Here is a 57671-nt window from a genome sequence, read left to right as displayed (position 1 = left end):
CTCCGCAGCGCCATCCCGGAATGTGATCTCGCTTTTGAGAGCGGATGTCAGGGCAAAGCCCACCCCACCCTGGATCTGGGCGATAAAGGTATTGCGATTGACCACAAGGCCGGCATCCATCGCACAAACAACCCGTGTGACTTTCCAGGTTTTTCCGTATTTTTTCATTTCCACCACTTCAGCGCATTCAGAACGGAAGGAGCCACCACGGCCGAAATAGGTGTTAAAAGAAATACCCCTTACCGTATCGGGCGCTGGTGCTTCGTGCCAGCTTGCAGCCTCGGCCGCCGCATCGAGCACTTTCTGCCCGTCCGGGTAATTCCTGAGCAGATGCCGACGATAGGCGTACTGATCTATCCCCGCCTTATGAGCAAGATCGGTTATAAAGCTTTCCCAGAACAGAACGCCCGCACTCGACCCGACCGAACGCATGAAATAGACCGGAACTGGCAAAGGTGTATGAGAAACCTCTACATATAAATTAGGAATATCGTAAGTCTGCTGATAAATACCATCGACCATGCTTTCGTCATACGCGCCTTTTGGTGTTTTTGTCAGCCAGTACGGCCGGGTGGAGGCAAACAGAGACTGACCGCACACTCTGGCATGCACGGCAAGCGGATATCCATCCTGCCCCAGCACGGCGCGGAGCAATCCTTTGTTGTTAGGGCGAAAATGATCGTGCTGGATATCCATTTCACGGCTGCGAATCAGCTTGACCGGGCAGCCCATGATTTTAGCCGCCCTGGCGGCCTGCGCCACAAAATCGGGCACGATCTTGCCGCCAAAACTACCGCCCAGAAAATCGATATGCAAAAATACCCGGTTTTCCGGCAGGCTGCATATCTTGGCGACGGCAGAAACAGTCGCATCCGTACTCTGGATCGAACCCCAGACATCAACCCGATCCTTCTGCACATGAACCGTCGCGTTCATAGGCTCCATGGCAGCATGTGCCAGGTGCGGAACACTATAGCGGCCTTCGATCACGTGACCGGGCATGGAGCGCAGAATTCCGGGGGCGTCACCGCGCTCCAGCACCGGAACCGCCATGCCGCTATCCAACCCCCTGTTCGCCAGATCATCGATCATTGCGGTTGAGAGAGCGGCATTTTCTCCTGTCGTAAAATCGACATCCAACAGGCTTACGGCCCTCTGGGCCTGCCAGTAATGGTCGGCCACGGCAATAATGGCATTCTCTAGTGTAATGATCCTGCGCACGCCCGGCTGCCGGAGCACTGCCGCCTCGTTATGCACGGTCCCTACTTTTCCGCCAATGGCCGGAGCAATACGGATGGAAGCGTTGAGCATGCCGGGCAGTGTGACATCTACCCCGTAGCGAGCCGACCCATTGGTTTTGACCGGTGTATCCCGTCGCGGAAAAGACTTGCCGACTAACCGGAATTCATGCGGCCTTTTCAAAGGCGGGTTCGCGGGAACCGGCAGGCTGGCTGCAGCATGTGCCAGTTCGCCATAAGGCAGTCGTGCCCCGGTCGCATTGTTACGCACCCATCCGGCCTGGGTGTCGCATTCCGCTGGATCAACCCCGAAACGGGTGGCCGCTGCGCTGATCAACATGCTACGGGCAGCCGCACCCGCTACACGCAGACGAGCATAAAGACGGTTAGTGGAGGTGGAGGCACCTTCCTTCTGGGACGGTTTTTCGTTGCGAAACTGGATTTTATAGGCATCACGCCCCATGACCCAACGCACCTCGATCGCGGGCCAGTCCGCATCCAGTTCCTCTGCCAGAATGGCAGGCAGTACCGTGGCCGATCCCTGCCCGACTTCGGGCTGGCACAGACCGATCGTAACCGTGCCCCGGGCATCAATAAACACCCAGTCCGTCAGTTCGGCCTCCGCCGTTTCACCTGCCGCGGCAATGGATGTGTCGAGTGGAATAGCGAATACGGCCCCGAATGCCGCTGCGATCTCGAAAAAACGCCGCCTTCCCATAACGGAGGACGAAAATGCTCCATGAGCCGTGGAGCCGCCCTTGGAACGGGTATGAACCCTGTGGCGCAATGTCATGTTCACGTCCTCACACCTTGCCGCCTGCCGCGGCATGAATGGCCTCGCGAATACGGATGTAAGTTGCGCACCGGCAGAGATTTGTGACTCCGGCGTCAATCTCGGCATCGGTCGGGGTGGGATGGTGCTTGAGAAACGCCGTGACAGCCATGATCATGCCGGGCTGGCAATAGCCGCACTGGGGCACATCAAGGGCGTTCCAGGCCGCCCGCACGGGATTGGCAACCTCCGGCGCGGTCATCCCCTCGATCGTTGTGACGTGACGGTCCCGTGCGTTTCCCACGGCCATGACACAGGTCCGCACGGCCTCGCCGTCAAGGTGCATGGTGCAGGCGCCACACATGCCAATGCCACACCCGAACTTGCTGCCAGTCAGCCCGAAATGTTCCCGAACAACCCATAGCAACGGGGCGTCATCCGGCCCGTCAAATGTGACGGATTTCCCATTCAGGCTAAAAGCGACAGACATCGGCTTGTGTCTCCAGAACGGCCCGGCCGTTGCGCCGGACGCAGGGTTGTCACACTGTTGCGTATCGTTTTCTGTAAAGTCGGCTTTTTTCGGAATTCTGGGTGTTCAGCAGTTGCAGGACACCAGCCGCCAGTCTGGCGTTATGATCGCGCATGAGCGTGTAGGCGGATTCCGGGTCCCCCGCGACAATGGCCCGCATGACCGCGCCATGATCTTCATGCGAGCGGGCAAGGCGTTCACCGTTTTCCGTGGGCTGCGCCTGACGGAACGCGGCAAGACGAATACGCAGATCACGCATCAGTGTCGCCAGGGTGTCGTTATGTGCGCCCTGGCCAATCAGGTCATGGAACTGCCGGTTGATCTCCCAATATGCATCCCAGTCACTGGCAGCGGCGGCGTTCTGGCCCTGTTCGTACAAATCCTGAAGCATGCTTTTTTCAAGCGCATTCATTTTCTGCGATGCCAGACGCGCGCACAGAGCCTCAATTTCGCATTCGGCGTCCAGCATGTCGGCAAGCTGTTCGCGGCTGATCTCGATTACCACCACGCCTTTGCGGGGCTGAAACTCCACCAGCCCGCGGGCTGCCAGTTCTTTCAATGCTTCGCGTACGGGGGTGCGGGACACACGAAACAGCGTCGCCAGTCCCTGTTCATCCAACCGATGGCCAGGAGGCATTTCGCCATGGATGATCTGATGAGCCAGCTTGTTATAAATATCTTCAGCATATGTCGACATGGGAGCCCTCAAAAATTTTCACAGCCATTATCCGTGCACCAGATTAGGCGGAGTCTTCCCTTCAATACATCGCTTGATATACAGTTCCAATGATGATTGCTGTGCCGCACTGGTCTGAGGTGACCGTCCAGCAATGTGTGGCGTCAGAATCAAGTCAGGCGCTTCAACCAGTTCCGCCGGTAATTCGGGTTCCCCTTCGAACACATCAAGCGCTGCCCCGGCGATACGCCCTCTCTTGAGAGCATCGACCAGCGCGGCCGTATCCACCACGCTTCCACGCCCGATATTGATCAGGAACCCGGTCGGACCAAGTAACGTCAGTATCTCGGCGTTGACCAGATGCCGCGTACTCGCCCCCCCGGGACAAGCCACCACCAGATAATCAGACCGGCACGCCAGTTCAGCCAACGAACCAACGTAATCAGCCCCGCCATCAGGATTGGCGGACCGGCTTGTATACAGCACCGTCATGCCAAACCCCCGCGCGCGGCGGGCAATGGCCTGCCCGATCCCGCCAAATCCGAGCAGGCCCAGCGTGCGCCCATGCGGCGCAGGCAATGGCTTGCGCAGGCTTTCCCATTGTCCGTCGCGTATGAGCCGGTCAAGCGCAACCACATTGCGCGAAACAGCAAGCAGAAGCGCCATGGCGTGATCTGCAACGGTTTCTCCGTTGATGCCCGGTGTATTGGAAACCGCAATGCCCCGTACTATGGCGGCTCTGACATCCACCCCTTCGTAACCGACACCAGTACAGAGCACCCACCGCAGGTGAGGCAGCAACGCCATTTCCTGCGCCAGCAACCCGCGCGACCCATTGGTAATAACCAGAGACACGCCAGCCAGATCGGCGGGAGCAAACTGATCGCCCGCAAGGCGGGTGACAGCGCCCGCAGCGCCGTCACCCGCCTGCAGGACGACACACCCCGAACGCTCCAGCCCACCCAGCAGGCTGGATGCAACAGGAACCAGCGGCAGAACCACCAGCGGGCCAGAACCCTGTAGGGCAGCGTGCTCCATGGTGGCGTATCAGGCTGGAATGACGTTCTTGACCGCACCGCGCCATCCGTTTTCGGTCATGTCGAAAACAATACCTTCGGGCGTCTTGTATTTGACTTCGTAAAAGACATTCGGGTCAGTTTCCTTGCGGCCACCCACGTAACCACCCCCGGCATCCACAACGGCTGCGCCTGTTTCCTCGACACTATCGACCCACACACCAAAGTGAATGAGTCCGTAATACCCTTTCTTGTCCTCGAACCCGGGAACAGGCTCGTCTCCAAAATTCAGCAGGGCGATGTTGATGATCCCGTCAGACATGTACACGCCGCGCATGGCCCGACCGGCACGTTTCATGCCAAAGGCTTTTTCGAAAAAAGTTGCTGCTGATTCCGGGTCCGGAACGGACAGGGCAATGTGCCTCAGCTTGCTGGTCTCGCTCATATTCACTCCGATCATGACTGCCACGGCTGCCGCGCCGATCGCGTTCAGTGGGCGCGCTTGGTATGCATATGCATACATAAATATGCTATAAAATATTTTGACATGCAATTGTATTTTTTCATATCGTAATTGTCATGGTTATCGTAGCATGCGAATTGTTAGTCCGCATACGCACAGATATGTGCTCAACAGGTATTTTTTATGCCTTTCAGGATGTAGTACGGTGAATGCAAAGTCCTTGACGCAGGTGAATGCCTTTTCCGCGCTGCCGGCCGAACAGCGGGCACGCCTGCTGGCAATCGGTCCATGCTGGAATGATGATATTATCAACCACCGGGCTGAAGTCGTTGCCGCTTACACACCTGTTGTCGCGCGTGCGCCCAAGGCACCTGTCGTCCTGCGCAATATTGCGTATGGACCATCTGCCCGTCAGGTTCTGGATGTTTTTTCTTGCGAAACCGCAACGGAGTCGTTCACATCAGGCCCTGGGCGGCCGGTTGTGGTGTTTGTACATGGTGGCGCATTCACACGCGGAACCAAAAGCGCAAATGGCGAAATTTACGACAACGTCCTGCACTGGTTCACCGGACGGGGCTATGTTGGCGTGAATATCGAATATCGTCTCGCTCCCGAATCGAAATGGCCGCAGGGCGGCCAGGATGTTCTGGACGCCCTGCACTGGGTGGAACGTCACATTGGCGAATGCAGCGGCGATGCCCGGCGTGTTCATGTGATTGGCCATTCCGCAGGCGGCAGCCATGTGGCGACAGCCGCACTGGAACCTGCCCTGGGTGGCCTGCCCGGCGGAGTGTGCTCATTGGCGCTGATCAGTGGCCGATTACGGGCTGACACCCTGCCCGACAATCCAAATGCTGGAAATGTCAGGGCCTATTTCGGTGACGATATGCAGCTTTACGCCCCCCGCTCCCCAGTTTCCCGCGCGGCGGAATGCCCTCTGCCGGTGCTGGTCGCGGTCGCGGAATTCGAGAATCGGCACCTTGATACTTATGGCATGGAGTTTTTCCATGCGGTCAAAACCGCCGGACAGGTTCCCACGGAATGGGTCGGCCTGGCAGGCCATAACCACACATCCATCGTCGCACACCTGAACAGCGGGGAAGATGCCTTCGGGCTGATCTTGGATAATTTTTTTCGCATACACGAAATCATTTCGCTGTCGTAATGTTCAGCGCAGGAGTGTAAAGATAGCATATGAGTACACGGATCATGATCGTTGGCGCAGGCCCTGTGGGCATGGTCTGCGCCCTGGCCCTTGGCCAGAAAGGCTTTGAAGTAACCGTCGTCGAACGCGAAGGCGGTCCCGTCATGGACCAGCGCGCCGCGTCCATCCATCCGACAACCCTTGAAATGCTGGGCGCACTGGGCGTTGCTGAAACCATGATCGGCAAAGGCCTTGTCGCTCCCAAATATCAGTACCACGATCGTGTCACGGGGGAGATTGTAGCCGAATTCGATCTCTCGACCATGGGGGACGAATTCCGTTACCCCTTCGTCCTGCAATATGAACAGTACAAGTTCACGAACGATGTCAGCACCTGCTACGCGGATCAGTTCGGCATAGCGGTCCGGTTTTCAACAGAAGTGACCAGTGTTGTCCAGCATGCCGACCGGGTCGAGCTAACACTTGTCAGCAACGGGGAGGAAACACGCCACGTCGTCGACTACCTGATCGGCGCGGATGGTGGACGAAGCCTGGTACGCAAATCGCAGGATATTGCGTTCGAGGGTTTCACCTATGACGAACGTTTTGTAAAAATTGCCACTCGCTTCGATTTTGGCGCACACCGCCAAGACTATGCTTATCGCAATTATTTTTCCGATCCGAACGAATGGTGCAACCTGTTCAAGGTACGTGGTGAAGACGGGTTGGGCCTGTGGCGCGCGATTTTCCCCACCCGGATCGGAGAGACCGAAGATGACGCCCTGTCCCATGCGGGAATACAGGAACGTCTGCAGAAGTTTTTCCCCAAAACGGGTGATTACGAAATCGCCTATTCCGCTGTATATGCTGTCAATCAGCGTGTCGCTGAAACATTCCGCAAGGGGCGGGTGCTGCTGGCAGGCGATTCTGCCCATGTCAACAATCCGATCGGCGGGATGGGCATGAATGGTGGCATCCATGACGCCATCAATCTCTGCAGCAAGCTGGTGCAGGTTATTCAGGGCGCTGACGACAGTCTGCTTGACCTTTACAGCAGGCAGCGCCGCAAGGCCGCCGTGGATTTTGTCCAGGCCCAGACCATCCAGAACAAACGCCTGCTGGAAGAGCAGGACCTGACAGTACGGAACGCGCATCTGCACGCCCTGCATGAAGCCGCAGCCGATCCCGAACGAGCGCGTGCGTTTATGCGGCGTGCATCCCTGGCTGACAGCCTGAAGGCCGCGGCATCCGTTACCTGAACAAATCCAAGCTAAGGAAAATCATGACCATGCGGAGCAGAATGCCTGCCGCCGATACAGTAACGCCATCATGCACACGGCCTGAGGCATCTGGCAACCTGCGCCGGGCATCGCCGCTGTCATGGTATACTAGCCTGTCGAAAACGGACAAGATCACTTTCTGGAGCTGCTACGGCGGGGTCGCATTGGACGCCATGGACCTGCGCATTTTCAGCTTTCTCATCCCCGTGCTGATGAAAGTCTGGCACGTTGATCCCGCCCAGGCAGGATGGCTCGGTAGTGCGGCTCTGTTCGCAGCGGCAGCAGGTGGCTGGATTACGGGCCTGCTGGGCGACTGGTTCGGCCGTGTGAAGGCCATGCAGTTCACTATTATCATATACTCCCTGTTCACCTTCCTGAGCGGCTTCACCACAAGTTACGAACAGCTTTTTGTGTGCCGGATCATTCAGGGCTTCGGGTTCGGGGGGGAAATTACGGCTGGTGTCGTCCTTCTGGCCGAAGTCGTTGGTACAGCCAATCGAGGGCGTGCCGTAGGGTGCTTACAAAGTGGCGTGGCTGTCGGCTGGGCCATGGCGGCACTTATATCATCCATCGCCATGGCCTGCCTGCCTGAAAATCTTGCATGGCGCGCGGTGTTCTGGTCGGGCATTGTTCCGGGCCTGCTGCTGATCATGTTCCGGCGTTATGTTGACGAACCTGAAGTGTACAAAGAATTTCGCGAGCAGGCGATCGCCAATGCTGCACGCATGAAAATTCATGATATTTTCAAACCGTTTATCCTGCGCCGCACAGTACTCTGCACCATTCTGGCTTTTGGCGTACAAACCAGCGGACTGGGAATTTCCACCTGGCTACCGTCCTACCTGGCCATGGAACGCCATATGGCACACGGAACAGTCGGGTTGTATATTGTGGTTTTGACCCTTGGGGCATTTTTCGGTTATATCGGCAGCGCCTATCTGTCAGACCTGTTGGGCAGAAAACCCAATTTTTTCAGTTATGTGGCAGGCAGCACCGTCATTCTATGCATCTATCTGCTTGCCCCAATGCCAAACTGGCTTTGTTTGCTTATGGGGTTTCCTCTCGGATTTTTCTCTCAGGGCATATATGGCGGCATGGGTACTTTTTTCTCAGAACTGTTTCCAACCTCCATCCGCGCAAGCGGCACAAGCTTTGCCTATAGCGCGGGGCGGCTTGGCGCTGCGTCTGGCGTCGCCATTGTTGGCATACTGGCTCATACGCTAGGTATCGGCACTGCACTGCTTTACATCTGCCTGCTCAGCTATGCTCTTATTCTGATTGCGACAACCATGCTGCCCGAGACGCGTAACACACGGACTATAGAAAAATAAATCATGATCCTTAAAAATCACGGCACTGAAATACTCTCTCGATAATCTTGTACATGCGCCCCCCAACTACGAACCAGCCTATAGGACCGCCCCCCTTTTCACTGGCATTTCCGCCAGTGAAAAGGGGGGAAGGCTGCGAGCAAAATCCGATCCAGCAGATAAAGCTGAACTCTGGAGCCTCCGCTTAACAAAATCAGCCACAATCAGGCAGAACCGAACCCTTTATGCAGGGGCAGGCTCTCCCTAATCGATTACTTGAACTCCCAATTTCATCTGGGACTTTTGATCTCTATTAGCGAATATTGATAGCTTTATTTCCAAGCCATCATGCGTTGCTCAATACCTATCCACAATATTGTTGAATGATGTTACCAATATACTCTTGCGGTGTCATGCCCGGCTGACCCGCTTCATCTCGGCCCGCTTTCTTCCTCCAAACTCGCCCTCCACATTATTAAACTTCTCATTCAAAAAACGACTTTTCGAGTCTGTGTCTCGGTTTCTGACCGCATCATACACCATGACATCAGATGCCTTTTATCAGACTACTGCCATCACGAATCGCGACGTCAATGAGTTTTCTCTGCGCTATCTGTATACATATGTATTTTTATGTGTTTTCCACATCACACACGAACACTCTTGCTTAGAAAAACAAACATTACGGCATTAAAACAATATCGACATCGAACCAGTGTATGCGATACATTTGACCTAGATCAATTTGGAATGTCAGGAGTAACCCAATGTGGTTTGGAACGACGATCAGCATGCGCACATGCCTGCGTACTGGCTTCCTGCTAACGACCGGGCATTTGGCTCTTAGCCACGCATGCGCCCATGCGGCCGATACAACACATAAAACCAGAGCTGCCGCGCATCAGACACGCAGGGAAGCCGCGCGCACAGCGGCACCTTCAGCAAAGGTCAATGTTGGTACTGCACAGGTTGGAAAACACAAATCTGCGGACCATCCGGCGACAGTCTCTGCGGAAGGGTTGGAATCCGTTACTGTTTCAGCCACGCGCCGCACGACAGATGTGCAGCACACTCCCATGGCGATTGACGCCATCACCGGCAAAACCCTGCAACAAATGTACGCCCGCTCGATCTCTGACTTTGCGACGCAGATCCCGGGTCTGAGCATCCAGGACCAGGGCCCCGGGCAGAAACGCTTTGCCATCAGAAACCTGACTGCTGCAGGTGAACCACAGGTCGGCCTGTACCTGGACGAAATCCCGATTGTCGGCTTTACGGGAGAGAATACGGACGCTGGTTCGGCCCAGCCAGATGTAAAACTGTGGGATATGCAGCGGATTGAAGTACTCAAGGGGCCGCAGGGCACACTATATGGCTCCGGGTCGGAAGGAGGAACCATCCGCATGATTTCCGAACGCCCCAACCTTGAAAAATTTGGCGGCAAGGTCGATACCGCAGTTTCAACCATGTCAACGGGTGGTTTCAGCAACACTCAAAATGGCGCGATCAATATCCCCATTATAAAAGATAAACTGGCCGTACGCATTACCGCGTATCGTGACAGTAATGCCGGCTGGATCAACGAATATTACCTCAAACAGAATGGTACCAACTGGGTTCACAACGCCGGCGGCAGGCTGAATATCCGTTACAAGCCCATGGAAAACTGGACGATTGATTTTATCGGATATCGTCAGAATACAAATACGGGCAATCTGTTCAACCTGAACCCCTCTTTTGCAAAAGTTGGAGGCACCAAGTGGATTGCAGCCAACTTTGTCAAGCAGCCTATGACCGACCAGTTCCAAGCCTACAATCTTATATCCAGAACAGACATGAAATGGGCAACCCTGACTGCCATTGCCTCATGGCAGGAAAGAAAAATGGAAGTCAGTCATGACACATCTTTCAATTACACCAAGGATTGCAGCAGCGGCGAATTCTGGAACTGTTATCCTATCGGCAATTTCCAGAACCTGCTGGCCAACGGGGGCATAAACTCCGTATATGACCGCCAGCGCGTGAGCGCATGGACTGCCGAAGTCCGACTGTCTGCCCCCCACTCATCAAAACTTCAATGGACAGGTGGTGTTTTTTATCAGATGCGTAAAAACATGTTCAACCTGCACTATGGCGCCGTTGATCCGTCTGGATATTTTTATGTTGGAGACGGCGGCTACGCACCGACCACATCGTACGCCCGCGCCAACTGGGACAACACCCAGCAGATAGCCGAGTTTGGCGAAATAACTTACCCGATAACAAAAAAACTCAAAATTACCGGCGGTGTCCGTGTCTTTCAGGTAGAACGCTCGATCTCGACACTATCGATCATGCCGTTTCAGGATTATACAGCTGTTCCGACATGGTACCCCAAGATGTCCGACAAGGAGCACTCGGCAACCGGCAAGTTCCTGCTCTCTTATGATATTACGCCGCATGCCATGATGTATGCCCAGGCGGCAGAAGGGTACCGTATCGGTGGACCCAACCTGCCGGTCGGATTTACGGTGCAGCAGGCCCCTCCCTACTCGCCTGACACCGTGTGGGATTACGAGCTTGGCTGGAAAACATCATGGCTGCATAATAAAATAACATTCAACGGTGCTTTTTACCGTATGGACTGGTCCAATATCCAGCAGCAGGGCACGGACCCCACTGGCGCGTTCAGCTATATTGTCAACGCGGGTTCCGCCACGGCAACCGGTTTCGAAGCAGAGGTCAACGCCCGTCCCATTCGGGCACTGCAACTTGGTTTTGGTACCAACTATGCCGATGCACATCTGGTCGGCAAGCAACCTATAGAGCCATTGGCCGTCAACCAGACCCATGCTGGCGACTCCCTGCCCTACGTGCCGCGCTGGACCCTGAACGGGAACGCCACATATTCATTCAATTTGTTGGGTCATAATGGCTTTCTACGTGGGGATGTATCGTACCAGAGCGGTCGCAGCACGGCCTTTAACAGCAATAGTCCCGATTATTACTACCTGGGGGGCTGGTTTCTGGCCAATGTCAACGCAGGCATGGATTTCGGGCACTTCCACGCGCAGCTTTTCGCATCGAACATCCTGAACAGGCAGACCCGTATTTCGGGTCACGTCAATTCAGTCATGCCGGTTTACTATAATTCATCACCACCCGCCACCGTCGGGCTTGATGTGTCAGCCGCATTCTGAGACGCAACGCCGTCACCTCTGGCCCGGAGACCTCTTCCAAGAGGAGTTTCCGGGCCACGCACGTGGCGGACAAAGGAAAACATCATGCATTTTGGTATCACACATGACAGGCCGCCCCTTCGGGTCGGACTGGCTGGTCTGGGGTCGATCGGCATAAGGGTTGCGCAGCTACTCGACCATGGTAACAAAAGCAGCCTACCCGGCGCAGTGCTACATGCCGTGGCGGCATCCGACAGGGACAAGGCCCGCGCACGCCTTGCCAATCTGACTACAATACCACGGGTAGGCAGCCTGGGTTCTCTTGCAGACTGCGACGTTGTCCTTGAAATGCTGCCTTCCCGATGCTTTGCCGATATCGCTGTTCCTACCATTGAACGCGGTGGCGTATTGATTGTTGCCTCCGTCGGGGCCATGCTCAGCAGACTGGACCTGATTGATCGCGCCCGCGCAACGGGCGCCAGAATCATTGTTCCAAGCGGAGCCATTCCCGGGCTGGACGCGCTCAAGGCCGCGGCGGAAGGCACGGTCAACAGCGTTGTGATAGAAACCCGCAAGTCTCCTGCAAGTCTGGCGGGTGCCCCCTATCTGATTGAAAATGCCATCGACGTTCATACGATCAACAAAGCCGCCACAATATTCGTCGGGTCCGCCAGGCAGGCAGCTTTGGCATTTCCGGCCAATACAAATGTCGCTGCGGCACTTTCGCTTGCCGGGATCGGACCTGACAAGACAGAAGTCAGGATCATAGCAGACCCCGATGTTGACAGAAATATTCATAAAATTTCGGTCAATTCAGATTCAGCGCGTTTTGAATGCACGGTAGAGATCGTGCCGAACAAGGAAAATCCCCGTAGCGGCGAACTGACCCCACGCTCCATTATTGCGTGCCTGCGCGACCTGACACAGCCGATCCGCATCGGCACCTGACTGCACTTACGCGGGTTCCATTTTTTCAGGAAGACATGCCGGCCCGAACGTTCGAGACTTCCTGGCGCCAGGCGCATCTTCACGCTTGTGACCGGGGGCGAAATTCACGTGCGTCTGCCGCCATTGATATCATTGCCGCTCATCGGGTGAATTTGGCGAGGTCGCAGGTCACCCGGCTTTCCGTGTCGATCAAGGTTGCCTGCCTACAGCTTGAACGTTTCCTGGAGCGCGGCCTGATCGTTGAACAAATCGCTCTTTGGTAAACTCCGGGGCAGTTCAGTTTCTTATATCTCTATTCCAACCATGCCAGCATACCCGCCACAGAGTGAAAGTCTTCCACGGCTCTTACACTCGCATCCTTGAGAACGCCCCCATGCGCCATGCGGGCCAGAGCTGTACCAGGCCCCAGTTCCAGAACGTTCATGCTTCCCGCTTCCACACAAGCCTCCATGCATGCATCCCAGCGCACTGTAGAAGCCACCTGTTTAGCGAGGCGCCTTGCCCCATCCTGTATCTGAAAAACTGGCTCCCCATCGTATCCACTGATCAGGCGCGCTCCCTTGCGAGGAGGCAGAGGATGGTGCATCAGAACCGCCTCCAGCAACGGAGCCACCGCATCCTTCAGGAGAGGCGTATGTGACGGCACCGCCACCTTCAGACGCCGAGCAGTTCCCGCACCAGCCTTGAATGCCAGACGGATAGCATTATCCAAACTCTCCTCGGCGCCGCCCAGCACAACGGATTCAGATGTGTTGGCGATAGCAATCCAGACATGACATTTCTCAACGATCTCTTCGATCGTGCGACGTGGAATACCCGCAAGTCCTGCAAGGCCAGCCCCAGGGGGACTGACTGCATCCATCAGATCCGCACGACAGGCGGCCAGTTCCAATACCTGCCTGGGTGTTAAACATCCAGCCAATCCCCAGGCAGCCAGTTCCCCCACACTGTACCCTGCATACAGGACATTACGGCTGGAAAGAGTTTTTTCAAGAACAGCAGAGACAGCCAGAGCCTGCGTGCAGCATAAAATCTGTCCGCTCCGATTTGTATAGAGACTTTCCAAGCTATTTTGTTTTACAAAGACTCTGGGATCTTCGCCAAGAACTGTTCTCGCGGCGTCAAAAACTGCCTTGGCCTCAGGGCAGTCTGCAACCATGTCAAACATTGCGGCATGCTGCCCCCCCTGCCCGGAACATAGTACAGCCAGTCCACCATCCATGACACCACCTGCCTTTGTATCTGTTCAGGACACTGTTGCCGTTCCCGCCACCAAAGCAAGAGCAACTGTCAACGTTGCAAGACTCATCACCGTACTCACCACCATAATGGATCCAGCGTCACGACTGTCTGCCTGATAACGCAGGGCAAACAGCAGACCGAAGAACCCGGCGGGCAGCGCCATTAACAGGATGACAGCATGGGCCATTTCCGCGGGCATGGGAATGATGAGCGTGAGAGGATAGGCCAGAAGCGGCTGAACAACATTGCACAGCAGGCCAAGAAACAGAATGCGTGGAGAAAGAGAAACCTTCTGCGCACTGAGGATAAGGCCGGTGACAAACAGCGCAATACCTGCCGTCGCATTGCCCAGCAGATCAAAAGACCGCAGAATATAGTCTGGCAGACCAATACCGAGCAGTGCAATTGCCACCCCCAGAAACGGGGCAACCACCAAGGGCTTGAGTATGGAACGACCTATCGAGAGAAATAACAGGGATAAACCACTTTCGCCGTCATTCGCCTTCTGCGCTTCCAGAAAAGCCAGAGTAAGAGGAGACATTACAATAGCTCCCGAGACAATAGCCGTTGTAATATAAAGTTTCCCCGTTACGCCAAAAACGGCAGATGCGAGGGGTATGCCTGCTGCCGCATAGTTGGGAAGTGAAACACTCAGTGCGATAACGGCTGAAACGGCTGCTGAGAATTTCGAGATATAACGAGAAATTATCCAGACAAAAGCAAAAACAGCCAGCATGCCTATCAACAGTGCAAACAGCAAAGGCCATTGTTCGGCCAGAACGCTGCGTGATGCCCGTGCAGTCGTGCCGAAAAGAGCCGCCGGCAATGCAAACTCCATTGTCAGCATATTCAGACTGCCAACATTTTTGTTGTCAATTTTCCCCCTCCGGCCTGCAATATACCCCGCAGCCATAACTGCAAAGATGGGAACAAGAGAAATCAGAAGAATATGTATCATGTTACGTCCTGTTCTTTTTATTGTTTCAGAAGGACATGTCAGTACGAGCAGAGAGTCTCCAGGCGTTCCAGAAACAGGCAGGCAGCCAGGCCATCAGCTGCTCCTCCCGGTGAAATCTTTCGGAATACAAAACCACGGTGCAGATTATGCGCGAGCATACGCCAATCCAGGCGCCCGACTCCCCCTTGCCTCAGAAACATGGCCGCACCGTTGCGGGCGTAGGACAACCCTTCCATGCCGCCGCGATACAAAATATTTGTATCTTCAAGCTCCGCGATTAACGCCATGCAGCACTGTACCCGCGCAGCTTCTTCATCGCCGGGACTCAGTTCACGGCCTCTGCGCAATGCTGGCAGGCCCACGGTGCGGATAAGAGGAAACCCCCACCCCGCCTCGATACGTGCGCCACCTGCACCATAAAGCCGATGGGCTACCCCTCCATGACTGGAGGGGTCATGACATGTTTCGAGAATTTCCGCACCCCATACCTGCCTCACCACATCGCAGCACGACAGTTTTAGTCCCCGTGCCGTACGCCAGCCGAGTGCCGCGCTCAATAGTCCCAACGCCCAGATTGCGCCCCGATGCGTATTGATACCACCTGTCGCGCGCAGCATCTCTTCTTCTGCTGCAATACCTGTTCTACGCAGAGCAGGAAGCTTCTCTCCCCTATACCCCGCGCGGTAAAGCGCGGCGAAGTAGGGACTAATCGCCTTCGCACTTGCCTCAAAATGGGCAAGTGTCATGTCGGTGTGACTACCCGTATCAATGTGACTGACAAGTCCCGGTTTGGGCCATGTCCGTACCTCATCAAGCAGGCATTCCTGTACAATCCCCGCGACATCCTCTGCGGATATGGCGGGAAAAGCGGCTGTTCTGCAAAGGGGGACGTATTTCACGCTGCTACCCCCGCTGTTATTTCGATCAAGTTCCTGACTGGCACAAGGCTGACAGAATGAACGGTTTTTACCAGAACATCGTCATCAGGCCGTGCCGAGCACAGCTCCTGCCATTGCACGGCCCTATCGCCTGGAAAAACAATCTCACCATCAAGACGAATGGACAGCCTGCGTGCTGTCTGCTCGAGATCATCAAGAAAAGCTGAGAGAGCATCAACATCGCCTATTGATGCGGATGGTAAACGCCAGATCACATCAAAATCCGATGTTTCAGAAAGATAAGGCATACCCGTCACCGCCTCCCACAGGAAACTGCCAGCAGCTTCTGGGGCAAAACCATGCCGCATTCCAAGGGCCGTTAGCTGCCTGACATCCTGCAACCGGGCAGATGTCAGGCCCGGAGAAGCGATATTATCTTGCGGCCATACTGCTCCGGAAAAACCTGCCAGCCCAGAATATGGAAGCATGAACGAAAGGCGCTGTTTCCCCATACAGGGCGGTAAGGGCAGTCCAACAGCGACACCTCCAGCTTCTATTTCCAGGCGCTCCTTCTGGCAGGGGCGGCGGCAGATCAGCGGCCATCCACTCATGGCCCAGTTCCGCACAACAGATCTGGCATGATCATCATCCAGTGCCAGAGGCGTGGCATCACAGACCTCACGCCAGATGTCCTGTCTGACAACAAGCAGTCTATGCCGCCAGATCGACAACATCAGCGTGCTTCCGATACGGTAGCATCTCGTGCAAAGGCGAGTTCCACGCGTCGGGCCACCTCGGCCGCCATCTTTCGTCCGCCCCGGGTCGCCCCCAGCACGTCCCGGCGGTCCGCATCAGTCTGCGCTCTGTCATCAAGCAGGGCCGCCAGTCGTTCAGCACACTGCCTGTCGGAAATTTTCCAGGTTTCAGAAATAGCACCGGTTGCCGCCAAAGGCGCGACGCCGGGCGCGAAAACAGGCGTTTCTTTCGCTTTCTCGGTCAACACATCCAACGGCAGTTTTGTAACACGGGCAATGGATGGTAAATCCATGACACTCGGGTGGGCGCCATCTACAGCCACCATCGTCTGCGTTGAAAGTGCCGTGGCAATAAATGCGCCTGCAGCCGCCGTGCCATAGAGTACGCTGACTGTTCTATGCCCGGAAACACCTGCAAGCGTAATGCTTTTGGCCAGATGTGCGAGATATTCATTCAGCCCCAGCATTTCATCACGCCGGGTCATCCGTTGGCTGGCTGTATCGATTAGAAAGACAATGGGAACATCGCGCCCTGCTCGCACAATCTCCAAGACGCGACCAGCCAGCACAAGCGCCGTTTCGGGACCCAGCGGTGTGCTGTCTGCAATTCCCAAAACCTCAACCGTCTTCCCGGCGACCTGCGCCTGACCTGAAAAAGTGTTTTCAGCACCGGGTGAAATCGTATGCCCCTGAGGGAACAAGGTAGAGATCAGTTCATCGGGCATCATGGTGTAATCCCTCCCTGGCCAGCAGAGACATGAAATCGTCCTCAGTCATGTCAGCGATGCCTTCTGGCTTTGGCAGACCAGCAATCCGCCAAATCTCCGGCGTATCACGACAGGCACCGTACAATTTCAAGCGCTCGGCAAGACGCTCCTGCTCGCGCTCCAGCGTTTCCAGTGAAAAAGAAGGCATGGTGTTGCGTGCCTGTGCCGCAGCTTTACGAAAACTGCCGACATCTCCCTTAACGTAACTGTCAGCACCACCAAGAAGAACACGGCTGCGCCCCCCGTGACACGCCAGACAAGAGCCCGGTCACGAGAATCGAACTCTTCCACGCCTTTGTTGGTTTCAATGACTTCCGGTCCGCTAACAGAAATGCGACCCTGTTCGGAAATCACAACGTGCGAACAGCACGCAGTCACCAGCCCGCCCCCTCCAAACGCACCGGCCCTCCCCCCTATCAGGGCAACGACCGGAACGCCTGCACGTCGAACATCAAGAATGGCACGGATGGTTTCTGAAACAGCCATTTCACCCGCGTTGGCCTCCTGCAGCCGTACGCCACCTGTATCAAGCAAAAGGAGAACAGCGCCCACCCCGTGGCGTGTACCGGCACTTTTGGCAACGCCCCGTAGCAGACCAACAAGCTTGGCACCGCTGACCTCAGCAAATGTACCGCCCATGAACTGGCCCTCCTGTGCCGCTATCGCGACAGGACAACCATCAATCTGACCACGCCCCACAATCAGCCCGTCATCGAAAGCCGGAGGCAGATCGAACAATGCCAAATGAGGACTCATAACGCGACTTTGCGGGGGCAGAATTTCTTCAAAACTTCCTGAATCCAGCAGACCGTCAATCCGTGCCCGTGCAGATGATTCATACCAGCTCGGCTCACTCAGCACATTTTTCGGAATCATGACGACACCTCCATAAGCCTGGCACCCTGCATCAGACGCAGCAGCACAGTGTCTGGCCGCGCTCCGTTATCGTGAATGGATATATGCACTCCACCCGGAGAGGCCCGCTCGACAAAATCGCGGATGACGGCATCCCATACCGGTTGATACCCGTGTGATGCCGTCATCACCTCCACCGTAACAGCTAAAGGGTCTTCCGCCCTTTCAAAGAGAATTTCCAGATTTCCCGAAGCAACGACACCGGTCATCGCTTCAGAACGCTCTCCACCCAGTGGCGCTTTCGCCCGGGTCAGTATGGTGAATTTTTCCATGGAAGACCTCACCAGTTGCGGAATTTCGACGGTGGCGCGTACAGGCCGTCAGACCATGAAACAAGATCACGAACGGATCTGGCGGCAAGAAGGTTACGATCGGCCTGCAGCAGATCAATTCCCAGATCCTCCGGACGACGGATCACACCACGTGCGCGCAGGTCTTCTACCTTTGTCCGGTCACGGGCAAGACCTACCGGCGTGTAGCCAGCAACTCCGCGGATCGCCTGCTCCACCTCGTCAGCATCACGACACAGAAGAAGGTTAGCGATCCCCTCCTCCGTGACGATATGCGTCACGTCGTCACCAAAAATCATGACAGGTGCCAAAGGCATACCCAGCTTGCGGGCCAGGGCGATACTGTCGAGTTCTTCAACGAAGGCAGGTTTCATGCCTTCACCAAATGTTTCGACCATCTGCACGACAAGCTTGCGTCCCCGCACAAGAGGCCCATCGCTCCCCGCCGCTTCACGTCCTGCTTTCAACCATGCATCAGAGACATGCCTGCGGCCATGCGCATCAGATCCCATATTCGGCGCACCGCCAAAGCCCGCGATCCGATCTGGCGTAACGGTGGAGGAATTGCCCGCAAGATCAATCTGAAGCGTAGATCCTATAAACATGTCACAGGCGTAAAGTCCCGCATTCTGACACAGGAGGCGATTAGAACGCAGCGTTCCATCATGGCCTATAAAATACACATCCGGCCGTGCAGACATGTAGCGATCCATGCCAACTTCACTGCCAAAGCAGTGGATTTGCTGCACCCAGCCGCTTTCAATCGCGGGTATAAGCGTAGGATGCGGATTGAGAGCCCAGTGCGTTGCGACCTCCCCACGCAAACCAAGCTGTTCACCGTAAGTTGGCAAAAGCAGTTCAATTGCAGCCGTAGCAAACCCTATACCGTGGTTAAGCCTGCGCGGCCGGTATTCAGCGTAAATGCCTTTCAGGGCAATCATCGCCATCAGAATTTGCGTCTCAGTCACGGCCCCCGGGTCACGGGTAAACAATGGCTCGACGTAAAAGGGCCTGGGAGCCTCGACAACAAAGTCCACCTGATCACCCGGAATGTCCGTGCGTGGCACTTCGTCGACAATTTTGTTAACCTGAGCAATAACAATCCCGTTTTTGCAGGCAGTTGCCTCAACGATCGTCGGCGTATCTTCGGTGTTTGGACCTGTATATAGATTACCGTTCCGATCCGCGCTCACTGCCGCAATAAGAGAGACGTTAGGGGTCAGATCAACAAAATAGCGGGCAAAGAGTTCGATATACGTATGAATGGCACCCAGTTCGATCTTTCCCTGGTCCAGAGCTCTTGCAATAGCCGCAGACTGGGGACCTGAGTATGAGAAATCCAGCTTGCGGGCAATTCCGAGCCGGAACAGATCAAGATGCTCAGACAGCACCAGACCTGACTGCACGATATGCAGGTCATGCACATCAGCAGGATCAACCTGCGTCAGGCACTCTGCCAGAAAATCAGCCTGTTTCTGGTTGTCACCCTCAAGGCACACCCGGTCTTCGCTGCAAATAACGCTCCTGAGTAAAGCGGTAACATTCTCCGGCTCCACCACTTTACCCGATACAAACGGAGCCGCCGCCTCAAGGCGCCGCGCCCGTTCTTTTTTTTGCTTGGTCCAATCCGTCATCAATCTTGTCCTGTCCGCCATTGCGTCCGGCTACAGGAACACTACGCTTAGAAAAGTTTTCAGTGGAAGAATAAATTATTGACAGGTCGGTGAGTGGATATATTAATAATAATATTATGATTCATACTGACCTTCTGGAAAGCTTCCTGGCCCTGGTAGAAGAAGGAAGCTTCACCTTTGCCGCAGACCGAATGGGATTAACGCAATCCACTGTCAGCCAGCAGATCCGCAGGCTTGAAGCGCAACTTGGGCAGCGTCTATTTCATCGCTCGACACACCGCGTGACCCTTCTGCCGGAAGGAGAGCGCCTGCTACCGCACGCCAGACGCATTCTTGGCGCCATAATGGATGCAGAGAATGACTTCGCGGCACCCAACGTAACGGGACACGTTAATCTGGGCGTTGCAGAAGATTTCGCGACATCGAGGCTTCCAGATATTCTTCGGCGTTTTCGGCGCTTTTATCCCGGAGTTACGCTACAGATCGAGGTCGGCCTCAGCGGCAATCTGCTCGACAAGCTGCATGCCGGGTTCTTCGACATTGCTCTTATCAAAACGCGCACTGCTACTCAGCAGTCCGAACCTCTTATGGCCGATCCGCTTGTCTGGGTCGCCTCTCCGGAGGAGCCGGATTTATACAACCAGCGCCCACTCCCACTTGCTCTCCATCCCGAACCCAGCCTTAGCCGTAATATGGCACTTGAAGCGCTCAACGCGGCCCGCATTCCATTCACCATTACCCACACAAGTTTGAGCATCACCGGGCTCAGAGCCGGCGTTATAGCGGGACTTGGAATTTCGGCGTTCGGTCGCAGTTTCATTCCCGACGGCGTACAAATTATCGACGCCCGTACTGCAGGCCTTCCCCTCCTGCCCGACCTGCCCTTTGTCCTGGAACAACAAAAAGGCACACAAGGCAGTCAGGCAGTTACAGCTTTGATCAGAGCCATTCACGAAAATGTAGCTCTACTGGATCAACACACGCTGCCTCTCTCGCAGGGCCTCAGAAAAGCCTCGCCATAACATGATGCTCTCAACGGATCGATATCCGTTCGACCGAACAGACGTTATCGGGCGTTTACGTCAGTTCTGGCAGGCTGGATATGAGCGTGTCGGGCAATACCTTCCTGACGGTGGGTGTCAGCAGCAGCACGACGGAAACCAGCGCGCACCACTTCAACACATTGCAGCAGTGTCGCGGCATTTCAGCACTGAGTGATGGAGGAATATGCCACCCGCTTTAGACTTTACCCTGCAAAATCAGGTAAAAAGCATTGTGCAAAAGATACTCCTCGGGCGTCAGGAATCATGATGACGAAATGCATTATCTCCGGAATTTTATCAAATTCGCAGCTTCACCCTTTTAAATACTTGATGAACTGATTTTAACCCGCCAATGATGAGCATATACCGCGCGTGCTCTTTTGAAGACCCAGGCATTTAAAGAAAGAGAGAGACTACAAAGCATGCGTCCTATCAGACACAACCTTCTTGTCTGCGCGTTCGGGTGTGTTCTGATGATGGGCTGCTCTCGCTCACAGCCGAAAGATGCCGACACGGTTTGCGCGCTCCCTGCTGCACACCCGGACAGTCACGGTCATATCTTGACCACTGTTGGAACCGAGCTGGGTCATCTGGCGCCTATAGCGCTCTCAGCCATACCCGGCATGAATGGAATAGGTGGCCAGGCGGCAGGCCTGGGGATGCAACAGGTCACGAACCGTTTGGGCATGGACCATCCCCACGAGATGGTCAGCAATGCCCCCCTGCACGCGGAGGAGAACGCAAACCCCGACCGACGCACGACACTGTCCGTTCCCTGCCAAGCGAAAAAAACCGTGCAACCAGAGATTAAAAGTCAGGACATTAAATTTGCTGAAGAAAAATAAATCCATGCCATAGCAGTATTTTTAGAAAATCCACACGATCAGAGCCGGCCATTCGAGAACTGCTGCACCGGATTTCATCATCTCCATTGAGCAGACGACCTATCCAGATTTCCGTTAACTGCCCCGAACATATATCCAACACCGACCATCTTTTGCCACATACAACGATTATCCCATACAGAAGTCCTGCCACTCCCGTCCTTCGGACAGTATGAGATTAACATGCGACTTGTCAGTGCCATCAACAGGTTTGGCTGGGGTCAGAGGAATGACCTTACGCCCGACGGGCCTCTCCGGGAGTGGCTTGCGCTCCAGCTTGATCAGCCTGATGCCGCTAACTTCAAGGCTGTCAGGCCGTGTTCGGATGGCCTGCTTGCCTTGCGGGAGCAACGTAAAGCCAGGATGCAGGGCGATCCCCTGGTCAAGCCAATCTTTCAGGCAGAAGTCGCAACCCAGCTGAACACCCTTCTTGTCACGGACCAGCCTTTCCGTGAACGACTGGTCTGGTTCTGGTTCAACCATTTTACCGTCAGCCTTCGTCAGGGCAGTACACGGGCAGTCATTGGCGCCTATCTGCGCGAGGCCATTCGCCCGCATGTAACAGGGCGGTTTTCTGACATGCTGCTGGCTGTGATGCGCCACCCCGCCATGCTGATGTATCTGGACAATACCTCCTCCATCGGCCCCCATAGCCCTGCTGGACGCAGGAGCCATCGTGGACTTAACGAAAACCTGGCCCGCGAATGTCTGGAACTTCATACCGTCTCTCCCGCCGCAGGCTACAGCCAGAGCGACGTAACGTCCTTCGCGACTATCCTGACGGGTTGGAGCATCGACATGCAGGCCGAGCAGCCAGGTTTCATATTCCGGGAAAAATCCCATGAACCTGGCACCAAGACCATGATGGGCCAGACATTTCCCGAAGGTGAGGAAGGAGGCATGCAGGCCCTGCACTTTCTGGGCACCCATCCGCAAACCTACCGGCATATTGCGGCCCGGCTGGTCGGACATTTCATGTCCGATACGCCGGCACCGCAGGATATCAAGCATCTGGCATCCGTACTCAGGGACAGTGAGGGAAACCTCCGCGAAGCCTCTCTTGCCCTTGCGGACCTGCATGATGCAAACCGCGCAGGTGGCAAGTTCCGATCTCCCATGGATTATGCCACCGCCGTCATGCGGGCCCTGGCCGAGGGAGGAGAACCTGATGCAGCAGACGAAAACCCGCATTCTGCCCCCCACCGGCTTTTTGCAGCCTTCTCGTCCCTTGGGCAGCCGTTATGGACAGCGCCACTGCCCAACGGCTGGAGCGATCGCGCCGCAGACTGGTGTGCACCAGCGGATATGCTCGCCCGCACAGACTGGGCCTGGAGAATGGCCGCACATGCCCGGACCGCAGACCCTATGGAGGTTGCCCATCTCGCCCTCGGGCCAGCGCTCCGCCCCCAGACACAGTTAGCCATGCATCGGGCCGGTTCCCGTCAGGATGCTTTGACCCTGCTGTTTTCATCCCCCGAATTCCAGAGGCGCTGATTCATGATGATCCATCGTCGCGCAACCCTGCTGGGCCTGGCCGCGAGCTGTGAGCTGTGTGCTTGGGCGCGCTTCTCTCGCATTAGCAGGTCCGGTCGGTGGGCCAGACGATCCACGCTTTGTGGTTATTATTCTCAGGGGGGCGCTGGATGGCCTGTCGGCTGTCACGCCATATGGAGATGCTGACCTTGGAACGCACCGCCGCGACCTTGTCCTTCCCGAACCTGGACGGGATGGGGGCCTTCTTGATCTGGGTGGGTTCTACGGGCTGCACCCCTCTTTGCAGACATTGCATGGACTTTACGGGGACGGGCAGATGCTGCCTGTTCATGCCGTTGCAGGACATTATCGCAGTCGCTCCCATTTTGAAGCGCAGGACTATCTTGAAAGCGGTACGGATACCCGCCTGAACAGTGGCTGGCTGAACCGGGCCGTTTCCGTTCTGGCGGGCAGGGCCAACCGACCGGACGGATATGGACTGGCCATGGGACTGACCGTTCCGCTTCTGCTGCGCGGATCAGCCCGGGTTGGAAGCTATGCACCAGCAGGAAGCCAGCACCCGGACGAGACACTTTACAACCAGATCCTTGCCCTGAACTCTGCTGATCCCGTCACAGGGCCAGCGTTCCGGGACGGGCTGAAAGCACGGGGTTTTTCAGATGCCGCCATGGCCGAAACAATAAAGCCTCCCGTCATAGGCAAACAAGGCCAGTCGGATGCTTTTACAAAACTTTCAATGGCTGCGGGGCAAATGCTGGCCACACCCCACGGGCCCCGGATCGCCGCATTGGAAATCGGCGGATGGGACACGCACGCAGCGCAACTCGGACGACTGGCCGGCCCTCTCGCCCAACTCGATCGTGGGGTTGATGCCCTGCGTCAAAGCCTGGGAGAAAGCTGGAAACGCACGGTCGTTCTGGCCATGACGGAGTTTGGCAGGACAGTGCGCATGAACGGAACAGGCGGAACAGACCATGGCACTGGCACAGTCACATTCCTGGCTGGTGGCGCCGTAGCAGGAGGAAAGGTCAGAGGAACATGGCCCGGCCTGCGACCCGGCCAGCTTTTTGAAAACCGGGATCTTGCCCCTACCACGGATTTACGTGCTGTGGCCGCCGGTATCCTGTGCGACCATCTGCACCTATCACCGCTGGCAATTGCAACGGTATTTCCCGGCCCGAAAACAGACCCGCTGAAAGGGCTGATTGTTCCAAGCTAGCGCTAGAATTGCGTTTATGGCGAATTCTGTCTCTCTGGATCATCACTGTTCAGAATTGCATAAATAGCGGTACGTCAGTTGAAGACGCGCTGGAACTGTGGGCGTCCAGGCTTTGAACCGTTCCGGATTTAGCGAAAACCAACACCCCGCACTCATCAAGCCGGAGACGGACCACCACACCGACGTGAGCGCCCGGACCGGCACGAAGGCCTGTCCCGCAACGCATACGTCACTGGTCAGTCCATGGTGTATATGCCTTCCACCACATCTTCGAGACGCCCGGAATACTCTCCCCGGACCCGTTTCAATTTCGCACGCCCTTCATCAAAGGTCCTGAAGTCGTCCCGCTTCCAACCTCCTCCATCGCGCTCGTATTTTAACCGTCGGATGTAGCTGGTCGCATCGCTGATCCTGCGCCTGCGCCTGCGCCTGCGACACAGATCACCGGGAGTGCCACGCATTACCATGTCGCTGGACACTGTGCAGAGACGACGTAAAAACGCCAGCCGCCAATGACGGTTATCCTCTATGAGCGGCAGAATGCGTCGAGAACTTGCGCTCATAATTCACTATATAATTTCGCTGTTAACATAAAACACTTTGACTCTAGGTTTTAATTTATATAGCAAATATTTGAACGTCTTTTTTGTTTAAACTATATCTTATAGTGATATATCGAGAAGGAACAGCATCTCCATGCTGGCGCAGCACCGCAAATTCGTGATCCCGTTTCTACTGCCACCGATTTTAAGCCTTTCCCTGCCTGAACTGGCCAAGGCCGAAACGGCCAGCAACCCGGATTCAGTCCAGAAGCACAAATTTGCCCCCGCCCCCGTAACACTGAAGACAACTGATGCCGCCAAGACTATCGCTGCGCCTCTTGCTGCATCTCCTCGTCCTCAAGTCAGCGCCGCGGCAGAGCAGCTGGTCGTAACCGGTAGCCGCAGCGGTGCGCGTCGGGTCGAAGACAGCCTGACGCCCATTGCCCTTGTGACCTCAGCAGACATCAAAAAAACCGGGAAACAGACCCTGCGGGATGCTCTGGCCGAGCTTTTCCCCAGCTATACCAGCACGGCCGGTTATCAAGGGCAGCAGGGTGAAGCCGTTCGCACCGCACGTTTGCGCGGTCTGGATTCGAAAGATACCCTGATCCTTGTGGACGGAAAACGGCGTCATAAAACATCGCTTTTCATTTCCGGCGAATCACCGACAGATCTGGACATGATCCCGATGAGCGCGGTTGACCATATCGAGATTCTTGAAGATGGTGCTGCCGCGCAATACGGTTCAGACGCGATAGCCGGCGTCATCAACATCGTCCTGAAGAAAAACGCAAAAGGCGGCGCAGCCAGCTTCGGTTACGGCCAGTACGGCTCCACCGTAGGCGACCAGTCGGACCTTTGGGGCCGGACGGGTACGATACAGTTCAACCAGGGTTTCGACCTTGGACCGGAAGGCAGTTTTTTCTCGCTCAGCGGTAATATTGATATCAAATCCCCAACGAACGTCTACGGTTCTTATCCTCTCTCGTCCCGTATCTATCCCAAACTGAGTAATGGCCAGCTTGATCCGCGCGAATATAGCATGTCCAGATTCCGTCAGATCGAAGGGCAACCTGCCGCCAGAAATTTCAGTTTTGCCTATAATACTGCCGTCCCTTTGAACGATTCCGTGGTTTTCTACAGCAATGCCACGTTCGATCACCGGAACTCGGATGGCTATCTTTTCTACCGCACCGCCATATCGCCACAGAATTTTCCCTGGATCTATCCGGACGGATATATGCCACTTTCGTCAATCGCAGAGAACGACTATCAGGCTGTATTCGGGTTCAAGGGCAAGGATTTCTTTGGCTGGAAATGGGATGTCAGTTCCAGCTATGGCAGCGACCGGGCCCAGGTGTACACACTCAACAGCCTCAACCCTTCGCTCGGCCGCCAATACGAGAACAAGCATAATTTCTATGATGGCTCGCTTATAAACGGCGAATGGGTCAATAATTTCGATCTTTCCAGAAAATTCGACACCGGGCTTTTTTCCCGTCCGCTGTCGGTTTCACTCGGGATCGAACATCGGCGAGAAACCTTCAACTCCTACGCGGGAGAATGGGCATCTTACGAGGATGGCAGCTTTATCTGGCCTGCGGGAGGCGCCAATGCAGGAATCGCGCCCAATCCCGGCGCATCAGGCATGAAAGGCTTCGACCCCAAGGATGTTGGCGGATGGAGCCGTAACAACGCGGCTGTGTACGCGGAACTAAACCAGAAAATTACAGACAAGCTTACACTCGATATCGCTGGCCGTTATGAGTACTGGACCGACTTCGGCAGCGCTCCGATTGGCAAGATTTCCGGGCGTTATGATTTCAATAAGAAATTTGCCCTGCGTGGAACCATAAGCAACGGATTTTCGGCCCCCACGCTGCAGCAGGAGCATTATACCCAATCCACAGGTGGATATGTCACCAATCCGACCACCGGGCAGCTTTATCAGCAATATACGGTTCAGGCATCACCCACGAGCGCTATTGCCAATGCATTGGGCGCACAGGCGCTCAAGCCGGAACACAGCCTTAACGCCAGCCTTGGTTTCGTAACCCATCCGCTGCCGCGAACCACCTTCACCGTAGATGGTTACGTGATAGATATCCGTAACCGGATCATCATCACGCCAACCCTGCAGGGCAGCACCGTCACAAGAGTTCTGAACGCTGCCGGAATCTATAATGTAACCGGCGTCACACTCTATACTAATGCCGCACATACCCTCACCAAAGGGTTTGACGTTCGTCTTGAACATTTCGAAAAATTGGGAAAATGGGGCACGTTGCGGTGGACACTGGTGAGCGATGAGAACAATACGTCGATCATCGGCCTGTCCGGAATCCCGAGCGCTCTGGCTGGCAGCGGCATCGGATGGGGTCGCTCGGTCACCAGCCAGCTGACCAGCTGGTATCCCAAGAATGTCACGACCCTTGCCCAGGATTGGCAGATCGGGAACTGGGATCTGATGATAAAGGAATATCGCTGGAGCAGCACAAACTACAAGGACGCAAATGGCCCGCAACTGGACCAGCATAATGCTGCTGCTTTCACGACCGATATCAATGTCAGCTACCGTGTCAATTCCAACATGACCGTCGTTTTTGGTGCGAATAACGTAACGAACAAACGTCCCACGCAATGGTCGGCCTCAACTCGGAAATATGCGAGCGTTCCCATCTCGAACCCGGCTTATAACTGGTATTCCCCCTATGGGAACGACGGAGGATACTACTACGCCAGGCTCGATGCGAAATGGTAAGCTAAAAAATAGCCGCTTCCCGCAGCACGCCATCAGGCAACACCTCGACCGATAAAACGCAAGTAAACCCGCTTACCAGATCTGGTAAGCGGGTTTACTGCATAAAACGGCACAGACCATTATAATTACCGCAAAAATCTACATAATACAGATAAATCATCCAACTCTGAACGCGGATGCTTGTTTTTCAGATAGGCGTTGGCAGTCCACACGTTTTATACCCGCGCCAGAACAGATCAATAATACCAGCCAACGCCCGGTTATTCATGCTTTGGAACGCCATTATGATATTCCAGTGATGATACCTATTTTTACTGCTTTTTTTCACGGAAAAATAAAACACTATCGATTTTCGATATCAGGCATCTGACCGGTAAACATAGCAATACCTTCCAAAGCCTGCGGCCATTCAGGACACGGGCAACAGGGTAGACGGATCAAGCGCCCACTCGCTGACATTGACCGGTTGAAGGATAAAACCTTCAGCGAACAGGAAATCCGCCTGCTCCTGCAAAGCCGACACGCGCTCGGGCGTAAGGCGGGGAATAAGGTTATCCGCTTGGAAGCGTGTAAACGCCGCTTCTGCATCCTCTACGGCCTGACCGGTCTCATCTGCCAGCAGGCTCCAAAGGCGTTGCCGGTCATCGCCGATATCAACAACTGCTTTTGTAATTTGATTCACGACCCCAGCGGCCAGAGCAGGCCGTGCGGCAAGAAAATCTTCATGGAATGTCAGCGTACGGGGCGTGCCGTTATTGATCCTCAACGACGGATCCGGCAATGTGTCGATCCGCAATAACACGCGATACATCCCGCTGCGAACCGCTGCTGCGCCCGCGGCACTCTTCACCCAGACGGCGTCTACACGCCCCTCGTTGAGAGCCTGAAGTTCGGCGTCGAACTGTTCTACGCCACGTTCTCCCGGAGACGTGCTCCATCCGCCTGGCAGATCGACAAGCTGGACATCTTTGGGTTCGAGACCTGCTGAACGGAGAGCCTGCTGGATGCCGCGCAGCACACTGATACGCGCCACGTCGAGCGTCTGGCGCTGATTGTCGGGCACAGCAAACCGAAGGCCCGCAAGATCTCGTACAGAAACCGCTGGACTGTCCGCACGCACCAGAATGGCCTGAAATTCGTCCAGCCATGTAATACCCAAAAGGCGGGTTCGGGCACCGCGCGAACGAGCCCATATAGCCGGGATATTACCGCCCTCGCGCAGCAGATTAGCAATTCCATGTTCAAAATGATGCCGCCGAATTGCAGGATCCGGTGCATCCTGCAATGCCTGCGGCGTCAGTCCTGACGCTTCAATCAGTTGTTGCAGGTCACGTGTCGCGGCCCCGACCCCGACCGCCGTTGGAGCCGGGCAACGTGTGTAATAAAAAATATCGTTCATCTCGTGCCTCTTTTCCATATCTGTCGATTTAGCCCAGTGAGACACCGTGTTCAGAAAACACGCCCTTCATCGAAATCATCGCGAACACCGTTGAGGTAATAGTCACCAAGAACCCGGCCGCGCAGGAATGCGGGATTATGGTTGAGGAGGGTTCGGATATTGCGCCAGTGCCGATCGAAATTGTTTTTCTGGGACGTCGCTGAACCGCCACCTGTGTCAAAAATCTTCTCTGCGGCCTGAATTGCAAGGCGCCCGACGACAATTTGCGTTTTGGAATTCTCGATCTGGCTTTTAAGAACAATGTCATCCAGGTTCACCGCCCTGTCGAGGATCGCCTGCGCGGAAACATCCAGACTGCGTGCAGTACTGGCAACAAGCACATCGACCGCATGGGAAAGTGCCGCGATTTCCCCCACGATACTCTGGACAAAATGATCGCCACGCGCCGTTTCGGAAGCGCTGTGTTTCGCCGAGCGGGCGCGCTTCGTCACATAGTCAATCGCATCGCGCTGGATATTGCGCACAATCCCGCAGACAACAGCCATGAGATGGAGTTGCGCGCGGGTGGCGCCATGGCGTTGGATAAAGCCCGCTGTGCTGTCGCCATGTTCAAAAAAGCCGTGCGCACCGATCTCCTCGGGCGCCACATCTACATCCGCGAGTTCCACACTGCCACTGGCTGACATGCGCTGCCCCATGCCATCCCAGTCATCGAGAATATTGACGCCTTCGCGATGTGCCGGCACCAGAACACTCGCTATTTTCCCCTCATCGTTCAGTGCCGTAAAACTCGTGTAATCCGCGTAAGCCGCACCAGTCGCATAATATTTATGACCGCTGAGACGGTAACGGTCCCCCTTCCGGGTCAGACGCGTACGCAGCATATTGGGTCTGGGCGTGTTGATCTCCATATGCGCGCCCCCCATCAGAGCGCCCCGCAGGATAAGCGGAGCATATCGCCGCGCAGCTTTCGATTCTGGGGCAAGCGCGATGGATTCCAGAAAGCCGAAATGACTTCTCAGGGCGTGCGCAACACTCGAATCAGCCGACGCCAGAGCGCACGTCACCTCGATCTGATCGGAGAGCGAGCCGCCCGGCCCTCCGAGCGATTTTGGTATCCGCAACCAGGTCAGTCCAGTCTGGCGTAGTCGCTCGAAAATGGGGAAAGGCAACTCCCGCCGCCGTTCACGCTCTGCCGCGCCCTGCGCAATTTCCGCGACGATAGCGGGCAGGTGCGCAAGTATTTCCTCACGGCTTGCACCAGACGGCACGGCATACGCGGTTGGGGTGCCGCCTTCCGTATCGGCGGAAAAAATTGATTCTGAAGCCGGCATGCTCACCTCTCCTTGTGCGGCGCCTACAGAACGCGACACGCTAAACACCAAAGCCCAATCGCCCGTTTGAAAAATAGCGATTAATTTTGATAATTCACTCGATCTTGGAGTAAATTACACATAACAGGATAATTAAATAATATAATGCACTTCATGATATCGCAATAAGCTTGACCATCATAAAAAAACGTCACAATATGCCTAAATTGCCATTAACAACTACAAAAGAGAGTGAAAATGGTGCGCGCCGACATTGTCCAGCCCCATGATGCTACCCCAGCCACATGGCTGAACGTGGCGCATGCGGTCGCGCTGATGCCGCGCGTGACCATACGGGCCATCATGCGCGTGGTGCCGACACTCGCCGCCATCATGGTCGTCGGCTTTAGTCTGCTCAAACTCGCGCCAGGCGATGCAATCGACCAGATTATGGGGGCGGCAGGCGGGGCATCTGCCGACAACGCAGCCATCCTGCGGGCCCATTACGGGCTCGACAAGCCGGTCTGGGTGCAGTTTCTCGCCTATATCCAGGATCTCATGCATGGCAACCTCGGCTGGTCCGTTCGTTTCAATGCACCGGTATCGCACCTGATCGCGGATCATGCCGGGCCGACAATCGTTCTTGCCTTTGCGGGGCTCGTTCTCGCGCTCGCTCTTGGCGTAGCCGGGGGCATTGTCATGGCAGCATGCGAGCGGCGGCTGATCGGCAAAATTGTGTCGACCCTCTCGATCATGTTGTATTCCGCACCGGTTTTCTGGATCAGCCTCATGCTGATCGTGCTTTTCTCGATCCGGCTGCATTGGCTGCCAAGCGGGAACGTCGAAACCATCGGGGAAGATCTGGGGGGCATCGAGTGGTTGTACGACCGCTTCCTTCATCTTCTCCTGCCCGCCATTTCGCTCGCTTTGTTCTATGCCGCGCTCTATGCGCGCGTATTCCGCGGCAGCCTCGTTCATGAACAATCCCAGGACTATGTGCGCACGGCTCGCGCCAAGGGCGCCACATCCGCCCGGGTGATGGTGCGCCATATCCTGCCAAACGCCCTGCTGCCGCTGAGCACCATCGTGGGACTGAACATAGGAAGCATGCTCGGAGGTGCTGTCGTGATCGAGACTGTGTACGACTGGCCCGGTCTGGGTCGCCTGGCCTATGACGCAATCATGGGGCGCGATTTTATCGTCCTGCTCGGCGTTTTGCTGTTTGCGTCTTTATTTGTGGTTGTGGCGAATGTGTTGACCGATCTGGGGCAACGCCTTCTCGATCCCCGGCTGCGTATCCAATGAGCGCGGCAAGGCAGAGAATGGAGGACGCGTCAGCGGCCACGTTCAAGGTCAGCTTCGACGCGAAGCAGCCAGCAAACCTGCATCGCGCAGGTGCAGCCAGACACACGGGGCGCCTCGCATCCGTGCTGCTTGCCGCCCGACGGGAAGGCGCGCTTGTTGCTGGCGCAGCTCTTCTGAGCGTGATCTTCACGCTGGCATTGGTGGCGCCATACGCGTTCCCGGGTGATCCTCTGGCCATTACCGGCCCTTCTTTCTTATGGCCGGGCGAGGCCGCCGGTCATAGTCTGGGCACGGATGCACTCGGCCGGGACGTCGCAGCCGGTATTGCTCATGGCGCACGTTTCTCTCTCTTTGTCGGCATGGGTGCTGCATTTCTTTCGACACTGGCAGGCGTTACCGCCGGTGCAGTGGCGGGATTTTTCGGTGGCTGGGCGGACCGCAGTTTTGTGCGGGTGACAGAAATTTTCCAGACAATACCGGGCTTCCTTCTCCTTATGGTCTTGATGGAGATTGTCCCCCCATCGCTCTTTTCCATTACTGGCACGATCGCACTCGTCAGTTGGCCGATGATGGCGCGCGTTGCCCGTACCGAGTTCATGGCCCTGCGTTCACGCGAGTTCGTGCTTGCCGCACGCACGCTCGGTTATGGTCCGGCACGTATTATCGTCATGGAAATCCTGCCAAACGCGCTGCCACCCATTATTGCCATCGCGTCGGTATCCGTCGCTTCCGCGATCCTGATGGAGGCGGCTCTTGCCTTCATGGGTCTCGGAGACCCGAATACCGTAAGCTGGGGTCTGATGATCGGCAACGGCCGCGAGTTCCTGCGCACCGCATGGTATCTGTCCGCCATTCCCGGCGGGGCGATCATGGCCACAGTGCTCGGCTTCAACCTGCTCGCAGACGGGCTGGCCCGGTATCTCGACCCGCACAGGGCAGACCGGGCCAGCGCACGCACCCCATGAGCATACAGAGCATGCCCCCCCTGCTTTCCCTGCGCGACCTCGCGATAGATTTTCCGGCCAGGGGGCCCGGTACCCAAGGGGTGCGGCCCGCAGTCACGTCCATAGGCTTTGATATTCCCGAAGGCGGGTTCGTCGCGCTGGTAGGCGAGTCCGGTTCAGGCAAGTCACTGACAGCTCTCTCCCTTCTCGGCCTGCTGCCGCCTGGCGCACGTCGCCTGAGCGGCACGGCGATATTTGAAAACGAGGATATCTTCCGTCTAGAGGCCGCCCCACTGCGTGCTTTACGCGGCAGCCGCATCGGCATGATTTTTCAGGAACCGATGACTTCGCTCAATCCGGTTCTGACCGTCGGAAGTCAGATTGCCGAAGTCCTGTACCTGCATCTGGGCCTGCCACGTCGCGCCGCGCAAAGCCGGACGGTTGAATTGCTGGACGCTGTACGGATCAACGATCCACGACGGATTGCCAACGCATACCCGCATGAGCTCTCCGGCGGGATGCGCCAGCGCGTCATGATCGCAATGGCGATCGCCTGCCACCCCCGCCTGCTGATCGCGGACGAACCTACCACCGCGCTCGATGTCACTATCCAGGCGCAGATCCTCGAACTCATAGACTCCCTGCGCGCCGAACTTTCGATGGCGGTCCTCCTTATCACACACGATCTCGACATCGTGGCGCAATGGGCGGACAGGGCGGTGATCGCCAGAGCCGGACAGGTTGTGGAGGCGTTAGATGCATCCCGGCTCTTTACTCACGCACAGGCTCCATACACGCGCGCGCTGCTCGCCGCCTCGCCCCGTCAGGGCAAGGTAAGACATTACACGGACGGGCCCCTCACCGAACTTCCTGCCATTATGGGGGAGGCGTAACATGGTGCCTTTTAACGTTTCTGATCTGGTTGTACGCCACCCGGACGCGCCCGCCCCCACCGTGAACGCTGTGTCGTTCACGCTGATACGCGGCGAAACACTCGGGATCGTCGGAGAATCCGGCTCGGGAAAGACAACGCTGGCGCGCACACTCATCCGCCTTCTTTCTCCCGAAAGCGGTTCCATCCGTTTCGAGAACGAGGATATAACCCATGCCCGCCCGGCTGCGCTCAGCCGCTTCAGGCGTGAAGTGCAGATGGTGTTTCAGGACCCGTTCGCTTCACTCAATCCTCGCCAGAAAATCCGCAAGGCCCTTACGACACCCCTTGCCGTGCATGGCATGCGTGATCCGGCCGAGCGTGAGGCGCGGGCTAGACAGGTTCTGCGCGAGACCAATCTGCCTGACGATGCACTGGAGCGTTTTCCCCATGAATTCTCGGGTGGACAGCGGCAGCGTATCGGAATAGCCCGTGCGCTGATTTTGGGTCCGTCCGTAATGATCTGCGACGAGCCCGTCTCGGCACTGGATCTTTCCACCCAGGCACAGATTCTCAACCTGCTGGTTGCACTCAAGCAGAGTCAGAATCTTTCCTATGTTTTCATTTCGCACGATCTTTCCGTGGTCCGGTATTTTTGCGACCGCGTCATGGTCATGCACCACGGCAGGATCGTCGAGACGGTCGCGGCCGCAACAATGGAAGCCGACGCGCGCCATCCATATACCCGCGCCCTGCTTGATGCCGCACCGCACCCAGGACGGCGCAAAACGCGCAACGTTCCCAAGGAAGCCGAAACAACGGTTTTCTCCAATTAAAGGACAGATACTGAACAATGGTCGACTATCGCTATCTTGGTAAATCCGCCCTTCAGATTTCCCCATTGACGCTCGGGACGATGATGTTCGGCGGCGCGACGGACGAAGCAACCGCTCATCGTATCATCGACAAGGCCCGCGACCAGGGCATCAACTCGATCGACACCGCAGATGTCTATAATAACGGGCAGTCGGAGGTTGTTGTCGGGCGCGGGATCAAGGCACATCGTGACCGCTGGATTTTGGCGACGAAATTCGGCAACGGTCGGGATCCCGCGCCCAATACCCGCGGACAGTCGCGCAAATGGATCATCGAAAACACCGAAGCCAGCCTGAAACGCCTTGGAACGGATTACATCGATATCCTTTACTTCCATCGCGCAGATTTCAGCGCCCCGCTGGAAGAAGCGATCCGGGCACTCGGGGATCTCGTGCGACAGGGCAAGCTGCGCTATTTCGGCGTTTCCAATTTCCGCGGCTGGCGGATCGCCGAAGCAGCGCGGATCGCAGACACACTGGGTATCGACCGGCCCATCGCCAGTCAGCCGCTTTACAATATCGTCACCCGTCAGGCCGAAGCGGAACAGTTGCCCGCCGCCGCGCATTACGGCGTTGGCGTAATCTCCTATTCTCCGCTTGCACGCGGTGTGCTGACAGGCAAATACCAGCCCGGCCAGGCACCCGAGCCCGATACCCGTGCGGGCCGGGGGGACAAGCGCATTCTGGAAACCGAATGGCGCCCCGAATCCCTCGAAATCGCAGAGAAAATCAACGCCTATGCCCGCTCGCGCGGCTTCACACCGGCGGATTTCGCCATTGCCTGGGTGCTTCGTAACAGTCTTGTCAGTTCAAGCATTACCGGCCCACGCACAGAGGAACACTGGGACGGGTATATCCGCGCGCTCGAAACAAAACTGACGGTAGAGGACGAAGCTTTCGTCGACTCACTCGTCACGCCCGGACACGCCTCGACCCCCGGTTTCAACGACCCCAGCCATCCCGTTGAAGGCCGCGTCACAGCCTGACGCCACCCACCCTTTCCCGAAAGGAACGTTCTCCATGAGCCGACAAACTCCCGCGACCATCTGGTACACACGCTGCCCCGTGCCGACGCCGCTTGGCCTCGCCGCGCAACTCGGCCTTCTGGAGAACGCTTTCGGGAAGGCCGGGATCGCACTTGAATCCATCATCGATTCACGCAACCCCGAGATTCGGCGCAGCCATTTCGATCACACCCTGCCATGGTCTTTCCGCCATGGTGGCAACGTGCCCCCGATCCGCGCACGTTCGGAAGGACGCTCGACACGCCTTGCAGGCATTACCTGGACAGACGAGTTCCAGGCGATCATCACCCTTCCCTCACGCAAGGTCGGGACAACCTCCGAGCTGAAAGGACGGCGGGTTGGTATCGCCCGTCGTCCGGCCGGCATTGTGGATTTTATGGCCGCGACAGCACTCAAGGGGCTTGAATCGGGTCTTTCCCTTGCTGGGCTGAGCCTTGACGAGGTCGAGCTCGTCGACATTCCACTCGAAACCTCCGTGCTGGAAGACCGTCTTGCGCCCTCGCTCTTCGGGTTAAACCACCGCATACCCTATGGCCCGGAAGCGGCAGCACTCATTCGTGGCGAAATTGACGCGTTTTTTGTCAAGGGCACGCCGGGCACAGCCGTCGCCAATCTGATCGGCGCCGTCGCCCTGGAGTCTTTCGGTTTTCACCCGGACCCTGCCATCCGTATCAATTCCGGCTCGCCCCGGCTTCTGACGGTCGACGCGCTGCTGGCCGATGAACGACCCGATCTGGTACGACTGCTGATCGAGACGCTGAGAGAGGCATCGCTCTGGGCCGAAGGACACCCTGACGAGACTGTGCGTTTCGTCGCCCGGGAATCCCGCGCATCCGAAGAGCAGGTGCTCGCCGCGAATGGAACACAGGTGCACCGTCATCTGGGCCTCAGCCTTGCGCCGGAGCTTCTTGCCGCTGTGTCGTCCTACAAGGATTTCCTGCTGAGGCACGGTTTTCTTGCTGGTGATTTCCAGATCGAGGACTGGGCGGATCACAGGCCGTGGAAAGGCATTCCCGACCCTGTCCCCTCCGGTCTGGCTACCGGTCTCGCGGCATAGGGACCCCGAGACCATGACCATTCCTTTCGTCGACGTTCTCATTATCGGTGGTGGCCCAGGTGGCCTTTCCCTTGCGCAGGGGCTCAAAAAAAGGGGGATCGGCGTTCGCGTGGCGGAACGCGACCTGGAACGTCGCGACTATGTTCAGGGGTTCCGCCTGCGCGTACGCGAACGCGGTATACAGGCGTTGCGCTCCAATCTTCCATCCGCCCTTTTTACCGCGCTTGAGGAAACAGCCGGTCGCGCCCCGGCTGATAGTATTGCCCTGGACGAACACCTGCGCCCCGTTCCCAGTCGCCCACGTGACTACGGGGAGAAGGAAGATGCCCATATCGACCGCTCGGTAAGCCGGATCACGCTGACCCGCATCCTGCGCTCCGGGCTGGAAGACATTCTGCAATCGGGCATTGCCTTCACCCATTACGAAACCGGCGAGAACGGCCATGTTCTCGCACATTTTGCGGATGGTTCCGCCATACGCACCCGCCTGCTCGTGGGTGCGGACGGAGCCCGCTCACGCGTGCGCCAGCAGCTCGTTCCCGATGCAAAAAGCATCGACACCGGGGCAAGGCGTCTCGCCGGGAAAATTCCGCTGCATCGGGCGCAACATCTGGGGCTGCTTCCTCTTTTTTGGGAAAAGAACGTCAACATTCGCCCGCATGACGGCGCATCGATGATGATAACCAGCCATGTCGTTGATACGGCATCGCGCCGGCGGCATGGGCTGACCGATCCGCCAGCGGCGGAAAGTGGCCTGCATCTCGACGACACAACCAGTTATATCTGGTGGAACACAGCCTATACGCGCGACAGCCTCGCCCCGGACAGCAGACTGGAAACGCTGGACGGGCAACAGTTGCTGGACCTCCTGCTCAGCCGGATTGCAACATGGGACCAGCGCTTGCTTGAACTGATCCGCGCGACCGAGCCCACGACCGTGGGCCTGCTGAAAGTCTTCAGTTCCGAACCTGGCCTTTCCTGGCCTGCCGGACCAGTGACACTTCTGGGCGACGCCGCACATGCGATGACCTATTTCCGCGCGCTCGGGTGCAATTCCGCCCTGTACGATTCCGGCCTGCTGGCCGCAGAACTCGCCCGCGTAAAAGAGGGCACGCCACTGCGACAGGCCATAGGTGAATATGAAGGCGCCATGCGCACCCACGGCGAGCATGCGGTTCGCTCCTCTCTTGATGCACTGCGGCACAGCCTTGGGCTGGCAGCCTGAAAAAACGGTCCGGAGCCATGATATCCGGCCCCTGTCGAAAGGATTTTCCCAAGTGAACCAGAAGGGTCGCTTTCTCAACCTGAATGTCGGCATCAACACCACCGGCTACCTGCCCGAAGCATGGCGCTACAGGACCGGTAGCAGCGCCGACATAACCGACCCGTCATATTACCGCGCCCTGACCGAGCTGGCGCATACGGGACTGTTCGACGCAGCTTTTCTTTCGGACCATCCGGCGCTGATGACCGAAGCCACCGGGCGCCCCTTCCATACCCTGGACCCCCTGATGCTGACCACGCATCTGGCTGCGCAGGTGCCCGATATCGGCTTTGTGGCGACCATGTCGAGCACGTACAACTCGCCCTATAACCTGGCCCGACGCACCCAATCGGCGGATATTCTCTCCGGTGGCCGGCTGATTGTGAACATCGTGACCTCCTTTAACCGCGACGTGGCTGCCAATTTCGGCAACGCGCCCCTGCCGCCGCGCAGCGAACGCTATGCCCGTGCGCTTGAGTTCATGGATGTCGCAAAGGCCCTATGGGCAAGCTGGGACAGGAGCCGCGAACAGGCCGTGCCTGAAAACCGTTTCTGGGATGCATCGGCCGCCCGGACCATCGATCATACCGGCCCCTATTTCTCGGTACGCGGGCCGCTGAACGTGCCACGCGGGCCGCAGGGCCATCCCGTAATCGCGCAGGCCGGGGCCTCCGCTGGCGGGATCGAACTGGCGGCTCGGCATGGCGAAATTATTTACTGCAATATTCTCTGCCGGCAAGCCGGGATCGATTTCCGTGCCCGGGTGGCCGAACGTGCCCGCGCGGCGGGCCGCGACCCGGCCGGTATCCGCATCGTGCCCGGTGTCGTGGTCATTCTCGGGGCAACGCGGCAGGAGGCGCTCCGTCGCCACGAACTCTATACAGGCGCGGGATCGGAAGACGGGCTGATTGCCCGCTTTATCAAGGAACACGGGTTCGACCCCGATACATTCGACGCCGATGCCATACTCGACCCCAAGGATTTCCTGCCGCCGTCCGACCGGCTTCAGGCTCTTGGCATGGGGTTGGGCCTGTACGACCTGCTGACTCACGAAAAGCTGTCTGCACGGCAGGCCGTACGCCGTTCCGCCGGGCATCACCGTCTGCTTCTGGGCACGCCGGAAGACGTGGCCGATGGGCTAATCGACCTGTGGCAGGACGGAACGGTGGACGGCTACACCTTGCAGCCGCCACGCGCGCCGGACGATATTGTGGAATTCATCCAGAAAGTCATTCCGATCCTTCAGGACCGTGGCGTCTACCGTCGCCGCTATGAGAACGGCACGGTCCGGGACCGGTACGGCCTGCCCTACCCCTCCGCTTCAGTGACCGCCGGAGCATACGCATGAGCCACGTCCCTTTCTCCCCCGCAGGGCCGTCTTTCCGACGTCGCACGTTCCTTACGGGCGCCGCAGGCGTCTCTTTGCTGCCGTTCCTGAACGCATGCGGCAAGCACAGACCCAAGCGGCATAATATCGTGGTCGGGATAAACATCGACCCGCTTTTCCTGACCTCCGCCATCAGCTCGGACGGACCGGCGCAGCTGGTGACGAGCAAAATATTCGACGGACTGCTGACCTACGGCACCGACCTTCAGCCTCAAGCAGCTCTTGCCGTGGCGTGGGAAAGTGCGCCGGACAATCGTTCACTGACACTCAGGCTCCGCCCCGGTGTGCGCTGGCATGACAACCAGCCCTTCACCTCCGGGGATGTCGCATTTTCACTGACTGAACTGTGGAAGAAATATCACAGCAGGGGCCGCACGACTTTCGCCAATGTCACGGCAGTACACACGCCTGACGACCTGACGGTGGTCCTGGAGCTTTCTGAACCGAGCCCGTATATTCTCAATGCGCTCGGCGCCAACGAATCCCAGGTGGTGCCCCGGCATCTTTATGAAGGCAGGGATGTTCTTTCCAATCCCGCCAATACGCAACCGGTAGGAACAGGCCCCTACCGTTTCCAGACATGGAAACGCGGCAGCCATATCACTCTGGAGCGCAATCCTGCATACTGGCGCAAGGATCTGCCGACGGCAGACCAGCTGATCTTCCGCATTATCGCCGACAGTGCCTCTCTGGCTGCGGCGGTCGAGGCGGGAGAGGTGCATATTGCCCCACAGCTTTCACCTAGCGATGTCGAGCGCCTGGCCCGCATTCCGCAGATCGTCGTCGATCGTACGCCCCGTCCTTTCGCCGTCGCGACACTGGCGCTGGATTTCAATCTCGATCTCGACAAATTCCGCAACGTCGTACTCCGCCGCGCCATTGCGCATGCGATTGACCGGGAGTTCATTCTCAAAACCATTCTCTATGACGAAGGAAGCATCGCCACCGGGCCGATCCCTGCCGCACTCTCGGCCTTCTATACGTCGCAGGTGCCTGACTATGCCTATTCACCAGCACAGGCCAATGCCCTGCTCGACGGAATGGGACTGACACGCGGTGCCGACGGCACCCGCCTGTCTTTTACACTCGACCCCACCCCTACTGCGGGGTACAGTATCCAGATTGCGGATTACGTTCGTAGCGCGCTGGCGGAAATCGGCATTCGCGTCGTCGTTCGTCAGCAGGATTTCGCATCTTTCGTCAAGCGTCTTTATACTGACCGTGATTTCGAGGCCGCACTCGTCGCAGCACAGATGGGGCCGGACCCTGCAATTGGCATGCAACGCTTTTATTGGTCGAAAAGCTTCCACCGTGGCGTCGCTTTTGCCAATACCGCCCATTATGATTCACCCGCGGCCGATGCCGCCCTGGAAGCCGCGCAGTCAGCCCCAGACCTGGCCGACAGACGACGCCATTACGAAGATTTTCAGGTCATCGCCCAAACGGATCTGCCACGTATTCCACTGGTCGATATTTCGACCCCCCTCGTATACCGGGATTCGGTTTCTGGATTTGAAAGCGGTGCAGCCGGAATTTACGAGGACTACGCTTCGCTCCGGCTCAAATCCTGATCCGCCTGCGGCAAAAAACGCCCGACTGCAAAAGCCCCGGCACTGCGCGCGCGATAGATACGTGGGTTATGCGAAGCAATAACCCGCGCATTGCGCCAGTGGCGGTCAAGGCCCAGAGATTTGCTGGCAGCAGACGCGCCCAGCGCGTCGAAAGCCGCCGTCGAGGCATCGAGGACAAGGCTGGTCACGACGGGTACTGCCTGATCGACCTCAAGCGCACCTATGTGTCCGGCCTGTACCTCATCCTGCGTATTCCGGGCGAGACGAGCGTCATCAATCCGCTGGATTGCCTCTGCGGCCTTTAAAACGATGGCCCCCGCTGAATAGGCTGCGGCACGCAACTGCCCGACCACCTGAAGAATTTGCGGATCTTCGGCCGCTTTTGGCCCGTTGCCCTGAGCGTAAACCCGCTTCCGCCCAGCGACAAGGCGCGCCACGTCGTCTGCAAGAGCACGCCCGATCCCCGCGAGGGCGGCAAGATGAACGAGTTGGAAAAATGCACCGATATAACGGCAGCGCCCCTGTACGGGATGAACCCACGCTTCTTCGACGAGCACATTTTCGAATATGGCCGTACCGCTGGCGCTCAACGCCTGGCCGAAACCGTCCCAGTCATCCAGAATGGTGACCCCTGCCGCATGGGTCGGAACCAGGCCACTGACAGGGGTATCATTCTCATCCACGGCGCCGAAATTGATCCAGTCCGCGAAAAGTGCGCCACTGGTATAGAATTTCCGACCATTCAGGCGGCGGTGAGCCCCCTCGCGCACAAGTCGGGTTTCGTAATCGCCCACAACACGCCCGCCGGCTTCTGAAAAACCGCTGCCCGCCAGCCCGCCCTGCGCAAAGCGGTTCAACCAGAATTCGGAGCGCTCTTTTTCGCTGGAATTGAGCAGGTCTTCCGTCAGGCCGAGATGGGAGCGGAAGATATTGGTCAGGTTGGGATCGGCTTCGGAAAGCTCGATGAGCAGGTTAAAAAGCTCGGGCAGGGAAAAACCCAGACCGCCCAGGCGTTCAGGCACACGCAGGCCCGTAAAGCCCGCCTCCTTCAGTAGTCCGACCTCCGCCCAGGGCAGAATGCGCCCGCGATCACGGTCGGCGGCACCTGCGCGGACCTGCGCGAAGACCCCGCGAAAGCGCCCGGCCAGTTCCTCGTAGCGTAGACCCGGCCCACTGCCCCACCCCCGCTCAACCTGTGTCATGATCGTCTTTTTTCCTTTGCGGATATCTGCTTTTCAAACATCGCCGGAGACACCAAGCCATGCCAGCAACGTTCGCCGCATCGCCCCGAAATCCGGATCGGACACGTCGCGCGGTCTCGCCAGAGTAACGTCCATCTGGCATGCCACAGCACCGTCACGCATCAGTACTATACGGTCCGCGAGCAGAAGAGCCTCCTCCACATCATGTGTGACCAGCAGTACTGAAAAACCGTGCCGTTCCCATACGCGTGCCACAAGCTGCTGTGCTTTCAAGCGAAGAAGCGCATCAAGAGCGGCAAATGGTTCGTCCAGGAACAGAATATCGGGCTGCCTGACAAGCGCTCGCGCCAGAGCTGCGCGCTGGGCCTCCCCACCTGAAAGTTCGCGTGGCCATGCGGCGGCCCGGTGTTCGAGCATGACCTCCGCCAGCACGGACGCCGCATCCGCCCGTGAACCGGGCGGCGAGAGACCAAGCACGACATTTTCCCAAACACGCTTCCATGGCATCAACCGTGGCGCCTGAAAGGCAACACCCCGCCTGGACGGCACAGCGACCTCGCCCTCAAACTGGGTATCGAGCCCGCAAAGAATCCGCAGAAGCGTACTTTTGCCGCAACCGCTTGTCCCCAGAAGGGCCACGAATTCTCCGGGCCGGATATCGATATCAAGATCCGCCAGAACCCGGCGGGCCCCGAAATTCTTGTTAAGACCTCTTACGCGTACTGCCGGGACAGACTGTGGGGGACACACCGCTTGAGTCATGAGGTCGCAAATGCTCCGTTCCATGCCAGTAGTCGGGATTCGAGGAATCTGATGGAAAAATCGGCAGCAAGACCGAGAAATGCGTAAATGAAAAGACAAACGACGATAATATCGGTGCGATAAATTTCCCTTGCATGATTGATAAGGTAGCCAAGCCCGTTGAGGCTGTTCACCTGCTCGGCAAAAACCAGCGCCAGCCATGCGCTGCCCAGTGCGTACCGCAGCCCTGTCAGGAGGTTTGGGATCGCGCCAGGAAGAAGAACATGGCGCACAACCCCCAGCCGGCTCAGCCCAAGTGTGCGCCCTGCCTCGATCAGCCCCGGATCGACCTGGCGGACACCCGAGACAAGATTGATGTAAACCGGGAAAAATACCGCAAGAGCGATCAGCGCGTCCTTCGAGGCCTCTTCGATGCCGAGCCATATGATAAGCAGCGGAATAAGCCCGACCCAGGGCAGGGTCCGCGCCATATGCACTACGCCGTCGATCAGATCTTCACCCAGCGCGGTCAGGCTGGAAAGCAGCCCCAGTCCCACACCGCACGCCAGGCCGGTAACGACGCCAATGCTCACCCTTGCCAGCGACGCCTCAAGAGCATGGGCCAGTTCTCCTCCTGCGGCAAGCTCCCGGCACGTCGCAAACAGGCTATGCGGAGCCGGCAGGGTGTCAGGGCTGACCCACCCGGCCAGAGCAGCGCCTTCCCATACTGCGAGCAGCAGAACTGGCCCAAGCAGGCGCCTGACAGGCCTGGGCAGACCGGAGCGCCCCTGCGGACGGGGTACTATGACCTGCATTCCACCCTGTCGGAAAAGGAGAGTATTCATGCCCGATCTCACTCATGCCTGTCCGTGACCGGCCCCGCATTCTCTGCATTGATAATGTCGTCAAAACCGGGGGCGAGATTGTCTTTGATGTCGAATGTCCTGCCGAAAAGGCCGATCGTATGGAAATAGGCTATTTCCTGCTGCCATCCGGCCAGCACGTCAGGCGTGTCCGCTGGCAGGTAGCGTGCGGTCGCACGGCTGACCGTCAGCCGCGCCGCCGCAAGAGGCACCTGCGCAATACTGGACATCTGAGCGGCCCAGATATCCGGATGCGCATTAACCCAGGCGCGAGCACGCAGTATGCGCCGCGTCAGATCCTTCAAGGCAGCGGTTTTGGCTGGATCGCGTAAATCGGCAGCGTTGGCGTACAGCATTCCCGCAGGCTGCACAGCCCGGTCCAGAAACGCGACGACCCGCGCTCCATGTTCGGTCTGGGCGATTGCCACGTTAGGATCCCAGACTACGAACGCGTCGACCCTGCCGCTCAGCAATGAGAAAAGCCCGTTCGACGTATCCAGGTTAAGGATTTTCCTGCTGTCCCAGGGAATACCTGCCTTGTCGAGCGCTTTCGCAAGCTGGTAATGCTGCGCTGTATAGTAAGGCAACGCAATGGCGGCCCCGCGCAGATCGGACACGCTTTGCAATGGCGAGTCCTTCCGCACCAGAATAGCGCTACCTGAAGGGCCGTTATAGCGTGTCGCACCCAGAACGGCGATCTGCGCGCCGTGCGCAATGGCGAACAGCACGCCTGTTTCGCCCCCGGCCGCTATGTCCACCCGACCTGCTCTCAGGGCTTCTGTCAAAGGCAGGGTGGAATCAAAAACAGCCCATTTGATGGCGTACGGCGTGCCCTTGTCCTCGCCCGAGGCGATCAGCTCACGCTCCAGACCAGTCTTGTTGGGCGTTCCAACAACAATCGTGACCTGCGACAGATCGCCTGTGGCGGCAGAGGCGCGCTCGACCGTGCCGACAGCGGCGCACAGGCAAAGACAGAGCAGCACGCGCCCGACAGCCCGGCTCCGCAGAACGAGATAACAAGCGTTTAATTTTGTAATATTTTTCAACATGCGATTTTAAAGTGTCTAATTTTGATCTTGATGTCAATATCGTATAATTATAGATATAAAAAATATCACACTATAATTTTTAGTGTGTTTTGGACCGTCATCACGCCAATCCTCAACCGGCATTTGCACCATTGCACCCGGGACCGATCCGCCCGGACCACATGGCGCAGGAGAAGTTTCCATGTCCGAGGTTTCACAGGCCGATACACTCGCGTCATCTGCCGCCACGCCTTTCTCCCCCATCGTTCCCTCCCCGCTGGATTTCCCGGACAGCCCGCTTTCGCTCGCGGTCAAACAGCCATTGATGCTGGGCCTGTTTCTGAATTTTCAGAATATACGGGTGTCGACATATCCGACCGGATCCACATGGACCTTCGACCACAATGCCGAAATCGTCCGACTGGGTGACAGTCTGGGTTTCGAGATCGTCTTCAGCCGTACACAATGGCTGCCCAAGGGGGGGTATGACGGTGACGCCTCGCTCGACTCCTTTATCGGAGTTGCCGCATTTGCTCCGATAACGAAACGCATATTGCTGATTTCGACCATTCACGTACTCTATGGGCCGTGGCATCCACTGCATCTTGCGAAATACGGTTCCACGCTGGATCATATTTCCAAAGGCCGATGGGGAATCAACATCGTGACCGGCCACCGCGCCGTCGAACATGAGATGTTCGGATGGGACAGGATCGAACATGACCGGCGTTACGAGATGGCGGGGGAATTTTTCGATTCTGTCGAACATTTATGGGGCGATACCGAGAATTTCAGCCATGCCTCCAGGCTTTCAAGCTGGAAAATCAGGAATGGCTACATTACCCCCAAGCCGCTTTTTGGGCGGCCGGTGCTGGTTACGGCAACCGGGTCGGAAGCCGGGATCGCCTTTGCCGCGCAATATTCCGATCTTTTGTTCATTACCAGCCCTGGGGGAGCGCATATTGACAGCGCCCTGGCAACGCTGCCCGCCCATATCGCGAATATTCATCAAGCAGCCGCCCGCTTTGGCCGTCGCGTCAAAACAATCATCAACCCGCTGGTTGTCTGCCGCGACACATCGGCCGAAGCCCATGATTATGCCCGTGCGATTGCCCGGAACAAACTGGCTCCAACCAACTCAACCGGGTTCGGCAACTATGATAGCGATGCTCATGCCTGGCGTGGACGGCTGGACCAGAATGCCAAACAAGGGCTCGGACTTGGCGGAAATATCGAGATCATTGGCAGCCCCGAAGAGGTCGTGGACCAGCTTGTCGCGCTCAAACGGGCAGGAATCGACGGTGTACAGCTTGGATTCTACGATTTTCTACCCGAACTGCGTTATTTTGGCGAACGCGTCCTTCCGCTCATGAAGCAGGCTGGCCTGCGCCTTTAAGGCCCCATATTACGCGACAGGACCTATGATATAAAAACCATCGGTCCTATTGCAACAAACGCGCAGAGCAGCGTGCAGGCCGGAAACCTGGGATATGGCTTACCGATCAGGTTCCGGCCCTTTGCTTAATTTTTCAAAGAGTTTTCAGCCCGGTTTCCATCGGACGGGAAAGCCGAACGTGCGACCATGAGCCTTATGGTTCGGGAATTGGGCGCGTGGGACTGCACGCAAGCCAGGTCCCTGCAATGACGCTCCAGGGTGTCGTGCCGGGAAAGTCCTGCCGCACCGGCAAGTTCAAGAAAAAGCGCATGCAGGGTAAGCTGGCTTTCGGTCGTGGCGTGTCTTAGCAAAGCTCCTTCCAGTGCATCTGGCCTGCCTTCATCTGCCTCCCGTGCGGCCGCGCGCAGCAACCGTTCATTCGTCTGGACAAGAATCTCTGCACGACCGAGACCTTCCTGGAAATGTGGAAGACCAAATAATGTCGAATCACCGGTCGCATTCAGCCGACGTGCTCGCCCGAATTGAACCAGCCAGTCTCTCGCGGCCACTGTCACGCCATGGTAGACGGATGCCACAAGAGTAAAATGCCACACCGTTCCCACCGCTTCGCGCACGAGCGGCGCACCTGCCGGGCGATCGTGCAGAATATGACCATATGGCACTTCGACGTTATCGAGAATCACGTCATGCGACGCTGTTGCCCGCATACCTGTCGTATCCCACGCCGGCCTGAACGAAACACCGGGCGCATCCGCCGGCACAAGAAACGAGGCAATACGTGGCTGAGCTTCGTCGGTCACGGCTGATACGAGTATCCAGCGCAAGGCCGTGGAACCGGTGCAGTAACATTTATGACCCGTGATCCGCCAGCCGTCTCCCTGCCGCCGCGCGATAGTCCGGGGCACGCCCCCATGCGAAGGTGAACCCGTCTCAGGCTCAACCTGAGCCGCATTGATCAGCGCACGATGCGACAGTGCATCACGCACGACAAAATTGCCCAGCGCCTCCGGCCACTGGCTGCCACGCGCGATCTGACCATGCGTTCCATAATACATGGCAAGGATCAGTGCGGTCGCAGGCTCTCCACGCGCGATTTCAGACACAATCGCACGGGCAAGCTGTAACCCGCCACCCGCACCACCCTCTTCCGGCGCTATGGTGACAGCCATAAGGCCGCTTTCGAACAGCAGATCGAGATTCCGCTCGGGGCATGCGCCACTGCGGTCGTATCCAGCTGCGTCCGTTGCGAAGCGATCCGCCAGATCACGGGCCAAAGCCAGATAATGTTCGGCTGGATATGACTGCACCCGTTGCTTTCCGGGAGCTGTCATGACATCCGCATGCTTTCCGCTCATGGTGGCCACTCCTTTCATCTCGTGTTGTGGGCATATCCGCCCATTCCAGGCGGAATCAGAAACTGATATTGGCGCCCCCCTGGATACGAAAGCGAGGCTCCACGCCCACGTACCGGACCCCGGCGGCATAATAATTGATTTCCGAGAAACGATCGGTCGGGAATGCAATAGCCGACAGATACAAGGACAGATTATGCCGGGTAGGATTGGAATAGGTCAGTTTGCCCTGAATGCGCTGATAAGGAGAACTGGATTGCCTGCCGTCGGTTGAAAGTTTGGTCTCGCCTATGAACTGATGCGCGAAATTAAAGGCAAGTCGCTCGTTCGGGTCGCCCCAGAAGTGTACTGGCGCTGAAACGTTGATCTGATAATCCTTCTGCTCATCGGGAACGAACTGCACATATCCCCATGAGTTGCCGGTCAGGCGGGCCCGTACACGGCTGTAATTCGCGGCGACATCAAGCTCGATATGGCTGTTACGGATAAGGAACAGCCTGGCGTCGAAATCTTCACCCACACGCAGTGACGAGCCGATATTCTCCAGCGCGCCCGTCGTTGTCGATGTGCCGATCTCGGAACTGGCGTTGGTGGTATAAACATCGGCGCCAAAATGAAAGCCAAGTTTGGTGTTGTCATAGGCTAGGCCGCCCTCGTAACTCCGCATCGGCGATGTCTTGAGAGAAGGATTCAGGTTAAGCTGTAAAACCGCGTTAGGTGCCTGAACGGCTTCCCCCATGTTGCCATACAGCGTCAACCCGGTGGCCGGATAAAAGGCAATACCCAGCTTGGGACTGATATGCCCTGCCCAATCGGTAATATACTGGCGCAGAAGGTTATTGGGTTTCACCCAGCTTAAAACATTGTCACTGAATATGAAGCTGTCATACCGAAAACCTGCTGATATTTTCATCCATTTGACGGGTTTGAATCCCACGTCGAGATACAGGGAAGGGTTTATTTCGGTGAAATCAGCCTTGTTGAAATAGTTGATCGACCCGAAATAGGCTTGTGGCGCCGGAATTGCCTGATTATTCAGCGCCGGATAATTCCACGCCTTCGCCATATCCACATGGACCAGCGCTCCAGCCCGCAGATCGAGTTGCATGCCCAGGGGCAGCTTGAATTTCCAATACGGATCAACGCCTGCCCCCACCGTGGTGCGGGAATCGATTGAAGCGTTCTGCTCCGCCCGGGGCACAGACGCAGGATAATAACCACGCGTTATCGAACGGTAGAGATAGACATTGTCCACAAACAGATTCGCGTCGAGCTGAAAATTGCCGTGAGTATGGGTGAAATTGAAATTGAACGTCTCCTGCGTCTTGTCCCCTCGGTCTTCCATATTCATGGCGGCCTTTGGATTGACGCGGGCAACGGATATGGGAATGTAACCGGGCTGGCCATAATTCGCGTTGTAGATTTGCGCCGAAAATGAGAGCTTGTCCTCGGGCGTAATGAAATAGGTGGTCTTGCTGAACAGATTGACCTTGTCCTGGGCGGCATTGTCACGATACCCGGCGTCCCTGCCCCCCTCGAACACGACATAGCTTTTCAGGCGGCCACCGTCGTAACCATAACTCAGCAGCGACCGTGACTCTCCGAAAGATCCAAACCGCTGGGAAAAACCGGTCCGATAAAAATCGGCTGTATGAATGACAACAGACCCACCGACGGCAAGCATGCCGCCATAACGCGTATCGAACGGGCCTTTGATGACATTAATATCCCCGATGATTTCGGGAATAAGGACATTGAGGTCATTATAGCCATTGCTCTGCGCACCGGAATACATGTTGCGCTGATAACCATCGATATAGGCCGCGACATAATTGCCGTTCGAATTACCGGACCATCCGCGCATGCCAAAGCCCTGCGCAATGCCGCCATTGCCGTAATCCTCCACATAGACACCGGGAACGTTCCGGAACAGATCGATCGAGGATGACGTGGCCTGCGCTTGAATATCTTTCTGGGTCAATCGATAAACCGTTGCAATGTCATTTTCGACAGACTTGCCCAGATTCAATTTTTGCGCGGCGGTATGAGACTGGCCACTGACCTCGACCGCCTCCGCTCGGGCTGCTGCAACAACTGCCGCAGGCTGCTGGCCTTGCCCCTTGGCAACCTGCGCCGGAACCGCTTTTCCCGCAGGAGTGGTAGTAACACCGACTTTTCCATCCTGGGCGGCGACTTTCCCCTTACCTGACACTGCATTGGCGGTACCGCAGGACAGTAGGACGCCAAGCGTTACGGGAACCAGAAGCCCGTCCCGCTTGCTGGCATGTATGGCACTGGATGAGAGAGCCTCTATTTTCATCAATCTCAGGCGTGTCATTGTCGTCCGATCATAAAACACCATTGTTTGCGTGAATTTAAATTTACTATTCATTATATGTCAATTTTAAACGTGATATAATGAGATACCCAAAAACAATATCTAAATATGTTGTACATTAACAACATATTTCCATCTTACTTACATTTTTGTGCGTTATTTTTTGATTGACTCAAAATTAAATCTCATAATAATGTGTGATATGGAGTCACCTCAATAACCACTTTGCAATACAGTTAAATATGCAGTGCAATCTTCCATTCCGAGACACAGATAATAAACACAGATAATACAGGTGGCGTGATAGCCTGACATCACACAATAAGCGCAATTACCATTATTATATATGTGTAAAAAATACTTTTGAAATGGATCCTTTATTTTGTGCGTGTGAGTGAAAATACCCGACCAATACGTCTTCAATCGAAAGGACACAGGAAATGGCGATCAAGGAAATTCATCGTGCAACACTTCAGACCTGGCTGACTGAGGGCAGTCTCAGTCAAGGTGTCGAAACTGGCCTTCTCGACCTGCGCAATGAAGCGGATTTTGCCAAGGGCCATCCACTCTTCGCGACTAACGTTCCTCTGCGCCGCCTCGAGGCGGAAGCATCGGCCTTCGTGCCTCGCAAGGACACGCGTCTTGTGCTGGTGGATGGGGGCGACAAGGTTGCACACCAAGGTGCTGAAATTCTCAAGCGACTGGGCTATACAGATATCAACGTTTTACGTGGTGGCATTCCCGGCTGGCTGGACAATGGCGGCAACGGCTCTCCGACATTCGATATCCCCGGCGTCATTTTCGCGACGGCTGTGCAGGATATCGACGGAACACCTGGGATCACGGTTGAGGAACTGGCTGCACTACAGGCCCGGAAAGCCGATATTGCGATTCTGGATACCCGCACACCCCCCGAATTCGAGCTGGGCCATGTACCTGGCGCGCGCAACCTGCCGGTTGCAGAACTGCTCCAGCGTTTTCTTGACTATGTTCCATCGCCCGATACCCGCGTGATCGTTTCATGCGCGGGTTTGCCGCGCGCCATACTTGGTGCCCAGACTCTTATCAGCGCCGGGGTGCCTAATGAGGTCGTCTATCTGATCGATGGTACACCGGCCTGGACGCGCGCCGGTCGGGAGCTTGAAAGCGGCCATGCTGAAACATTCGCGCATCCCAGTTCCAAAGCCGTGGAATTCGGCCTGAAAGCTGCAGAAAAACTGGTGCGACGGGGGAGTTTGAAAACAATCGACCGCGCGGGCATTGACAAATGGAGCGCCGAAAGCGGACGCACAACCTATGTGCTGGACGTACGGCTACCGCATGAATACGCTCTGGGGCACCTACCCGGTGCGCTTTCCTCACCTGGTGGTCAGCTTATCGCTGTATCGCATCGAACCGTTGCGGTCCGTGGCGCGCGTATCGTACTCGTCGACGACACGGGTACACGTGCAAAAACAACGGCCTTCTGGCTCGCCCGCAGAGGCTGGGACGTACGCGTTCACACGCATGCCCAGGCCGAAGCGGAAAAAGCTGACGCAAGGCGGGAATTTGCGCCGAGCTAGAACCAATGCTTCAACATAACGTTTCCAAGCTTGACGGAAAATTTGCTTTTGTAACGGGTGGCGCGCGCGGAATAGGCCGCGCCATAGCCGAACGCCTCGCCACGTGCGGCAGCGCCGTGGCAATAGGCTATCATAGCCGCCCCGACGCAGCCGCAAGAGTCGTCTCCGCCATACAGGAGTATGGTGGAGAAGCTTTTGCCGTGCATTGCGATATCAGCGACGAACGAAGTCTTGTTGCAGCCCTTGATCTGGTTCGGGAGCGTTTTGGCGCACTCGATATACTTGTTAACAATGCCGGTGGATCTCCCCCCGCACGTCTGGTCGCGGACGGTACCTCAGAGGCATTCGATCAGGCTTTTGCGCTGGCCAAGGGTACATATCTGGCTCTTGGCTGGGCGGCCCGCCATCTGTCCGATAATGGCCGGATCATCAATATTCTTACGAGCCTGACCACCGGCTTCTGGCCGAACAATGCTCTTTATGTGGGTTATAAAGGCGCGCTCGAACAGATCTCGCGCACTCTCTCGCGTGAAATAGGCGATCGCGGCATTACTGTGAACGTCGTCTCTCCGGGTCCAATTCACACCGATGCAAATGCCGATCCACACAACCATGTCCGTCTCGCGGCACAGACCAGCCTTGGGCGGGTTGGCGAGCCGCAAGATGTCGCAGCGGCTGTCACATTTCTTGCCTCACCGGAAGCCAGCTTCATTACAGGACAAAACATTGTTGTGAATGGCGGCATTCGTTAAGAGCGGAATTTATAGTTCCGCAATATGACACGACACGCAGAAGACGGCCGAAGAATTCCCAGGCTATTCTTCTGTCGACGGTGTCCACACATTGCCTCATCGCAAACCAGATTGCCCACCCTATGACAACGAAAGGGTAAAACGCTCCGTCGGTCGTCTGGACTTCGGCCATATCAAGAGTGAAACAGCTGCATCATGCGCTTTTTTTACACCGTATTGAACTGCTATCATTATCCGTGAGAAACGTTGTGGGCCAATCGATCTAAAAACAGTAGACCGTCCAACCAATATGCAAGGTCGGATTGATTTCCGATATGTCTTTTGTGTCCAGCGTCGATAAATGCGCCCATGCGCGGTGCTGACCGCAACACTGGCCCTGCAACCGGGCCAGGTCCCTGCCCTGATCCTCTTGGCATTTGCCCTGTTTGCCAGCGGGGTCGCCGTCAGTTGTGGCTGGACCCTTGGCACCTTGATTACCACGGAGGACCGGGTTGCGACGCTGGAGGCCGTTCAGAACACTGGCGCGTCATTAGGGGGTGTTCTGGCACCCCTGCTGACAGGAATTCTGACAACACACTTCGCATCATTCGGTCCAGCGTTTATACTGGCCGGCGGTATAGGTCTGGCCAGCGCCTTTATATATTACCATGGCTTTACAAAGAAAAAATCATGAACTCCTCAAGCCGCGCGCATGACGTGGCACATACCATGCCAACACGACTTCAACCGAAAAATCGGGGCTATGGATTTGCAACGAATGCGCCCGGCAAGTCCGGGAGGACCAGAAGCGAAGCACCGGACCCTCGTCTCCGTGACGCTGACCGAACCTACAGTGCCACCCGCGCATGCTGTCACACGGTCTGTTTCTGCCTGATATCTGAACAGTTGGTCCAACACGCCTTTTCAGGATGACCCATGGCGCTGCGCGTGGGAAACGGACAGAATCAGGCGAACAGTAGGAACTGATCACAGGCCTGTGGAGAGAGATGTCCCAATCCGGTCCATAATACCGCTTTGTCGGACCATCATTGCGATTGCCGTCTTTCCTGTTCAGCTCTCATCATGAATGACCTCAAGAACATTCGGATGAAAGCCGTCCATGAAAGACCGTATTCAGAACCAGAGATTCCTTGACCGCATCATGACGGCGGAAGAAGCTGCGGGGTTGATTCGAAATGAGGATGTCATCGCCACCAGTGGCTTTACTGGCGCCGGATACCCCAAGGCCGTACCGCAGGCCCTCGCGCAGCGTATTGAAACAGCGCATGCCTGTGGCGAACCTTTCTCGGTTCGGCTTCTGACAGGAGCGTCAACGGGACCGCAACTTGATGGTGCCCTTGCTGCGGCCAACGGCGTAGCGTTTCGCTGTCCTTACAACGGGGACGCAGCAATGCGGACGCGGATCAATGAAGGCAGCACCCTCTATCTCGACATGCATCTCGGGCAAGTCGCGCAGAAAGCGCGACAGGGACAGTTTGGCAGGCCAGACGTAGCCATTATCGAAGCGGTCGCGGTCACACCGGACGGACAGCTCATTCTCAGTTCTTCCGTGGGCAACAGCCCGACATGGGCCCAGATCGCAGATAAAATCATTGTCGAGATCAACACCTGGCAGAACCCCGGGCTTGCGGGCATTCACGACATCTGGGACGGCGTACGGATGCCGCCAGACGGGCAGGCCATTCCCCTGCTGCGTCCCGGCGACCGCATTGGCGGCGGCACACTTTCCATTGCGCCTGACCGCCTTGCTGCTGTCGTAATCACGGATGAGCCAGACCGCAATGCCCCCTTTGCCGAACCTGACACGACGGCACGGCAGATTGCCGGTCATGTGATGGAGTTTTTCGAGCATGAGGTAAGGCAGGGACGACTGCCACCGTCACTGCTGCCACTGCAAAGTGGCGTTGGCAATATCGCCAATGCCGTGCTGGACGGCCTGAATACAAGCCGGTTTGAAAACCTGACCGGCTTCAGCGAGGTCATTCAGGATGGCATGCTGTCCATGCTCGAAAGCGAGCGCATGACAGTCGCTTCGGCCTCCTCCTTTTCCCTGAGTCCCCAGGCGGCGCAGCGCATCAATGACAATGCGGCATTCTTTCGCCAGAAAATCGTGCTGCGGCAACAGGAAGTCAGCAACAGTCCCGAACTGATCCGCCGCCTCGGGGTTATTGCCATGAACGGCATGATTGAGGCGGATATCTATGGCAACGTGAATTCAACCTGTGTCATGGGATCTCGTATCCAGAACGGCATCGGGGGGTCGGGCGACTTTGCACGGAATGCGTTCCTGTCGCTCTTTGTCTCCCCATCCACCGCCAAAGGGGGCAGGATATCGGCGTTCGTGCCAATGGTGCCCCATACGGATCATATTTTGCAGGATGTGCAGATTATTGTCTCGGAACAGGGGCTGGCCGACCTGCGTGGACTTGCGCCGGTTGAACGCGCACGAACCATTATCGACACATGCGCGCATCCCGATTTCAGGCCACAGTTGCAGGACTATTTCGAGCAGGCCCGGCGGCATAGCTTCGGCCAGCACATTCCTCACCACCTGCCCTCAGCCCTTGCCTGGCATCAGCGTTATATGGAAACCGGGAGCATGACAGCCTGAACAGGAAACCGGATGACCGAACTTCTTATCGTCTTTGTAGTAAGTGATGGCGTCCAGCTCATGGATATAGCCGGGCCAGCCGATGTTTTCGCGGAAGCCAATACCTTCCATGGCAGCCCGCTGTACCGGTCTGTCATTGCCGCGACAAAGAGGGATATCCGGAGTTCGTGTGGTTTCAGACTCCGGGCTGACCTGCTCCTGGCGGATGTCAGCACCGGATGTGTTGATACTCTGCTGGTGGCAGGAGCACCTGACGCCGCGACCAGACCCCACGATGTGGCCTTGACCGGATGGCTGCGGCAGGAAGTTCCCAGGGCCCGTCGGTTTGGCTCCATCTGCGGAGGTGTCTTTCCCCTTGCGGAAACCGGCCTGCTGAATGGTCACACCATCGCCGCGCACTGGGCCGATGTGGAGTGTGTCCGCCAGCGGTTTCCTGCCGTGACCGTAGACGCCGATGCAATCGTGCGGGAGGAAGGCAGCCTCCGCACTGCGGCCGGCGTGTCCTCCGGTCTGGATCTGGCGCTTGCACTGGTACGGGAGGACATGGGCGAGCGGATTGCCCGTGATGTGGCGCGGCAACTCGTGCTGTTCTACAAACGGCCCGGCGGTCAGCTACAATACAGCAAACAAAGAGCATTATCCCCGGCCGGACGGTCTGCATTGCAATCTCTGCAACGACGGATCATGCAGCAGCCGGATGCTGACTATGGCGTGGAAGCGATGGCAGGAATGGTGGCGCTCGAACGCCGGCAACTGACGCGGCTCTTTACTCAGGAAACGGGACTGTCACCCGCCCGATGGGTGGAGCAGACACGCCTTACCGTCGCCCGCAGCCTGCTTGAAGACGGCCGCAAACCACCAAAAGTGGTGGCCGCCGAAGCAGGCTTTGGATCTGTCAGAGTTCTGCGACGGGTCTTTCAGCGGCACCTCGGCGTGACACCTGCTGAATACAGGAAGCGTTTTGGACATATTCACTGACTCTGCCCATATTTTCTGTTTCTCAACATCACCGGGTGAAGCAGCCGCAGGTTGCCGATACTCTTGACATGACGCGGCTCCACCTCAGTCAGCACGTGCAGGTCTTCGCCGGTTCATCCGCGATACAATGTACGATCTTTCGCTGGTTCAGCGACGTTTGACGTAACCTCGATACGCTGGCCCGACCCGGTTGCCTGCGTTCGAACAGGGCGGCCGGCTGCGTATCGAGGGGCCGTCATCAGATGAGAGATCAGAAATTAACGCGTATGCTCCCCGTGACCCCGTTGGACGTATACCGGGTCGAGAACTGCCCGACATAATCCGCACCAAGATCGAGGCGGTCTGTCAGTCTGGCGCGTATCCCCGTTTTTACCAACGCGACATCCTGCGTCACCGGCGTACCCGAGACTTCGAACACGCTGCCACCATCGAAGGACTGGTGCGCCGTGGGCAACAAGGTGCCAAAGCCGTGGCGATAGGCAAGGGTCGCTTCCGGCGCCAGCAGCACCCCGCCCGTGCGCACATGCGCGGCCAGCCGCGTGCCGAACGTGGTAAAACTGGCCCCCGTGATCGAGGTATTGTCTGACAACACGGCGCTGCTCCCGTGCTCGCTGAACCGCCCTGTCCGCACGCCCACCCATGCCACGTTGGCAAACGGTTCGGCCGAAACACGCCCCATATCCAGCCTATAACCCAGGTCGCCATAGGCCTGCGTGGTGCCGCCATTGTAGTTGGCGTTCAACCGCGTCGTATAACCGGGTAACGCCACGGCACGCGTGGTTGAAAGCCTGTTGAACGAGTACGTTACCCCCAGCCGCAGCCCAAGGCGGCCCCAATGCTTACCCGCATACGGCCCGACGCTGACAGTATCGCTATGCCCCCAGGACGAAACGGTGCCCGAGCTGAAAGATGAATGCCCGTATCCCGCCGCCAGCCCCACATGCCAGCCGGCCACCGGGGCATCCAGCCCCAGCATGAACCCACCCGCGTTGTCGGTCAGGGACGCAGCATTACCGTCGCCACCGCTATGACCGAACGCACCGTACCCCTGCATCCAGACCGCAGCGTCCTCAGCACGGCAGGTGCCATCGGTGCGTGTGCCATCGATCCGCGCTGTCTTCGCTCCACTGCCCGCACCGGGCGCGCAGTCAGCGGCCCGAAGGCGCTCCGTTACAGCATCGCGCACATACAGACTGTCCTGAACCAGTGCTGTGCGGGCAGAGGCGTGAATTTCGCCTGACAGGGCATTCAGCGCCTTGCGGGCGCTCGCCGTACTGGCGGTGACCAGAGCGTCATACAGCGCGCCAGAGGACAGGGTTCCAAGGCCGTTCCCTGTAGCGACCTCGTTACGCGTGATCCCCACGGCACCAAAAGCAACCGCGTTGCGGCTGAATGACAACGACACGTCGTCAGCATCATAGGTAAGGGTCGGTGAAAGATAGGCCAGATTGGTCACGAGCGTGCCGAATGTGCCGGTCACGCCCTGCCGTGACCGCAACAGCACGATGGCGTCGCGCCAGTTGCCACCTGTACCGTTGACATCGACCGTGCCCCCCTCGAGCGTGGTGGCCCCGGAAACAGCAACCAGGCTCAAGGCAGCACCGGGCGTGACATTGACCGCATAGGTCGAGCCTGAGGTCAACGTAAGGTTGCCGTTTACGTTCAGGGTACCCACGCCTGAATCACCGGGGGCCAACGTACCGGAAACAGTCGTGGTACCCACGGTGCCGGTGCCCGAAAGCATAGCGTTGGTATCGACAGCGACCGGGCTGGCAAGGGTGCCATCAACCTGTAGAGTACCGGCCGAAACCTCTGTCCCGCCGGTATAGGTACTGTCGCCTGACAGAACCAGCGTTCCAGCCCCGCTCTTGACCAGATCGCCCGCCACGCTGCCATCGCTGAGCGTACCGGACAGTGTGGC

Annotated in this window: 47 protein-coding genes and 1 pseudogene (1 of these 48 running past the window's edge); 25 read left to right on the top strand and 23 right to left on the bottom strand. The window is 56.9% G+C overall.

What is annotated here, in order from left to right; translation table 11 throughout:
- The 5 genes in view from ABF990_RS02970 to ABF990_RS02950 are tightly spaced (at most 49 nt apart) and all read right to left on the bottom strand, a layout consistent with a single transcriptional unit that may run on beyond the window.
- Positions 1-2031, bottom strand: partial view of a molybdopterin cofactor-binding domain-containing protein gene (locus ABF990_RS02970; RefSeq protein WP_415499761.1) — the 5' portion only. The gene continues 213 nt to the left of window position 1, outside the view; only the first 2031 of its 2244 coding nucleotides appear in the window; the start codon lies at positions 2029-2031; the stop codon falls past the left edge of the window.
- A gap of 10 nt (positions 2032-2041) precedes the next feature.
- On the bottom strand, positions 2042-2500 hold the full coding sequence (locus ABF990_RS02965; RefSeq protein WP_415499753.1) for a (2Fe-2S)-binding protein: 459 nt from the start codon (positions 2498-2500) through the stop codon (positions 2042-2044).
- Positions 2501-2549: 49 nt separating this feature from the next.
- The gene (locus ABF990_RS02960; protein ID WP_415499752.1) at positions 2550-3236 is read right to left on the bottom strand and encodes a GntR family transcriptional regulator; all 687 of its coding nucleotides are present in this window, start codon (positions 3234-3236) and stop codon (positions 2550-2552) included.
- Positions 3237-3263: 27 nt separating this feature from the next.
- Entirely contained in the window at positions 3264-4253 is a 990-nt protein-coding gene (locus ABF990_RS02955) for an NAD(P)-dependent oxidoreductase (protein ID WP_415499751.1), read from the bottom strand.
- 9 nt (positions 4254-4262) lie between these two features.
- Positions 4263-4691, bottom strand: a complete 429-nt coding sequence (locus tag ABF990_RS02950) for a VOC family protein (RefSeq protein WP_415506469.1) — start codon at positions 4689-4691, stop codon at positions 4263-4265.
- Positions 4692-4923: 232 nt separating this feature from the next.
- Here ABF990_RS02950 and ABF990_RS02945 point away from each other — a divergent pair, with 232 nt between their 5' ends.
- The 5 genes from ABF990_RS02945 to ABF990_RS02925 all read left to right on the top strand — a co-directional run bounded on the left by ABF990_RS02945 (position 4924) and on the right by ABF990_RS02925 (position 12534).
- Positions 4924-5859: an alpha/beta hydrolase gene (locus tag ABF990_RS02945; protein ID WP_415499760.1), complete on the top strand. Its 936-nt coding sequence runs from the start codon at positions 4924-4926 to the stop codon at positions 5857-5859.
- Between the two features lie 29 nt (positions 5860-5888).
- Entirely contained in the window at positions 5889-7097 is a 1209-nt protein-coding gene (locus ABF990_RS02940; RefSeq protein WP_415499749.1) for an FAD-dependent oxidoreductase, read from the top strand.
- A gap of 23 nt (positions 7098-7120) precedes the next feature.
- Positions 7121-8449 (top strand): MFS transporter, encoded by a 1329-nt coding sequence (locus ABF990_RS02935; RefSeq protein ID WP_415499748.1) that lies wholly within the window; start codon positions 7121-7123, stop codon positions 8447-8449.
- A gap of 746 nt (positions 8450-9195) precedes the next feature.
- Positions 9196-11607, top strand: a complete 2412-nt coding sequence (locus ABF990_RS02930; protein ID WP_415499747.1) for a TonB-dependent receptor — start codon at positions 9196-9198, stop codon at positions 11605-11607.
- An 84-nt stretch (positions 11608-11691) separates the two neighbouring features.
- On the top strand, positions 11692-12534 hold the full coding sequence (locus tag ABF990_RS02925; protein WP_415499746.1) for an aspartate dehydrogenase: 843 nt from the start codon (positions 11692-11694) through the stop codon (positions 12532-12534).
- A gap of 292 nt (positions 12535-12826) precedes the next feature.
- Here the strand turns inward: ABF990_RS02925 and ABF990_RS02920 are convergent, their stop codons facing one another.
- From ABF990_RS02920 to mdcA, 8 genes are all read right to left on the bottom strand, one after another.
- Complete coding sequence (locus ABF990_RS02920; RefSeq protein ID WP_415499745.1) at positions 12827-13756, bottom strand: acyltransferase domain-containing protein; 930 nt, start codon at positions 13754-13756, stop codon at positions 12827-12829.
- 24 nt (positions 13757-13780) lie between these two features.
- Complete coding sequence (locus tag ABF990_RS02915; protein WP_415499744.1) at positions 13781-14734, bottom strand: AEC family transporter; 954 nt, start codon at positions 14732-14734, stop codon at positions 13781-13783.
- Positions 14735-14772: 38 nt separating this feature from the next.
- On the bottom strand, positions 14773-15633 hold the full coding sequence (gene mdcB, locus ABF990_RS02910) for a triphosphoribosyl-dephospho-CoA synthase MdcB (RefSeq protein WP_415499743.1): 861 nt from the start codon (positions 15631-15633) through the stop codon (positions 14773-14775).
- Positions 15630-16346, bottom strand: coding sequence for a malonate decarboxylase holo-[acyl-carrier-protein] synthase (gene mdcG, locus ABF990_RS02905; RefSeq protein ID WP_415499742.1), 717 nt, complete (start codon positions 16344-16346; stop codon positions 15630-15632). The genes mdcB and mdcG overlap by 4 nt, the downstream gene beginning before the upstream one ends.
- Complete coding sequence (locus tag ABF990_RS02900) at positions 16346-17095, bottom strand: biotin-independent malonate decarboxylase subunit gamma (protein ID WP_415499741.1); 750 nt, start codon at positions 17093-17095, stop codon at positions 16346-16348. The genes mdcG and ABF990_RS02900 overlap by 1 nt, the downstream gene beginning before the upstream one ends.
- Before the next feature lie 126 nt (positions 17096-17221).
- The gene (locus ABF990_RS02895) at positions 17222-18010 is read right to left on the bottom strand and encodes a biotin-independent malonate decarboxylase subunit beta (protein ID WP_415499740.1); all 789 of its coding nucleotides are present in this window, start codon (positions 18008-18010) and stop codon (positions 17222-17224) included.
- Positions 18007-18321, bottom strand: coding sequence for a malonate decarboxylase acyl carrier protein (mdcC, locus tag ABF990_RS02890; RefSeq protein WP_415499739.1), 315 nt, complete (start codon positions 18319-18321; stop codon positions 18007-18009). The genes ABF990_RS02895 and mdcC overlap by 4 nt, the downstream gene beginning before the upstream one ends.
- A gap of 8 nt (positions 18322-18329) precedes the next feature.
- Positions 18330-19973, bottom strand: coding sequence for a malonate decarboxylase subunit alpha (gene mdcA / locus ABF990_RS02885; protein WP_415499738.1), 1644 nt, complete (start codon positions 19971-19973; stop codon positions 18330-18332).
- Between the two features lie 116 nt (positions 19974-20089).
- Here mdcA and ABF990_RS02880 point away from each other — a divergent pair, with 116 nt between their 5' ends.
- The 5 genes and pseudogenes from ABF990_RS02880 (at position 20090) to ABF990_RS02860 (ending at position 24613) form a co-directional block, all read left to right on the top strand.
- Positions 20090-20995: a LysR family transcriptional regulator gene (locus ABF990_RS02880; protein WP_415499737.1), complete on the top strand. Its 906-nt coding sequence runs from the start codon at positions 20090-20092 to the stop codon at positions 20993-20995.
- 86 nt (positions 20996-21081) lie between these two features.
- Complete coding sequence (locus tag ABF990_RS02875; protein ID WP_415499736.1) at positions 21082-21216, top strand: hypothetical protein; 135 nt, start codon at positions 21082-21084, stop codon at positions 21214-21216.
- Positions 21217-21576: 360 nt separating this feature from the next.
- Positions 21577-21861, top strand: coding sequence for a hypothetical protein (locus tag ABF990_RS02870; RefSeq protein WP_415499735.1), 285 nt, complete (start codon positions 21577-21579; stop codon positions 21859-21861).
- Between the two features lie 222 nt (positions 21862-22083).
- Complete coding sequence (locus ABF990_RS02865) at positions 22084-23394, top strand: DUF1800 domain-containing protein (protein WP_415499734.1); 1311 nt, start codon at positions 22084-22086, stop codon at positions 23392-23394.
- Positions 23395-23397: 3 nt separating this feature from the next.
- Positions 23398-24613 (top strand): annotated as a pseudogene (locus ABF990_RS02860) (DUF1501 domain-containing protein).
- A 236-nt stretch (positions 24614-24849) separates the two neighbouring features.
- Here ABF990_RS02860 and ABF990_RS02855 read toward each other — a convergent pair.
- Complete coding sequence (locus tag ABF990_RS02855; RefSeq protein ID WP_415499733.1) at positions 24850-25176, bottom strand: hypothetical protein; 327 nt, start codon at positions 25174-25176, stop codon at positions 24850-24852.
- A 133-nt stretch (positions 25177-25309) separates the two neighbouring features.
- Here ABF990_RS02855 and ABF990_RS02850 point away from each other — a divergent pair, with 133 nt between their 5' ends.
- Positions 25310-27916: a TonB-dependent receptor plug domain-containing protein gene (locus ABF990_RS02850; RefSeq protein ID WP_415499732.1), complete on the top strand. Its 2607-nt coding sequence runs from the start codon at positions 25310-25312 to the stop codon at positions 27914-27916.
- Positions 27917-28325: 409 nt separating this feature from the next.
- Here the strand turns inward: ABF990_RS02850 and ABF990_RS02845 are convergent, their stop codons facing one another.
- Positions 28326-29315, bottom strand: coding sequence for an ABC transporter substrate-binding protein (locus ABF990_RS02845; protein WP_415499731.1), 990 nt, complete (start codon positions 29313-29315; stop codon positions 28326-28328).
- Between the two features lie 50 nt (positions 29316-29365).
- Positions 29366-30649, bottom strand: a complete 1284-nt coding sequence (locus ABF990_RS02840) for an acyl-CoA dehydrogenase family protein (RefSeq protein ID WP_415499759.1) — start codon at positions 30647-30649, stop codon at positions 29366-29368.
- A gap of 237 nt (positions 30650-30886) precedes the next feature.
- Between ABF990_RS02840 and ABF990_RS02835 the strand changes: the two genes are divergently transcribed.
- The 9 genes from ABF990_RS02835 to ABF990_RS02795 are packed head-to-tail and all read left to right on the top strand — an operon-like array spanning position 30887 to position 40927.
- On the top strand, positions 30887-31933 hold the full coding sequence (locus ABF990_RS02835) for an ABC transporter permease (RefSeq protein WP_415499730.1): 1047 nt from the start codon (positions 30887-30889) through the stop codon (positions 31931-31933).
- Positions 31934-31950: 17 nt separating this feature from the next.
- Entirely contained in the window at positions 31951-32898 is a 948-nt protein-coding gene (locus ABF990_RS02830) for an ABC transporter permease (RefSeq protein WP_415499729.1), read from the top strand.
- Positions 32895-33770, top strand: coding sequence for an ATP-binding cassette domain-containing protein (locus ABF990_RS02825; RefSeq protein ID WP_415506468.1), 876 nt, complete (start codon positions 32895-32897; stop codon positions 33768-33770). The genes ABF990_RS02830 and ABF990_RS02825 overlap by 4 nt, the downstream gene beginning before the upstream one ends.
- Position 33771: 1 nt before the next feature.
- The gene (locus ABF990_RS02820) at positions 33772-34584 is read left to right on the top strand and encodes an ATP-binding cassette domain-containing protein (protein WP_415499726.1); all 813 of its coding nucleotides are present in this window, start codon (positions 33772-33774) and stop codon (positions 34582-34584) included.
- Between the two features lie 17 nt (positions 34585-34601).
- The gene (locus ABF990_RS02815) at positions 34602-35609 is read left to right on the top strand and encodes an aldo/keto reductase (RefSeq protein ID WP_415499725.1); all 1008 of its coding nucleotides are present in this window, start codon (positions 34602-34604) and stop codon (positions 35607-35609) included.
- Positions 35610-35643: 34 nt separating this feature from the next.
- Positions 35644-36705 (top strand): ABC transporter substrate-binding protein, encoded by a 1062-nt coding sequence (locus ABF990_RS02810; protein ID WP_415499724.1) that lies wholly within the window; start codon positions 35644-35646, stop codon positions 36703-36705.
- 13 nt (positions 36706-36718) lie between these two features.
- Positions 36719-37930: an FAD-dependent oxidoreductase gene (locus ABF990_RS02805; protein ID WP_415499723.1), complete on the top strand. Its 1212-nt coding sequence runs from the start codon at positions 36719-36721 to the stop codon at positions 37928-37930.
- Between the two features lie 52 nt (positions 37931-37982).
- Entirely contained in the window at positions 37983-39317 is a 1335-nt protein-coding gene (locus ABF990_RS02800) for an NtaA/DmoA family FMN-dependent monooxygenase (RefSeq protein ID WP_415499722.1), read from the top strand.
- Complete coding sequence (locus ABF990_RS02795) at positions 39314-40927, top strand: ABC transporter substrate-binding protein (RefSeq protein ID WP_415499721.1); 1614 nt, start codon at positions 39314-39316, stop codon at positions 40925-40927. The genes ABF990_RS02800 and ABF990_RS02795 overlap by 4 nt, the downstream gene beginning before the upstream one ends.
- Here ABF990_RS02795 and ABF990_RS02790 read toward each other — a convergent pair.
- Genes ABF990_RS02790 through ABF990_RS02775 form a run of 4 tightly spaced genes read right to left on the bottom strand, consistent with a single transcriptional unit; the run spans position 40900 to position 44716 of the window.
- The gene (locus tag ABF990_RS02790; RefSeq protein WP_415499720.1) at positions 40900-42129 is read right to left on the bottom strand and encodes an acyl-CoA dehydrogenase family protein; all 1230 of its coding nucleotides are present in this window, start codon (positions 42127-42129) and stop codon (positions 40900-40902) included. The two genes, ABF990_RS02795 and ABF990_RS02790, sit on opposite strands and share 28 nt — an antisense overlap.
- 33 nt (positions 42130-42162) lie before the next feature.
- Positions 42163-42891, bottom strand: coding sequence for an ABC transporter ATP-binding protein (locus tag ABF990_RS02785; protein ID WP_415499719.1), 729 nt, complete (start codon positions 42889-42891; stop codon positions 42163-42165).
- Positions 42888-43715: an ABC transporter permease gene (locus ABF990_RS02780; RefSeq protein ID WP_415499718.1), complete on the bottom strand. Its 828-nt coding sequence runs from the start codon at positions 43713-43715 to the stop codon at positions 42888-42890. The genes ABF990_RS02785 and ABF990_RS02780 overlap by 4 nt, the downstream gene beginning before the upstream one ends.
- An 8-nt stretch (positions 43716-43723) precedes the next feature.
- Complete coding sequence (locus ABF990_RS02775; RefSeq protein ID WP_415499717.1) at positions 43724-44716, bottom strand: ABC transporter substrate-binding protein; 993 nt, start codon at positions 44714-44716, stop codon at positions 43724-43726.
- A 247-nt stretch (positions 44717-44963) separates the two neighbouring features.
- Here ABF990_RS02775 and ABF990_RS02770 point away from each other — a divergent pair, with 247 nt between their 5' ends.
- Entirely contained in the window at positions 44964-46157 is a 1194-nt protein-coding gene (locus ABF990_RS02770) for an LLM class flavin-dependent oxidoreductase (RefSeq protein WP_415499716.1), read from the top strand.
- A gap of 125 nt (positions 46158-46282) precedes the next feature.
- Here ABF990_RS02770 and ABF990_RS02765 read toward each other — a convergent pair whose 3' ends face one another.
- The gene (locus ABF990_RS02765; RefSeq protein ID WP_415499715.1) at positions 46283-47512 is read right to left on the bottom strand and encodes an acyl-CoA dehydrogenase family protein; all 1230 of its coding nucleotides are present in this window, start codon (positions 47510-47512) and stop codon (positions 46283-46285) included.
- 55 nt (positions 47513-47567) lie between these two features.
- Entirely contained in the window at positions 47568-49901 is a 2334-nt protein-coding gene (locus ABF990_RS02760; RefSeq protein ID WP_415499714.1) for a TonB-dependent receptor, read from the bottom strand.
- 386 nt (positions 49902-50287) lie between these two features.
- On the opposite strand from ABF990_RS02760, the gene ABF990_RS02755 reads away from it, so the two are divergent.
- From ABF990_RS02755 to ABF990_RS02740, 4 genes are all read left to right on the top strand, one after another.
- Positions 50288-51409, top strand: a complete 1122-nt coding sequence (locus tag ABF990_RS02755) for a rhodanese-like domain-containing protein (RefSeq protein ID WP_415499713.1) — start codon at positions 50288-50290, stop codon at positions 51407-51409.
- 5 nt (positions 51410-51414) lie between these two features.
- A complete protein-coding gene (locus ABF990_RS02750; protein ID WP_415499712.1) occupies positions 51415-52161 on the top strand; it encodes an SDR family oxidoreductase in 747 nt (248 codons plus the stop codon).
- 1099 nt (positions 52162-53260) lie between these two features.
- Positions 53261-54772: an acetyl-CoA hydrolase/transferase family protein gene (locus ABF990_RS02745; protein ID WP_415499711.1), complete on the top strand. Its 1512-nt coding sequence runs from the start codon at positions 53261-53263 to the stop codon at positions 54770-54772.
- Positions 54773-54784: 12 nt separating this feature from the next.
- Positions 54785-55750: a GlxA family transcriptional regulator gene (locus ABF990_RS02740; RefSeq protein WP_415499710.1), complete on the top strand. Its 966-nt coding sequence runs from the start codon at positions 54785-54787 to the stop codon at positions 55748-55750.
- 250 nt (positions 55751-56000) lie between these two features.
- Here the strand turns inward: ABF990_RS02740 and ABF990_RS02735 are convergent.
- A partial coding sequence (locus ABF990_RS02735; RefSeq protein WP_415506467.1) for an autotransporter domain-containing protein occupies positions 56001-57671 on the bottom strand: 1671 nt, incomplete at its 5' end.

The sequence above is a fragment of the Acetobacter sp. genome (assembly GCF_047723915.1).
GTDB lineage: Bacteria > Pseudomonadota > Alphaproteobacteria > Acetobacterales > Acetobacteraceae > Acetobacter.
This window is presented reverse-complemented; position numbering and strand designations above follow the sequence as displayed.

Bases quoted from the DNA above. Each gene is read 5' to 3' on its own strand.
- ABF990_RS02965 (WP_415499753.1), bottom strand. From the start codon at position 2,500: ATGTCTGTCGCTTTTAGCCTGAATGGGAAATCCGTCACATTTGACGGG.
- ABF990_RS02960 (WP_415499752.1), bottom strand. From the start codon at position 3,236: ATGTCGACATATGCTGAAGATATTTATAACAAGCTGGCTCATCAGATC.
- ABF990_RS02955 (WP_415499751.1), bottom strand. From the start codon at position 4,253: ATGGAGCACGCTGCCCTACAGGGTTCTGGCCCGCTGGTGGTTCTGCCG.
- ABF990_RS02950 (WP_415506469.1), bottom strand. From the start codon at position 4,691: ATGATCGGAGTGAATATGAGCGAGACCAGCAAGCTGAGGCACATTGCC.
- ABF990_RS02940 (WP_415499749.1), top strand. From the start codon at position 5,889: ATGAGTACACGGATCATGATCGTTGGCGCAGGCCCTGTGGGCATGGTC.
- ABF990_RS02935 (WP_415499748.1), top strand. From the start codon at position 7,121: ATGACCATGCGGAGCAGAATGCCTGCCGCCGATACAGTAACGCCATCA.
- ABF990_RS02930 (WP_415499747.1), top strand. From the start codon at position 9,196: ATGTGGTTTGGAACGACGATCAGCATGCGCACATGCCTGCGTACTGGC.
- ABF990_RS02925 (WP_415499746.1), top strand. From the start codon at position 11,692: ATGCATTTTGGTATCACACATGACAGGCCGCCCCTTCGGGTCGGACTG.
- ABF990_RS02920 (WP_415499745.1), bottom strand. From the start codon at position 13,756: ATGGATGGTGGACTGGCTGTACTATGTTCCGGGCAGGGGGGGCAGCAT.
- ABF990_RS02915 (WP_415499744.1), bottom strand. From the start codon at position 14,734: ATGATACATATTCTTCTGATTTCTCTTGTTCCCATCTTTGCAGTTATG.
- mdcG (WP_415499742.1), bottom strand. From the start codon at position 16,346: ATGTTGTCGATCTGGCGGCATAGACTGCTTGTTGTCAGACAGGACATC.
- ABF990_RS02900 (WP_415499741.1), bottom strand. From the start codon at position 17,095: ATGATGCCCGATGAACTGATCTCTACCTTGTTCCCTCAGGGGCATACG.
- ABF990_RS02895 (WP_415499740.1), bottom strand. From the start codon at position 18,010: ATGATTCCGAAAAATGTGCTGAGTGAGCCGAGCTGGTATGAATCATCT.
- mdcC (WP_415499739.1), bottom strand. From the start codon at position 18,321: ATGGAAAAATTCACCATACTGACCCGGGCGAAAGCGCCACTGGGTGGA.
- mdcA (WP_415499738.1), bottom strand. From the start codon at position 19,973: ATGACGGATTGGACCAAGCAAAAAAAAGAACGGGCGCGGCGCCTTGAG.
- ABF990_RS02880 (WP_415499737.1), top strand. From the start codon at position 20,090: ATGATTCATACTGACCTTCTGGAAAGCTTCCTGGCCCTGGTAGAAGAA.
- ABF990_RS02865 (WP_415499734.1), top strand. From the start codon at position 22,084: ATGCGACTTGTCAGTGCCATCAACAGGTTTGGCTGGGGTCAGAGGAAT.
- ABF990_RS02855 (WP_415499733.1), bottom strand. From the start codon at position 25,176: ATGAGCGCAAGTTCTCGACGCATTCTGCCGCTCATAGAGGATAACCGT.
- ABF990_RS02850 (WP_415499732.1), top strand. From the start codon at position 25,310: ATGCTGGCGCAGCACCGCAAATTCGTGATCCCGTTTCTACTGCCACCG.
- ABF990_RS02845 (WP_415499731.1), bottom strand. From the start codon at position 29,315: ATGAACGATATTTTTTATTACACACGTTGCCCGGCTCCAACGGCGGTC.
- ABF990_RS02840 (WP_415499759.1), bottom strand. From the start codon at position 30,649: ATGCCGGCTTCAGAATCAATTTTTTCCGCCGATACGGAAGGCGGCACC.
- ABF990_RS02835 (WP_415499730.1), top strand. From the start codon at position 30,887: ATGGTGCGCGCCGACATTGTCCAGCCCCATGATGCTACCCCAGCCACA.
- ABF990_RS02830 (WP_415499729.1), top strand. From the start codon at position 31,951: ATGGAGGACGCGTCAGCGGCCACGTTCAAGGTCAGCTTCGACGCGAAG.
- ABF990_RS02825 (WP_415506468.1), top strand. From the start codon at position 32,895: ATGAGCATACAGAGCATGCCCCCCCTGCTTTCCCTGCGCGACCTCGCG.
- ABF990_RS02820 (WP_415499726.1), top strand. From the start codon at position 33,772: ATGGTGCCTTTTAACGTTTCTGATCTGGTTGTACGCCACCCGGACGCG.
- ABF990_RS02815 (WP_415499725.1), top strand. From the start codon at position 34,602: ATGGTCGACTATCGCTATCTTGGTAAATCCGCCCTTCAGATTTCCCCA.
- ABF990_RS02810 (WP_415499724.1), top strand. From the start codon at position 35,644: ATGAGCCGACAAACTCCCGCGACCATCTGGTACACACGCTGCCCCGTG.
- ABF990_RS02805 (WP_415499723.1), top strand. From the start codon at position 36,719: ATGACCATTCCTTTCGTCGACGTTCTCATTATCGGTGGTGGCCCAGGT.
- ABF990_RS02795 (WP_415499721.1), top strand. From the start codon at position 39,314: ATGAGCCACGTCCCTTTCTCCCCCGCAGGGCCGTCTTTCCGACGTCGC.
- ABF990_RS02790 (WP_415499720.1), bottom strand. From the start codon at position 42,129: ATGACACAGGTTGAGCGGGGGTGGGGCAGTGGGCCGGGTCTACGCTAC.
- ABF990_RS02785 (WP_415499719.1), bottom strand. From the start codon at position 42,891: ATGACTCAAGCGGTGTGTCCCCCACAGTCTGTCCCGGCAGTACGCGTA.
- ABF990_RS02780 (WP_415499718.1), bottom strand. From the start codon at position 43,715: ATGAATACTCTCCTTTTCCGACAGGGTGGAATGCAGGTCATAGTACCC.
- ABF990_RS02770 (WP_415499716.1), top strand. From the start codon at position 44,964: ATGTCCGAGGTTTCACAGGCCGATACACTCGCGTCATCTGCCGCCACG.
- ABF990_RS02765 (WP_415499715.1), bottom strand. From the start codon at position 47,512: ATGAGCGGAAAGCATGCGGATGTCATGACAGCTCCCGGAAAGCAACGG.
- ABF990_RS02760 (WP_415499714.1), bottom strand. From the start codon at position 49,901: ATGAATAGTAAATTTAAATTCACGCAAACAATGGTGTTTTATGATCGG.
- ABF990_RS02755 (WP_415499713.1), top strand. From the start codon at position 50,288: ATGGCGATCAAGGAAATTCATCGTGCAACACTTCAGACCTGGCTGACT.
- ABF990_RS02750 (WP_415499712.1), top strand. From the start codon at position 51,415: ATGCTTCAACATAACGTTTCCAAGCTTGACGGAAAATTTGCTTTTGTA.
- ABF990_RS02745 (WP_415499711.1), top strand. From the start codon at position 53,261: ATGAAAGACCGTATTCAGAACCAGAGATTCCTTGACCGCATCATGACG.
- ABF990_RS02740 (WP_415499710.1), top strand. From the start codon at position 54,785: ATGACCGAACTTCTTATCGTCTTTGTAGTAAGTGATGGCGTCCAGCTC.